The sequence below is a fragment of the Bacillus sp. AF23 genome, assembly GCF_020861455.1.
In the GTDB taxonomy this organism is placed as follows: domain Bacteria; phylum Bacillota; class Bacilli; order Bacillales; family Bacillaceae; genus Bacillus; species Bacillus halotolerans.
In genome coordinates this window covers 57672-112488 of sequence record NZ_JAJHVY010000014.1, presented here as the reverse complement: position 1 = coordinate 112488, position 54817 = coordinate 57672, and the positions used below count along the sequence as shown (strand labels likewise).

The following is a 54817-nucleotide window of genomic DNA, read 5'->3' as shown; positions in this document are numbered from 1 at the left end:
GCTTTGTCGTTTCTGTATGTTTTCTTCCAAACATCGGATTATTTTCTCCTTGAACACATTGCCATCGCTTAGCCTTTTCTTCAGATGACATCTTCAAATAAACTTTCTTCAAACTGTCGGCTCTTTTGAGGATGATGTTTCGTTTGTCTGGGTGATAGCTTGTTAAGTCTCCGCCATGGTAAGCTGATTTACTTATGTTGTACATTTCTTCATAGAAATTATCAATATACCATTGCTCCTTGGCTATAGCCTCTTCTATGGGCAAAATATGAATTACCTCTCCAATAAATACCTGCTCTCCATGTTTATTAAACGAATTGTTTAAATATCTATTAATATGTCTATTGTTTTTTAGATTTCTAAAATGAACTTTTAGTCTACTTTCACAGTCTTCTGAACTGCCAATATAAAACTTCCCTGTATTTTTATTTGTTATTTTATAAACGCCTGATTTAATTGAATCACCCTCTACTTTAAATTAACATAAAACAGGGTCAAATAGGATACTCTGCTTTTCCATCACCAATAGCTTGTGATGTACTCTACTCCCCCATCAGATGGGGTTTCGATAGTCGTTGAACCTTCACCCTTTTAGGCGCTTGGCTGCTGATTACCCTCGACTGGATGCACGTTAGGGCTTCCCAGCAATTAACAGAGTTAACAATGCATATTACTACGCAAAGCCGCTAGTAATTAACGGGCTCTTACCTCAAGGTGGAGTTTTCCTTGCTTAACATACCATTGCGTCTCGTATACACATGGTGTTAAGGCCATTGAGTCTAATTCATCAGGATTCCAAAGCATTGTAATGTGTCTCCGTGAAGATGGGTTGTTCTTCAATTGATGCAGAAGATAATCAACCTGATCTACCTTTTCTCCATTTAACTTTCTGTTTTTCTTCCCCAACTGAAAACCATATGCATGTCCGATAGTGCCGTCTTCTTGCTTCCATTGATCCCAAATATGTACGCCCATCTTGTTTAATTCAGTAACATCATTAGATTTCAGTTGCCAAATCCAGAGCAACTCTTTAATGGCTGTTTTCCAGGCAACCTTTTTTGTCGTTAAAATCGGAACCTCTGAGTTGTCGAATCTCATTTGCTTACTCATTACACTTAGAGTATGTGCCGGTGTTCCATCTGAGTCCCACTTTGTCCTTACTTGGAATTCTTCGTCTGAGATTCCATTTTTTATAATTTCCTTTATAATTGAATTGTATTGTTTATCAAATTGAGTCATGAAAACCTTCCTTTATCTATTCTCTAATAGAAATCTTTCTGTGTCATTTTAACACTCTTATCTCCAATCTTCCTTACTGTGATACATCAGATTTGCAGCGAGCTTGTCAGCAAAATCCAATCCTTTATTATTTTTTACAATTGTATTAATTGAAACGGATTCAACCCTTTTATTCATTAAGATATGAAGCTTGCAAAACTCTTCTGGTGTCCCCTCGTAGACAACCCCTTCAATTGTTGCTTTCATTAGAACATCTCCCTTTTAATTTCGTTCATTTGATCAGAAATATTATTTCTGATTGTATGTGGTAACTGATCGATCCCTTTTACAATCCGTTTCTGACCAGTTTTCCTGATTTTTGTAGTCATCTCTTTAAAACACTCTAAAGCAGTATCTGAGATTTCATCATATAGCCCCTGAATTTTCACTAATACACTTAAATATTCTTCGTCACCTTCTTCAAATAGTGATAACCCTTCTTCAAGTTTGTTGATCTTTTCAATACTCTTTATTATTTTATTTTTATCCTTTAACAATTAATCACCCACCCAGTTTATTCTGGTCATGTATCTTAATGAAGTTAGCGGCTGCCTTTTTGTATCTCAGGTCTTTCTCGTGCTCAGCAACTTGTCTCATATGGTCAATAAATTCATCTTCAAGTCCTTGTAACTGAAGAAACCCAAAGCAAAGACCGTTCCTATAAAGCATGTCGTCATATTTTGCTTGTAAAGCTCTTTCTTTGCTGTTAATGATCTCTTTCCTCCTTAAATATTAGATAAAAGTATTCTTTTATTTGAATTCAGTTAAATACAAACACCTTCCTGAATGTGGTAGAGTAATAATAACATCAGTGTTAGGAGTGATTTTTTGAGTAAAGCATTAAAGATTGTTTGCCTTATCGGACTGATTATTCTAGCGTTTCTATTATTTTATTCTTCCTTCACTCATAATCGAACAATTTTTGTAGCTGTACAATTGATTGTAGCTGCTCTATTTGTTGGCTTTGGGATTGATGCTTTTATTAAAAAACAGAGATATCATGGGTTCCTATATCTCTTCATTGCTACAGGCACAGTCGTTGTTAATATTCAACAGCTAAGTTAACCAAGTATAAACTACCCACTAAATACATAAGATAATATGCACCTTGGCTGAAACCTCCATTGTTCAGATCGCACAGCATGAATACAGCCAAGGTTTTAATTATTTACTTCGTTCCCGTTGAACCATGTCCGCCTCTATCTTCGTTCTCCAAATGCTCAACCTCGACCAATTCAATTGTTGGCATCTTTTTCATAATTCTAAACTGACAGATCCGATCCCCCTTCTTAATTTCTGTATCACGCAATGCATAAGCAGGAAAAAACCAGAAATCGTTGTCTCCCTTATATGACTCATCGATAACACCCATTGAATTTGTTTGAATAACGCCAAAGTTCTTATATGTACTTGAACGAGGAACGACATGTGCTTCGTAACCTTCAGGCAGCTCCATTGCAACTCCTAAAGGAATAAGCTTAAACTCGTCCTTTTTGATTGCTACATCTTCAGCTGCACGAAGATCAATCCAATCACCTTGCTCAATTTTGCTAATTCTTGTTTGTGATTCATCTAAATATTTAATTTTGATTTGCATTATGTATTAACTCCTTTGTAATTAATATAGTGTACCTATGCATTTTCTTTTCAGTTTAACAAACAACTAATTATTGTTCGAATCTTGCCCTCAACTCTTCATATAGTTTACGATCACTTTCTTCTTTCTGTTTGAGGTACTTTTCTCTTTCAGCATCTTGCTTCTTTTTTAGCTCATTCTCATACTCTTCCCACTCTGTTTCATCGATCACACCTATTTCATGTAATTCCCTTTTCAAAGGGTATAAGATCTTCTTTGCTTCATGTGGGTATAAAATTCTTGTCTCATAGCCATCATCCCAGTCAGATTGTTGACAGGCCATAAACACGCCTCCATCTTTAGTAATAATCGTTGTTTGCTCACAAAATTGATTTGCCCAAACATAGGCAACTTCTTTTCCGATTAACCCTTCCTGATTTTCAATGAAATACATTTATTGGCTCCTTTTAATTTAAGTTTGATTAAAATTACCCTTTTATCGTAAATCCTTTAATAACTCATCAAGTTCATCAGGCTTAAAACCAATACTTCGTTTTACTTCCTCTCCTTGACCACTCAGCAGAATGGTTACCGGTACTCCCATGACACCGAATCTTGCTGCTACTTCTGGTTCCTGTGTAACGTCAACTGTCTCAAATTGAATATTTGCTTGTTCTAAGTAATTGGACACCATTTTACATGGATTGCAATTAGGCTGCTCTAATTTAATTAATCTCATTGAATACATCCTTTCTCGGTAAAAATGAAATCTGAATCCTTTAATGGTTCAACCGTTGCTTTTTTGTATCCATTCCCTTTAGTTGAAAAGAAGTCATGGGATTTAGTCTTAGTGCTTAACCCATTGATAACAATTGGGTTAACATCTTCCTCCTCGAACAGATGGTCGAATCCCAGGTTGTTTAAAGCTTTATTTGCGTTGTATCTGATGAATTTCTTTACATCTGGAGCTAAACCAACCTGATCATAGACATCTTCTGTATACTCCAATTCATTTTCGTAAAGCTCCTGCAGTAAGCTTAAAGCCCATGCGTACAGTTCTTTTTGCTTCTCTTGTGTTTGCTTCTTATAAATCTCTTGAGCTAGCAATCCGATGTAAACGCCGTGTATCGCCTCGTCACGGATAATTAAATTTACAATTTCCCCGCTCTGCATGAGCTTTCCTTGTCCGTAAAAGTAAAGGGGATAATAAAACCCTGAGTAGAAAAGAAAACTCTCCAGAAACACAGATGCAACCATTGCTTTGAATAAGGAAATTTCATCGTTTTTCTCAACTGCTTTATAAATTGAAACAATTGTTCTTGCTTTCTTTTGAAGAAACTTATTGTTTTTAACCCATTCAAACACTTCGTTGATCTGCTCGGTTGGAGCTAATGTAAGAAAGATATTAGAGTACGACTTCGCATGAACAGCGTTCTCCATCATCGCCATAAAATTCAGCACGGCTTTCCGCTGGTGGCCGTCTACGTGTTCAGCCACGATCGGCATTCCTGTATTCCCCTGCTCTGTATCAAGAAGCGTAAGTCCGGCCAATACCTTCATATAAGTGTCCTGCTCGTTTTTTCCGAGGTATTTCCATGTGAGAAGATCTCCGTTTAAAGCAATCTCTTCCGGAAGCCAGAACTGCTTCACGTTTTGGTTATAGAACATTTGGGTAAAATCGTCTTCATGCTTTGACCAGTTTGCTGCTGTATACTGCTTGTTATTCTTTAGTTGTGACAAAAATGTGACCTCCTAAATATTTTTCCTCCCTTGCTTATTGTAAAAAGAAGGAAATATTTTATAAATGTTGTAAATTTTATGATGTAACATATCCACTATTAAGGGAGAAATAAGAAATGAAAAAGAAACTAATTATTGGTGCTTTAGCTTTAGGGCTAATACCTACTATTGGCAATACTACTGTTTCAGCTAAGCCGCTTCAAAATCCTGTGAAAGTCGTAAACCCTTTAGCAGATGCCAGATGTAAAGGCGGTGGCACTTTAATTTGTGAAACTGGAAATTTTACAGCTAAAGGAACCTTTTTCTTCGATTATTATGGAAGTGAAGACGACAAAATCAGAGTTTACATTGCAAATGATGGCAGCTACCCTTTTGAGTACAGAATTACGAACCCTGACGGTAAGAGAATAGCAGACGGTATTACAGTTAAACCAGGAAAGTCAACAGAATCAACCTTTTACGTAAAAGATATAGAAGGTACTTATAAAGTCCGTGTAACAAATGATGATGGTGAAGATATCAAAGCTTTTGTTAAAGCAAGGGGACTTTAATTAAGAAATCAGGAGTCAGGCAGAGTTATAGTGTGCCGACTCCTTTATTGTTTAAACAACGCAAGACAAACAGTTTTCTTGAGTAGTATCCTTTGTTCTCGCATAGTACAAAGTCTTAATTCCCTTATGATGAGCGTAGAGATCTATTCTATTTAGGTCTCTCGTTGTCATCGTATCCTTCAAAAACAGCGTAAATGAAATTCCTTGATCGACATGCTGCTGAATCGTTGCAATAAGATCAACTACCTTAAACATATCCATGTCATAAGCTTCTTTATAAAAGAACCAATTCTGAGCCGATAAACCTGGCATCGGATAATAAGTCTTACTGTTACCGTATGTACGTTCCTCTATTCTCTCCATAATAGGCATTACACCAGCTGTAGATGATTGAACATATGAGATGCTTCCCGTAGGTGCAATTGCCTGTCTATATGAATGATACAGACCATATTTCATTACATCTTCTTTAAGTTTCACCCAATCTTCAATATTAGGAATATGTTGATCTCCAAACAGCTTTTTAACTTTTTCAAATTTCGGGCTATAATCATTTGTTACGTACTTTTCGAAATACTCACCTGATTTATAAGTCGAACCATCAAACTTGTAGTATGTCTCCCCTGTTTCTCGTGCAATTTCCATTGAACGCTGCAGGGAAAAGTAATTGACCATCATAAAGTATGTATTAACAAAATCCTTAGCTTCTTCACTTTCATATGCAATATTATTTTGAGCTAGAAATCCGTGAAGGTTCATTTGCCCTAAACCAATGGATCTCATTAGTGTATTTGCTCTCGCAACAGCTGGAGCATTTACAATGTTTGTTTTCCTGGTGACAGTTGTCAATGAGTCAATTGCTATTCTGACTGTTGAAGCAATTGATTGATTACTCATTACATTTACAATGTTCATTGAGCCAAGATTGCATGAGATATCTAATCCAATTTCATCTTCCTGATCGTAATCTGTATAAACTGACACTTGTGATGCTTGGAGTACCTCTGACTTTAATATTCAACGAAAGGCGCAACACTCTCGTCCGTTCTCTTATGAACTGCTTACGATCACTCGTAAGAATAGACTATATCATCGACCTATAAGGCCGCCCGCCGTTTCCATCGCCATATGCTTGCGATGTACTCTACTCCCTTACGCGCATGCGTGGTTTCGATAGTCGTTCGGCATTTCCGCAAGGTGCGGTTTAGCACGGTATTGTCTATTGAATAGAGTTTCACCGTTTAGACGGGTTTGCTACGATCATTGCTAATCGAAGGTGCTACAGTTAACACAAATTAGAAAACTTCACTTTTGAAATATGTTCATTTGGATGCACTTTATTTACATTGTCTGCAAACATGATATAAGGATACCCAGATTCACTTCTTAGAATGGCCAATTGCTCCAACAGCTTTCGAGCATTCCCTTTTACTTTTCTAACTTTAGGGTTTTCAACAAGTTCATCATACATTTTATTGATGTCCATCTCATCAAGATACTGTCCATATTCTTTGTAGACTGAATGAGGATAGAACATGTAATAATCCTTGTCTTCCCTTGCAAGTTCAATAAACTTATCAGGAATAACTACACCAATAGACAGTGTTTTAACTCGGACATCTTCATCTGCTGATATTTTTTTAGTATCCAGGAAGTCTGTAATGTCTGGATGGAATACACTTAGATAAGCCGCTCCTGATCCTTGCCTTTGTCCCATCTGATCTGCATATCTAAAAGCGTTATCCAATAGCTTCATGACACCTACGACACCTTTAGTAGCATTCTCTACGTCTTTAATCGCTTCACCTTTGGCTCTTAATTTGTTTAGATTTAGCGCTACACCACCGCCTAGCTTAGAAAGCTGCATAGAGATATCAATTGCACGTGAAATATCATTCAAACTGTCCCCTACTTCTAGTAAGAAGCAGCTCACCATTTCACCTCTTCGCTTACGTCCAGCATTAAGGAAAGTAGGTGTTGCCGGCTGATACTCTTGTTTCATCATTGTATGTACTTCCTCAACTGCTTTCTCGTAATCACCATCTGCGCAATACAAAGCCACAATTGAGACACGATCCTCGTACCTCTCCAGGATCTTTGTTTTATCATTTGTCTTCAATGCGTAGTCATTGTAGAACTTAAATGCACTCATAAAAGATGGGAATCTAAATTTGTAACTGTAAGCAATCTTATAAATTGATTTAATCTGTTCAAATGTGTATTCGGTTAAGAATTCTTCTTCGTAATAATCATTTTTAATCAAATAATCCAGTTTTTCTTTTAAATTATGGAAAAAGACTGTGTTTTGATTAATGTAATCAACAAAGTAACTATGTACGGCCTCCTTATCCTTCTCGAATTGATACTTCCCATCTTTCTGAATCATGATTTCATTATTGAGCTTGATCCACTTTGGTATTGTGTTTGTCAATAAGTTGTACCTCCTGAATGATCTTCTGTAAGTCTTTTTTCGTTCCACTAAGTTCAAACTTTAATAACAATGGTGTGTGGAACTTAGCTGAAAGCTTGTCTCCAGCTAAACCATAGTTATCACCCCAAACCTTGTTACCACTAACAGCAACTCCTCTAATTTTATTTTTATTCTTTTTGATAAAACTCAAAGTCCTTTCAGGCACTTCCCCAAAGCCTATCGTATATGTAATATGTATGAACTCTTGATTGATGATCGTATCATCAGTTATTTCAATGGCCTCAATATCTAATTTGTGTTGCAGCGCTTTTACAAACCTTCTTACATTACCAGTTTTACTCTCATATGTAATGACCACTAATCGTTATATGCCCCTGTAATTAATTTTGTAGTCACTGTTTCAGCTTCATTTTCAGCATGATTGAATGCTTCTGATATTTCACGATTAATGTCGCCCATTTCCATGTAGCCCTGTGCCATACTTTCATATAAGGAACTCTTTTTAACTGGAACGTAATCATCTAGATTCTTTTCTAATTCAACAAATTGATTTCCCTGCTGGTCAGTTGCAATAATCTCTCCTTTGAATACAGGAAGAGATTGCCCATCAGCTAAATGAATATGAGTGTTCTCAGTGGCTACTGTAAAGTTAATAATGTTCTTCTTTTTTACATATGGTTGAGTTGGATCAATACGTCTAGCTGCCCCCATTTTACATCTCCTTATTTTTTGTTTTTATTTTGAATATAATAGAAGTTTTAATCGTTAACTTTCTTTAATTCTTCCATACATTCATGGCATAAAGTTTTATCAAATTCTTCTCTATATTCACAATCCCATTCGTCTTGTCTATAACTTTCTTCACAATTATCACAAGATGTTTTAACGTACTCTAAGGGATTAAATCCGCTCCATTTACTTCCTAAAAATTGACTAACCTCTGCCACTGCTTCTGGTGAAATGTTTAACTTTTCAATATCTCCTTCTTCTAAAACACCATATACTTCACTATGTTTTCCTAACACTTCTCCAAAATAAATATCTTCGCCAATCGCAGAATTTACATCTTCTTCTGTTGCAGCAAATAAACCTTCCAAATAACCGCTTCTTCCGCAATCCCAAAAAAATCTGTACAAATATTTCAAAATTACCTCTCCCTTATAAAACTGTGATTTTATCTAGATTTAATCCGTATCTATTTGCCCTCCTTACTCTTCTTCAATCGTCCATCCATTCAATCTTGCGTACTTTAATTTTCTTGAATATCTATGTTTCCACTCGTCCCACCTTTTCGTTTCCCCGAGCGTAGCGAATGGATCTTGGTTTTTCTGTTTTAAGAGAATATCACCAACCCATCTAGGAACTGACGGTTTATAGTAACTTTCCGACATCTATTCGTCCTCCAATTATAGATTTCTGTATCTTCCTTTATTATTGTTTTGGCCAGCCCTCTCCAAGGAGCTTTTTAGCTTCTTCAACATCTGTGAATCTTTCAATTTTGTGTCTATAGTCATCGATCCATCGGTAAACACATACTGCATTTTCTTCAACTTTCATGACAGTGTACTGCTGCATAGGATCTTCTAAAAGGTGAAGTTTCTGATCTTTATAAAATCCTTGAATCATTTAATGTCCTCCTCTTATTTTATTGAATTTCTCTTACCTCATGTGGCACTCCACTTTCTTCTTGAGCATACACAGCATCATTATGAGCCTCAATAGCATCATCATAAGTATTAACAAGTGTTCCCATGCAATAAAGTTCTTATTTTTTATTCATTTTCATCATCCTTTTAGTTTATTTTTGTGAATCTCTTAATCTCTTTACCATCAACAACCACTTTTCCAAAGAACATGTCTTTAGGTCTTGCCCAAAGAACTCCGTCATGGTCTTCATATGTAACCAGCTTTTCTTCTGTTTCAGTGTGAATAGCCTCTCCAATAACCTTGTAAATGCCACCTTTATAGTGTTTAAAATGACATCCAATAAAATCAAATGTGTCTATAGTAGCTTTCCTCCTTAAACTTCCTCTAAATGCAACACAAGAACATTTTTATATGGACCTAATTGAATCTCATCTCTTGCTTCTTCACCATCAATCCTGAAGTTAACTGGTGTGTCGCCGTGAAAATCAAGTTGATCTTGTAATGCTTTAATTACATCACTTACTTTTGGGTTAATTAACTTGCCATTAATCTCAACATAAGCCACGGGCTTTCCTCCTCTTTCTTTAAAATCATCCTTTTAAAGTAATGAATAAATTCCTGGTTCGCCAACACTGGTAACTACTGATTTGAGCACTTTGAATTCTAATTTAACTGCCTGGTCTCCAGCTATGTTGAAATGAATTTTATTAATGTTCACACTTACCACTTTTGTTTCTCCCTCATAACTTGTTAATTTCATTTTTAGTGGGTCTTTTTGTAACTCGTCTAAATCAAACACCTTATATGCCGTTGAATTCTTACCAGTGTTTATTGTAATCAAGCCCTCATTCTCAACAGCTTCAATGTTCTTGTAATGAAGCACCATTCTCGTTTCCTTCGGTAAATAATTATTGAATTTTTCTTCATAAACAGCAATTTCTCTTAAAATCATATCTAACTCTCCTTTGCAAAATTGGTTTAAAATAAAACTTTTATTTAGACTTCAATCAACTGATTCGTACCTAATCTTTGGATAGGTTGTTTTCTTATAAACTCTTTTCCTACACAATGGGCACTGAAACGGATATTGTGGTGGGTTTGATGTGAGCATCATATTTACAAACACAAGCTCTGGAGCTTCTTCGCATTCATCACAATGTAACGTCTCTCTAAAAACTTTAACTTGCTGCGATTTAATCATATTCAAATTCCTCCTTTGTTAAATAAACAATGTACTGACATACAGAACAATCAATGCAAAAGCTGAATGAAGTAAAGACTTACCGGCTTTCTTGAAAATGTTCTCATCTTTTTCCTGATCTGACCGTTTTACACCTTTGACAAATACGTTGAGTAAAACACCAATAACAAACGCATGAGGTAAAGTGACATGGACATTTTGAATGTTGTATGTATCAATAAGCAAAGGATTTAACACGTGATTCAATCCATAATAGACAACTAGTGACATAGTCAATGCTTCAACAAAAATAAGTAACCCAACTACAATCAGAGAACCTGATCCGATAAAGAAACCGTTCCAAATATCTTTTGTATCCTTATTCATTAAATATCTCTCCTTTAGTCTTTTTTTATTAGTCTCTTCCACCAGGAAGTTTTACGTTTTTCTTCTTGCTCTTTAAAGCGTTCATATTCTTGTTTAAGTTGCTGATTAAATTCCTCGATTTTTTCTTGTTTTTGAATTGCTTTTTCAAGACTCTCTTTATCTTCAACTGTTTTAATGATCTTGTCAGTCTGATATGTCCATTCATTTTTTGTGTTGCGTTGCCTGTCTGTTACGACTACATATTCGTTAAACCCTGGGATATACACTTTCCCTCCGACTTCAATTGGGTCTAAGTCGATAACTCCTTCAAAAAATGGCTGGTATTCACATTGCTGCTCAATTGGGACAAGGGCATCACACAGGCCTAATGTCCAACTTTTTTTAATTACCTTCCCTTCAAATGTTGCTTTATGTCGTCCCACTTATTCACCTCCTTAAAAGTCTCTATAAAATTGAATAAGGCCTAAATTCGCTTGCAGAAACCCATTTCCAACCTCCATAAAATCTTTCATAAATCAAAAACTCTTCTTCATTTTCATTGTTTTGTCTTGTTCCATAAACCTCAAAAACATCCTCTTCATGAATGATATGCTGAATCTTCCCCATTCTCCCTCTCTCCTCATTATTTGTTTTGATTTGTCACATCCTGCGCTTGCCCGGGAAATTATGAACATTTCCTTCTGACTATTTCCCTTCATCTTGTTCATATCACTGTTAGAATAATTCCGAAAAGGAGCGAACAGGCTCCAATCAAGAAAACAGTGATGTAAAATGGCATGCCTTCTTTAAAGTTCTTATTCTCAACTAAACTTGCAAGGCCATTGCCTAAAAACGTTGAACCGAATAAGATTAGACCCAGTATTAATAATAAAATTTCATTCCCCCCGATTCTTTCAGGTTTATTTCCTTATTTATAGATCCACTAACAACAGCCCGTCTAACCCATATACCTTGTCTCTTTCAGTTAACTTGCCGTTCTTTCTCATTGTCTTCAATGCGTTTTCTGCTTGTTTACGATTCGAATAAATATGCGGGTGGTATCCATAGAGATATTTCCCTTCACTCTTTGCAGCAATTACAAACATGTTCATTCATCAACTCTCCTTACTCAACTCTTAAATTTAGACAAAGTCTTCATTTTTTCTTTTTTAGACTGAAATCCATGTCGAATTTTTAACCTTTTCCATACCATGTACTATCCTTACTAAAGGAGGTGGCAATATGGGATTCTACGGTGGATATTCTGGTGGATACTCTGGAGGCGGATACGGAAGCAGCTTCGTATTGATCGTTGTGTTATTCATCCTATTGATCATTGTTGGTGCTACATTCCTATACTAATCTCAGAGTAATTCCAGAGCCTTTGAATCACCTCCCTGTTCGATAGACGCCATAAAACTTCTTATGGCGTTTTTTATTTTTACATTTGAATAAAAGGAATATTTTATGTAATTTTATTTTTACTCTAAATATAACTTCAAAAATTTTAACGTCTTTTCTAATTTCATGTCCCTACAATGTTCCAAACATTTCTTTTGCAATTCCTCGCCGCATTCTTTATGTACCGGAAATTCCTTATATTCTTTTTCATCAGTAATCCTTATGTAAAAGACGATTCCACCAATGTGTTCCCTACACTTAGTACACTCCAAACCATCACCTCTAATCTTATGAATCTAGCATACTCTTAATTCCCATGGTGGTCAATAGTAATTTTATTTTTATTCTAAATATTTTTTAAGAGTAGGAGAGTTCCTCCCCTACAGTACAATACGGCTGCTGCTAATGGTCTTCAGTTCGTTTATGAAATACACGAACAATTATTGCCGCTATGAAGAATAAGGCAAACAATCCAAAAGCCATTGATCCATTCTTTAAAATTATCCCAAAGATCAACAATGCACAACCAGACAAAATAAATAGTATTTTACTTAAGATATTGATCATTTACACTTCTCCATGCAATCAAAGAATGCATTTACACCAATAATACCAGCAGTATTTACACAAGCATAGCAAGCAGTTCCTGCTGTTGCTGGAACACCAGCTGTGCATGCAGCCCCACATAAAATAGCTAAACCAGTGATTGCCCATTGGCTAATATTCTTATCACCTAAGCAATCTGATACACATCCAGTCCAACTCTGAGTACTCATCATGTTAGATGAGCTTGTTTGATCTTCTGAAGAGTTTTCTGTTTCAAAGACACCAGACTTGTCTTCATCCTTAACGCCATTAACCCAATAAGCCATTTCGTTTTGAGTGCTGCTGATTTTCTTCATATCAACTTCATAGTATTCTTCAATATTCATATCACTATCAAATGAAATATTGAATGAACTAACTCTATCTACTTTTTCAGTGTCCACGTATAAATAAGAAACTGAATAAGTTACTGTACCATCATCATACTTGATAGCCCTAACTGATGCATTATCAAATACTTTTTCGTTTGATTTATGATACTTAATGTCTCCGTTTTCAATTGCCTTATTTGCCTTTGAAAGAAGTTTTTCCTTAGTCTTTTTGCTCACATCAATAGTGTGATCTGCAATAAATTCTGCTTCTGATTTTACCTTACCCTTGTCGATATTATCTGTTGAGATTGTACTCTTTGCATCACTATTTTGAGGAAATGTTGCAAAGGCCAGCACAAATACGGCAACTAATGCTAAGATCGTTCGATAAAAAGACTTGTTCATTAAAATAACCCCTTTGTAAAAATATAATTCTCATCTGGCACCAATACTTTTCAAACAGACAATCTCATAAATCACCTTCTTTCTTTAATAAATGCTACCAATCATATAAATAATTGTTAAGAAACAAAGGCGATTTTGAATAATAAGTATCACAGATGTCATTAACTCAAAGGGATATTGCTCACCTTTATAAACAACTTATGTAATTTTGTAATTCGTTAGATTTAGTAAAAACATCACCGAATTTTTTGTCTATAGTTTTCCATTGCCTTTCAGTTGTTGAAGGCAACTCATTTTCAAGGTAAATGAACAACTCATCAATTTTACTGCTAAGTTGATCCATATTTTGCACAAGTGTCTCTTTTATTGGATCAGATATATACATGGAGCCGTCCTCCCTTATGAAAAGATGATAATAGCTTTGCCGTTTTCATTTTTTATGTATGGGGAATATTTTCGCTCTAGGTAATTCCTTGATGTGCCTTCTCCCAGGCTTACATTATAAATATCTCTTACCTTATGTACTTCATATGCTTGTTCTTTTGCCTGTTCAGGTGATAGCGCCTCTATAACCAGAGACGCGTTTTCACCTTTGCTGTCTTTACACCTTACATAATACTTTTTCAATAAACATCCCTTTATCCTTTCGTCTTTTCTTGAAACAATTTAATGAATCAAGTCTCGATATGTATTTGATTTAATATTGCATAGATTGACTAGCTTGGTTAACCGCTCGATTTCCTTACTCATCGCATAACACTGATCAACATAATACTTCTTTGGCATAATCACGAACTGGACATCTTTAAATCCTTCCGCACCGGCTTCTTGCATTGCTGCAGAAAAGATGTCAATTAGGTTCCCTTTTTTAAAGCTCTCAATATACTCATCTACTGAAATAGTGTGCAAAACCTTAGCTAATACTTCCTTGGTCTTTTCATCGTTATTTACGTAAATGCTTTGTGTATGTGGTTCAATAACTACAAAATCAAGAGCGTTTACCAAGTCAATTTTTTCTTGATCAGCTAACATATTCACTCCCCTTTTTGTCGTGATATCTCATCCTCAATAGTTTTTTTCCCAGCTTTGAGGACTTCCATAAAGTTTGCTGTTGCTTCAATTTCAGCTGCTAATGAATCTACATAACGCTGCGCTTGGTCAGTTTCCCCATTTCTGATTTTCTTTCTATAATCTTCGACACCTTGTTTAAACCTTTCAATTATTTGCTCGTTGTTAATACTTCGACACTCCTTGTAACATTATTTTTACTCTAAATAAAAGACAAATTTTATCTAAATTGCTACTTCTGTATGTACACCTTTTGACTCTGAAAAATCAGCGTAGCTTAAAATATGAGCTATAACATCAACTGTCCATCCGTCCCCAAGCATATTGTATCTATGACCGTCTGCAACACCTCCTGTATAACCTTCAGGTACAGTTTGCAGTCTCTCGTATTCCAGAGGAGTAAGTTTTCTAACTCTACCATTATGTATAACTTTCTTTTGCTTATGACCTCCTCTACATGCTGTTAAGGTTGGAGCTTTAAAATGGGGGCTGTATACCCTTTGTAAAATATCATAGTTGTATAAATCAAGCCTTGCAGCTATTCGCTTATGTAGCCCATAAAAATCATAATTAAGATTGTAATAATATTTTTCATCAACATTTTCCTCAAGAATATCTGCTAAGACCTGGTGCCTTTCATTAGGTTGTTTAACGTTTGGAATGTTAGTCCAGTAATATCTTCTTCTTTCTTGTGCAGAAAGTAGTCCACTATCAATCATTATTGGTTCAACGCCTAAGTTTTTAGTAATCGTATCTTTGTCCTTCTCTTTCATACTCTCAACATTTTCATATAGAAAATACTTGGGCTTAACTGTTTTTAACACCCTCACATACTCAAAGAACAATTTTGATTTATCCCCTGCCAAGCCTGTAAAATGCTCTTCACGATCCGCTACAGTTATAGAGAGGTTCTGACATGGACTCCCGCCTAACAAAAGATCAATTTTATTTAATCTTTTTAATTTACTTTCATCTAATTCTAAAATATTGCCTAGTTGAACTGTGGAAGGATAGTTCCTTTGTGTTACAGTGATGCTCGATTTTTCGATTTCACTAGCATAATATTCATAATTAGTAATGCCAATTTTATTTAGCGCAATTTGTCCGCAACTCATTCCGTCAAATAAACTTAGTACTCTCACTAAATCACTCCATATATTTTATTTTTATTCTGAATAAAATTGATCTTTTATTTAGTTCCTATGTAATTCCTCAAACGTTCATTTGCAATATCACAATATTCCTTACTAATCTCCGTACCTATGTATTTACGATTATTTAAAGCAGCCATCTTGGCTGTAGTACCGCTCCCCATGAATGGGTCAAATACAATGTCTCCTTCATTTGACCAAGAAAGAATGTGATCTTCAGCAAGCTTTTCTGGAAATATTGCCGGATGTTGAAATGCGATCTTGTCACTAGCGCTCTTATGCATTCCAACTAAGTATCCCCATATGTTACCCTTATTTTTTTCATCTTTAGTAACTAGGCATTTTGATTTTCTCCTCACCGCAGGATTACTTTCCTCAGTAGAAGCTGCTCCACCTCTTTTGGAGTAATCGTACTTCGTTCCTGCAGTCCGACAGGGTTCTTTTCTAGGGTTAAACACTTTGGGCTTCCCTTTTGAAAATACAAACATGTATTCAAACTCTTGCTCATACCTGTTATGGTTTTGAGGTAAAGGATTTTCTTTTCGGTAAATCATTGTGTCGTGAAGATTAAATCCAATTTCTTTAAAAAATAGAGCTTGTCTAAAACTCGTCCCAGTTTCGGAACCTTTGTGTGTTTTATCCCCTACAACCCAAACAACCACTCCACCGTCTTTTGTTACTCTATACAATTCTTTAGCAGTTTCCTCAAAGTTAAATGAATACCCGTTGTAATTTCTTAAGTCATCATAAGGAGGAGAAGTCACTGTTAAGTCGATAGAACAATCACCAATATTACCCTTCATGAATTGAACGCAATCATTATTATGTATTTTGTTTAAGTCCTTTCCGTTTATATCTATCTCTCCTTTCTCTATAAAAGAGATATTTTATTATTTAATTTTGTTTTCAATCATAAAAATCAAATGCGAATTTTCCTGTCAGATATCTCTTATTGGTTAAACTGTAACATTTTATGTATTTTTCTATATTATTCTATGGTACAATTATCCTTATCTTTCAAATAAGGAGGACATGATCCATGAAAACAGCTATCAAAAGTTTACTAGCATTATCATTAGTTTTTGGAGCATTTATTGCTTCACCTATTGCTACGCCAAAAGCCTCTGCAGCTACATATGGTCAGACCTACACTAATATGCGTGTTGGTGATTCTAACATGTTTATTGGTGGAGACCAGTACCAAGTTCTTAATGGTCAAGGCGTTCTAACAGTGAACCAATATGGTATGGTAAATGCAATAGGCCCTGGTAAAGCAACTGTCGTTGTTTATAAAAATGGCGTTATTTATTGGGTACATTATGTAACTGTTACTAGATAATTTAAGAGTGGTTATCCACTCTTTTTTATTTTGTTTTACTCAAACAATTGGATTAAATCTTCAACAATCTCATCGCTGCCCCATTGTCCCGTATCCCATGAATATGTATGTAATCCTGCACTGCTCATAACTTCTCTGTATAACTCCAAAATTGAATCAATGTCTTTTCCTTCTATATACTCATCTCCCCGTACGCTTAACCGTTCCTTAATAATGATTGGATCAGCATGTAAGTATACAACCTTCGCTTTTGCTTTAATTTTATCCTCAATAAATCTAAGCTGTGGCTCTGTAAGGATCGAGTAATCTTTGAATTTCTTTGCATATACCAAGTTAGAATAAACAAACCTGTCAATAATCACGTTATCTTCGTCAGCTAGTTTGTTGAAGTGTTCAAATAACTTCTCATTTCCACTTGTGGCCAACTCAAAGCTTGAGCCTTTGATAATTGGATACTTTAGTTCTTTGCTTAGATTTGCTGCAACTGTTGATTTAAAGCAGCAATCAGGCCCCTCCAAGATAATTAATGCCATTAATCCCCCACCTTTCTTATTTTATGAAATCCAACAACCTGGTAAGTACCATCAGGAAACTTCACTTCTACCTGGTTGTATCGATAATCAACTTTCGCAACAGCTCCAATCTCATCTGTAAAATCAACAATTACCTTTTGACCTTTTTTAAACATAAGTTAAACCTCCCTTTAGTGGTGTTAATTCATGTTCTTTAAAGTAAGTAATGTCACCTGTTTCATCGCTAACTGCATAGTCATATGTAGCTGAATGCAAATGCTCAATAATCTTTCCTTTTCTTCCAACATGATGAGGACAGCCATATCGTGCATTATTGTTAATTTCTACAGCTAGTCCAACAGGATAACTCCAGTATTTAGGCAATTTAATACCCCCTAATTAATAATTGAAACCGTTCCATGTTGTCTTCCGAAGTTAATTGCATCCTGTTCATTTGATACCAGCAAGTCCACTTTATTGCCAACAATCGCTCCACCTGTATCAATGGATATGGCCTTAAATGAACTCCCTCCTACTTTTATTAATACTACGGAGTTAAGTGGAATAATACTTGGATCTGTAGCTATTACTCTATACCCTTTGTAAAAAATTGATTGTGTTATATCTACACCAGTTTTGGTTCGACCGGTGCAGCCTTCGGTACAGTTAGCAACATATGCGCTAAATTCGATATCTAGTGTCCTAGCATCATCATTTTCTCCATAAGTGATTTTATTTTTATTCTTTATTTGTTTATTCTTGTTCTTACCCTCACCTCCCTTCTTGATACTTTTCTTTTTCACTGGTTTGGGTTTAATAATAGCTGCGTTAAGAATATCATCTCGCCGCTTTTCTTGTTTAGCTTTCTGTTTCTTAACAACTTCAGAGAACCTGATTAGCACCTGATTCTTGTGTTGTGGTATGTTGATTTGTTTTGGTTTTCCATAAAATGATTCTTTTATTGAGTTATGATTGTTTCCTGTGTCTAAATGATGTTGTTCAAAATTTAAGTATGAAAAGGTTGCCAGTGGGATTAAAATTATCATAGCACATTTAGTTTTTATTGTATATAATTTAATTTTATTTTTATTCTTTATTTCTTTATAGATAAGGTTTCCTCCTATATTTCTTCCCTTTTTGTTGTCAAACTCATATTTCCTTCATTATCAACAAAATCTATTCTGCAGACAGTATGATTATATATGCTATTTTTGTAGACTTTCGGAATAAAATTGTTACCTCTTCTGAAACCAGTAAACATGAGCAATGTTCCTCTGGTATACCAAGATTTCTCGACTACCTCTTTCTTTCCGCCACCAATTGATCTAGAAATCTGTTTATTGTAATGACTAAAGCTGCCCGACCACTGTTTAACTGTAACCACCCCTGTAGGTGTTAGAAGAGTAATTGTATGTTTGTTTTTATCCCTATCTAAAACAGTGCCTATAATCCGTGTAGTCTCATATTCATAGAGAGTTTTCCCTCTCCATTGATAAGATTTACCTTTAACCGGCTCTGCTGGCAGTTTATAAAAGTCAGCAATATCATACTTGGCAAAGTTTACACCAGAAAGCTCATGGTCATTATAATAATAGCTCAATGAATCCATTTCCCACTTGCCTAATGACCCATCGGCGTATTTTTCCCACTCTTTTATTAATAAACAATCATTCAATTTCTTCAGTGGTTCTTCTGTTGTTATCCAGGACTTTATATTAGACATCTTGTTATCATATTCTTTTTTAAAAGCTTTTTCAGAAATGACAAGCTGCCCGTTTAACATGTCGACTACACTATCCTCACTGAAATGCTGGTTATAAAATGAAGCTGATACATCATCCAATAAAAGAAGTTTATCTTTTGGCGACTTTAATGTTTTGTACACCTTTTTGCTGATGTAATCTTTAAAGCGAAAGAATCTCACTTCTTGTGCAAATTCTAAAGGAACAATGTTGTTTTCAATTAGCATTTTTAAATTAGACAACGTAAGTTTATTTTTCGGTTCTGATATTAAGCTAATAAAGGCCTTCATGATTTCTTGCCTGTCTCCAAAAGAATCAAAGCAGCCTCCTTTTATTAATTGGATTACTTGTCCTTTCTTAATAATGCCGCTCTTAAACATTCTTTCAATAAAATCGTTAAAGTCACTATATGGTCTATTTAGAACTATATGATGAATAACATCGTCTCCAATTCCATTCATTCCTTTAAGTCCAAATAAAATTGAATTGTTGTTAATATCAGTCCTAAAACCAAAATCAGCCTTATTTATATCTGGAAGGTCTATTTTAATCCCTCTTTGTCTGATGTTTCCGATAGCTGAAGCAACTTTGCCGTAGTTTGTAGCAGCTGTCTTTTTGTTGTCTTTTGTATCCTCGGTATCTATTCCTCCGCTGTTTACCGTTAAACAAGCAGTATTCCAGTATAAAGGATTATATCGATAGTTTAAGTTCAATTCCTGTAACGCAATAATTGAATATGCCAAAGTATGGAGTAAACTAAAACTGTAGCCGAACTGTCTTTTAAATTGAACATTCCAGACATAATTCAAAAGGTTATCGGAAGTGCCAGTCTCCTTTCCTTTTTTAAAAAACAATTCTTCCACTTCTTTTAGTACATCTTCTTTCTTTTTTGCTATGGATTTCCTAAGATAATTTGATTCTTTAATGTCAAAGTTTGCTATATCTTTATCCATGACCATCTGCATAACCACTTCTTGAGTATCAGCAACACCATAAATGTCCTTAAGGTGCCTCTCCATTACTCTGATTTCCTTTTCGCTTAGACCGTACCGCCTCATTTCTTCATACCATTTATTAAGGTTATTTTTGTATTTAACATATGTATCTACAGGCTGTTCTTCACCGTCTGACATAAGCCTCATTAAAGAATTGGTTACTGCTGCTTCAAGTAAGTTCTTAGGTTTTACTTTGACAACTGATTGATGACCAACTTCAGTTGAGAACTGGAACAAATCCATGATCTCCCAATTACCAGCCATTTCCCATAGCTTATCGTCCTCATACTCAATTACGTCTGGATGGATGTATTTGTTGTATGTTTCCTTTAAGCTTCCTTGCCATTCGATTTCTTTATTCTCGATTAATTGGTCTAATGTTACTCGAATCTTATCTAAAGCCTCAATCGTTAGAAGATCAAACTTTACTGAGCCCATGGCTTCACTGTCACCCATATTAAACTGTGTAATATAAGCTCCTTTAGGAGTTTTCATCATTGCATTCGACTTTGTATATTCATCGTTAAAGATAATTACTCCGGCTGCATGAGAAGACCGCTTATTAGTTAATCCTTCAATTTTTAAAGCTGTTTCTTTAAGATTAGGGTATTGTTCAACCTCCCTAATAAACTCTTTAATCGGCTTCCTGTCAGTTTCTTTGTCACCATAAAAACAATGCGTTAATGGCCAGTTAGACCCTCTTTCAAAAGGAATCATTCCACTTAAATACTGGGATATATCATTATCGATTCCTAAGCCTCTACACGCTGTCTGAAGCGCTGATTTTGAACCCTCAGTTCCAAAAGTAGCAATTTGAAGAACACGTTTGTCTCCAAACCTTTCTCTAAGTGCCTTAAGAATTTTTTGTCTTTTTGATCCTTCAGTATCAATATCGATATCTGGAAGGTCAGGTCTCGATTTATGTATATGTCTCCAATGTGGTAAATCATATTGCATTGGATTAATTTGAGTATTGTCGAGTAGATAATTAACTAAGTAACCTGCAGCACTTCCTCTGGCTGCCCCAACTAAACTATCTCCTCCACACTCATCATCCCAAATAATATTAATGATTTCTCTAACTGTTATGTAATAAGAAGGCATAGACTGATTCAGCTTTTGGCTGATTTCCCAAAGTTCACCCAGCTCAACGTTAATCCTGTTCAATATTTTATGAAAAGCTTCTCTCGTTAGTTCGCTTGTTTTTAATTTCTCTTCAAACCCGTCCTCAATTAACTTAAGGAGATATCTATCTTGTTCATCTGCTGATTCAGACATCTTTTTTATATATTCATATTGATCATATGCTGGTTTAAATAAATGTCTTAATTTAAAGTTAGGAAGCTCCATCTTAGGGATAATTGGTTCGTGCTCTATAGTATAGTCTTCAATCATCTCACCAATGAGCATTGTATTTTTTATGGCCTGATCGATGACTTCTTTATCAATGTAATCCATTCTCTCATAAATTTCATCAACATTTTGAACGAAACAGGCTTCATAAAAGGAATCAACTTCTCTTTCTCCATCTTTAGCGTTTAAAAAGGCTTGATGAATTGCTCTATCTTCTGGTCTTAGATAGTGAGCATCTGTTGTAACAATCATTTGCAAGTCATACCCGTTGGCTATATCTATCAGCTTCTTGTTACAGTAAATCTGTTCTTCACTCAGTGCAGGTTGAAGCTCGATAAAAAACTTATCCTTCCCAAAAACCTCTATACACCAAGTTATAAACTCTTGAATCTTTAGTTTGTGCTGCTTAATTGACTGAGAATCACCAGTTTCTTCAAAAGCCTTTATCTTTAACAGGTGAATGTTTACCTCAGACCCCAGGCAAGCTGTGGTAGCAATGATGTGGCCTGGATCTTTACTTAATAGCTCCTCTACATCCTTTTTTACTGTCGGCACTCTTTCCATTGTTCCTGTATAAAATGAGTTTTTCCAGGCTTGAGAAGACAATATTCTTAACTGCTCATGTCCTTTTGGATCAATTGCCAACATCAAGAAATGCGGAAATTTTGTCACTCCTGATTTATAGTTATCTCGAACTTCCTCTAAAGAATCGACTAGGTACGCTTCATTGCCCAATATCAGTTTAAAATCTTCTGGCATATCCCCCTTCTTTTTCATTTCTCTAACTGTTCGAATAGCATCCAAATGTGCTGAGAGGACTTCATGGTCTGTTATGGCCAGCCCCTTATATTCCATCTTAACTGCAGTTTTGAGCAGTTCTTTAACTGAGTTTGTTGAGTCTAGAAGCCTTATGTTACTCCTATCTGTGTGGCAGTGACATCCTATCAACTTTATTCCCCCTTAAAACACAAGTTCTTTTTGTTTTGTGCGAACCACCTCCAATTCATAAATCTCGATTTGAGGTGTTTTCTTGCCTTTGTATTCATTTGCCTTTGCTTTACCAATTACATTAATGATTAATGTTTCATTTGTTTCTGTAAGCTGATTAAAGTAATTCTCATCACTTTTAAATCTTATGTATTCAATATCGCCATGCTTAAATTTAACAGTTGTCTTATTCTTTTTCCCTAAATGCTCAATTTGTTCAACATCAATTTCAAGATCCGTTATAGCTATTAATGGTTCTTCAACTTCGTAACCCCAATAGTCTTTGTAACCATCAAGTTGAAGGATAAATTCTTTTCTCAATCGTTTTGCTGGTATTTCAAAATCAACATTCTGAATATCATCTTCGATATCTATGTCTTTAAATTTTTCATTCAGCACTTTGTTCACCAGGATTAAGTTCTGTCGTTTAATTGCAAAGCCAGCTGCATTTGGGTGACCTTCAACAAACTCAAATAATCCAGTATCTATAAGCTCTTTCTTAAAATCCTTTATAAACCCTTTGTCATATCCTCGTATAGAGCCACTCAAGATCTCTTTGCCTTTTTCGGGATCGTTTCTGGCTAACAAGACCGGCTTTTTATATTCTTCTGCAAGCTGATTGGCCACCAGTCCAGTTAGGCTTTTATCTAGAATTCCTTCAATGTAAACAATCAGTACTTTATTCGCTGTTAAACTTTTCTCCTCTATTCTATTTTTAATTTCCACTCCAGCTGCATCTGCAATCCGTTTCTGCTTTGCTTTTAGATTTCCTAGAATCCTAACTGTGTCATCATGTATTGACACAAGCTCAGTTTCACTTTGCCCACGTTTTTTGTAGGGTACCTTTTCTTTAGAAAGGAGGAATGCTCTCATCATTTGATCTTTTTCTTCACTGCTTCCAACCCTAATGGCAGCGTTAATTAAAGGGTTAATAAAGAACTGTGTATTCTGTATGTTCTTGTCACCCTTGGTTGAAAACTCTTGCTTCTTAAACAGCTTCTTTAATAATGGATGTTTAATTTTCTTCAAGCCTTCATTCATAAAATACCTGGTTTCAAGGTTTCTTGAATCAGCCGAATCAGCAATGTTACCAATAGATACAAGGTCTAAGAATTGTTCGGCTTCATTTTTATTTAGCTTTTCATCAATTGCCTGGCAAAATTTATAGGCCATTCCTGCACCTGTCAGAGTTTTATTCGAATAATTAGGCGAAAGTTGATTATTTACTACGATCGCATGTTCAGACACTCGTTCACATTCATGGTGATCAATAACAATTATTTCTGTGCCTCTCTTATTAAGAGCCTCATGTTCCTCAAATTGACTTGAACCTGCATCTGGGATTATGACTAAGTCAACATCATCAGGAATTGTATCAATAAAAATCCCATGCTCTTTCCCATCTTGAATTCTGTAATGTATATTAGCTTTCGGACAAATCTTCTTTATGTAATTTATAATGATTGAGCTGGATGTGTATCCATCAACATCACTGTCTACCTGGACAAACAATTTATTTTTATTCTTTAAATGCTTAATAAGACAATCTGCAGCTTTATCAATATTATTAAGCTTTGAATAATGAATAACTGAACTGTGATCAACATTAACAAACAACTTTGGATCTTCTATGCCTCTATTTTTTAAGATAGTAGCTAAAGGGTCGAAATTATAATCATTGTCGCCAATTAGTCTATACTCCATTAAATTCCCCCTTCATCTGTGCCAATCTCAATTTTCCTTCTCATTAGCTCCTCTAGAGTTTCCTTTCCCTTATCAGCTGGGCTGTCCTTATAATCCAGTAAGTCTTCATAATCCCACAAAACATACACACGAACATAAGGAGTAAATTTTGCTGCGAGTTTTAGAATTTTCTTCTGATATTCAACCAATTTTTCTTGATATTTCTCCTCTGTTTCATGTTCTTTTGGTGGTCGGTATTTATCAAGAGCAATAAAAACTTCTTCAACACCAAGAGACAATAGTATATCACGGTGAAAATTAGAAATATTACTTGAACAAACAGCACAGGTAAAGTTTGATTCACCGTAAAAGTCTTGACATTTTAATACTGATTTTTCAGATTCGAAAATTAATACTTTCTTAAACCTTTCAATCGAGTTTTTTGTTTTATGTAATCCATATAGATTCATCATCGTTTGATGGTTATATAAGGTATTCCCAACTTTTAAAGGCATATATTTATAGCCTGCATCAACTTCTTCTTTAATCATTGAGCGCCTACGTATACCAATCAATCTATTATTTAAATCTCGATGAGGAATGGTAATCCCTTCTGTATAAGGTCTAAAATAGTACCCAATCTCAAACTCTTTTAATGTTTTGTGACTTATTCCCTCACCTAGCCACAATTGGTGAGGATAAGGCACAAATACATCTAGAACCGTTTCATCAAAGCTGGGGAGCTCAATATGTATTTTCTTCTTTTTTTTGAACTTCCCCATCCATTCCCAGTCATCGATCAAATCATTGTTTATGTATGTCTCTCTATTCCCAAATCCAAATGTTCTTCCTGCTATTTTGGCAACATATTCGACAGCCTGATTAAAAGAAATATTAATTCCTTTTTGGCTTTTTGCTCTTATAACAAGTTCAAATACATCAAAATTATCTCCACACTCTGTATAACAGTGAAACTGTTTTGCTTCATGATAGTAATACAGCTTATAGCTTCCGCCAGAAGCATTGTGACAAACAGTTCTGTAAATCGGATTTCCTTGTTGATCCCACTGATTGTTCTCGCTACCTAAATCTTTTAAAATCTTATGTATATCCTCAATGGTCAGGCTTTCTTTTACTCTGTCTTTATCATACTTCAAAGGGCGCTACACCCCTCATCCTGCTTTTATATTCAATTTCTCAACTGTGATTAGTTCATTGTCAAGATTTGTTGTGAAACAGTCCTTAATCCGCATGTTGCCCATATTGATATGGGAAAAGACTTTAGCTTTGTCATACTCATTTCCCCTATTTTTAAATACATGTGTAACAAAATTTGGCTCTGGATAAAATCCTTCTTTTAAGATTGGATCAATTGCATCCTTCTCTTTTTTACTTAAAGGAAGAATTATCATTGCAGCATCTGTTTTATCTGCGATGGCCTTACTTCCTCTCAAGTAAGAAGCATCTATTACTTGTCCTTTTAACCATGCTTCTTTCCAATCACCATTCAGCTGAGTTGCACTCATCATATAGACATCGTATTTGTTACATAAGCCTTTTAACTTATCCGACATAAGCAAAAGAATTTGGTCTTCCCTCAAGTTGACACCACTTTTTTTGCTCATCTCTGAAAAAATGGTTACTGATGAGTGAATATAATCGAAATAAACGTACTCTACATTGTTTTTAATGACGTTTTTTTCAATTGTTCTTTCAATCTCCTGAATATTAAAATCAGGCAGATGTTCGAACCATATGTTAGACTCTTGAAGAACCTTAGCAGCCTTACGCACAAGTTGTTTTTCTTGTTCATTGATTGTGTTTCTAAGGATTTTTTTCTCTTCTACACCACTAATGTAGGCAAGTGCTAAGCTTTGCAATTCTTCGGCCATCATTTCTGTTGAAATAACAGTAGCACTTTCACTCCATGGGTTTGATACCCATTCCTTCTTTTTAGGATCATAAAGTTCGGTTGCACTTAAGCGACAAGCGTCAGCGACCATGTTTCTTGTTTTACCGCCACCTGTGATACTTGAGCGCAGATAGAACTTTTTCTTCCGTGATCCGCGAAAAATTGAGGTGAGCATTTCGCTATTTAATGGAACTCCAATATCCGGCGACTCTTCGAATGAATCCAATAATTCATTAATACCTTCTCCGCCCTGGATTCCCACACTTTCAGATGAAGTTCTGAATTTTTCTTTTATGTCTACAATCTTCATTTCATAAGCTGCTAAAATCTCATCAATCGACTTCTTATCAAACTGTTCTTGCATCTTTTCCTGTTCTTTTGGGTCAATCAGAGATTCATCATATATTTCCTTAATATCGAATCCCAAGCCATCCATTTCTCTAAGCAGACTAAACTTTTTTAATCTTTTATAGTGGTAATCAAAGTTTTCGACAACTGCCAACTCTTGTATTCTTTCTATATATTCAAGACCGTTATTATCATGGAAAATCTTATACTGAATATCGTAATCCTTTAGATATCCATCTATTTCAACCTCATTCAATACTTCAGTTCCTTGATGAAATAGGTTGCTCATCGCAAAAAACAATATTGAATGAAACCTTGAAGGAAAATCATCCGAAGTTATCTTATATTTATTGCTCTCTGACAAGATTGTGGGATCTTTCAAAATGCTCCCTAAAACTTGAATTATTGCCTGTTTGTCTTGTAGCAAATGGATTCTCCTTCCTATAGCGTTGAGATATCAACTAGACCTCTTTTCTTTCTCATTCCTTTTTTTATGACCAAAGTAATTTCTTCTCTTTTATGATTTTTTGGGTCTTCAGCTGATTTCCGGATGGCTTTTTGTCTAATGTAATGCCGCTTTGCTTCATCATAAACAAATGGAACGATTCCAATGCCATCTCCTTCTCTGGGTTGATTATCCAAAGTTTCATAAAAGTATCTAAGCGCTAGTTCAATGCCTTTAAGCTTATACCCATATTCCTCTTGATACTCTTTAATTTGTTTCAACATCATGCCAGTTGGAGATGTAAGACCATATAAATTGCATATGTATTGAATTAACTCTTTTCTGTGATCTGCTTCTTGCTTCCAGGTATTAAAACACTTTTCATGGTAATATCTTTTTTTATAAGGAATGGCTGAGTCTTTGTCTAACTTGGTCTCGCAATATGGACATTTAACTTGTCTCCCCAAATAATCACTCCTAATAAGGAGGAGAGAATAATCCCTCCTCTTTTATTCAGCTAGAAGGTCTTTTAGATCATCTAGAATTACAGACATGACACCTACTTGCTTACGGCTGCACTCAGTAACTTTTACACCCTTACCTAAATGTTTCTCTGTAATCTCATTAACTTCTTCTAAACGGCCTTCTTCATTAAGCTTCATGCCAATTTCTTTAATTTGATCCATTAATGAGTTGAAATCAAGTTCTTCTGAAGCGTTGTTTTGTTTTTGCTCTTCGTATGTAACAGCGACAATTCCTTCTGCTTGCTCCTGTCTTTCGACTGCCTCAATAATTGCTTTTTCTAAGTTTTCCGCAGTAAATTCAGGAAGGTATGTGTCAATGTAATCAAATCGGCTACGAGCAAAATGCTCTTCAGTTTCAGCTAACCAAGCACTTGATTTGATTACTTTTCTATCTTCATCAACACCATTAGAACTTAGATAAAGAACAATATCGCTGTTATCAATTACTGGAGCTAAAACTCGTTTATCCCCCTTCGGATATACTTTGCCTTTTTTGTCTTCAGCAGCATGAGCAATAAAAATAACCGTAAATCCTACGCCAATTAATTTATTGATTTCTTCCCATACTTCAGTTTCATACTCTTTCCAAAGGCCAAACCCATCATTACCATCTTTAATCCGTTCTACATCATATTGCTCGCAGACATATCTAGTCGCATATTTAGCAAAAGCGTCTACTTCATCAACAATGATTGTCTGATACATCTCTTTGGCCTTTTCAGCGTTTTTGGTTAATTGCTTGTTTACTTTTTTAAAATCAGCCCAACTATTGATAGGCATGAATTGGACACCGGCAATGGCATTTAATCCTTTTTCGAATGGCAGATATAATGGTTTCTTCATCCGAGTGCTTTGCTTAGTTTTACCTAAGTTGTTAGAACCGTAGATTGTGATAACTTTTCCTTCTAATCCTTTTGCTACTACAGAAACTTGTGGGTTGAAAATATCGATTGCCATTATAGTTCTCCTTTTATTTTGAATTTGTTGGGTGAGTCGGAGCTCACCCCAGTTATGTATTAGATTAATGATCTATTTTATTTTAGAAAGGGAGATCATCATCTGAAATTTCAACCGGCTTTGAAGGCTTGTTATTAGGAGCACTTCCACCAAAGCCAGACTTTTTATTGTTTTCATTGCTGCTTTCGTTCTTAAGTCCTTCTAGATATGTCTCTCTTTCAGTCAATGCTTTTTTAATTACTTCTGGATTAAAAGCATTTTTACTATCTTCATCATAAGGATCGTTCCCACCTGTAACCAGATACTCCCTTTTTGTAATGGAGGTGATTTCTTTTTTGTCTTCTCCAAATGCAGCAGTTTTAGTTGTTACTTTTTGTTCTTTATAATTAATAATCTTTCCGAAGACATTAACCGTAGATCCTTTTTCATAATTGTTTTCAACATATTGAGAACCTTCCTTAGTCACTACAAATGTAAAAGGAATGACTTTCCCGCCATACAAAGGGATATAACCATTTAAATTAACTCTCCCTGTTTCTTCACCTTTAACTTTTTCTTCAGTCACATTTTTAACAAACAATTCAACATCAAATTCAGCTTTAGGATTAAATTCTTCATTAGCATCTAGTCTGTTTACAAAGTTAGTGGTTAACTGTGGGTACGCCTTTAAAATCCCTTGAGAGTAATATTCGTTTAATCCAATCTTACCTTGGGTGATTCTCACTTTATCAGCTTGATCTCTCCCATGTTCTGCGATGGACTTATAATCACTTATGATAGTTTGATACCCTTTTGCAATAGCATTATCTGTGCCATCAGCTTTCTTATATTTTGAAAATCCTTTCACTGTATGTACTTCGTTTGGGGCAACCTCAATGTCTAATTCAATATTTAATCCATTTCCATTTTTCCATTCAGTGTGTCGTACTTCAGCTAAAGTTCCTTCAATTGTTACAATGTTATTTGCTTCGCGTAATACCGTTTTGTTTTCTACCATGTAAATAATCAGCCTCTTTCTTTTATAAATTAATTTTATTTTTACTCTTATTCTTTCTATAATGAGACTTGCTGCTAAACTTACAATCTCTAATACCAAGTAGTTTGTTTAGCTCTATGTATCTCTTTTTAGGAAAATGCCAAGGCTCTGGATCGCCTTTAATGTTTCTTACTTTAATGATCGTATTATGTCTTACAATAATCTTTAGATTTCCATATGAATATGTCTTTGAAATAAAACCTTTCTTAATTGCTTCAGGCCTAAATTCCTTTACCAACATTACATTCCTTGTTAATTTTCTTCTAGCCTGGTCTTCTTCGATGTCATAATTCCTTTTAACATCATTTCTATAGGCTTCAATTGCAGCTGGGCTAATTTTTAATATCTTCAATTCCTTTTTCACTTACAACCTCCTTTCTCTCTGTGGGATATTCTTATCTTACATCACGCTTACATTATCGTCAATAGTAATTTTATTTTTATCCTAAATAATTTTTAAGAGAAGTTCCGTTCTAAACGGAACACCTTGGGCGAAGCTATTCATATTTCTTTTTAAGCTCTTTAAAGGTTACTTTCTTCAAATCGTAATCATCCATTGCAGATGAAGTAGCATTGTCGGTATCCAAAGCCTCTTGTTTATAAGTCTCAAGACTTCCCTTTGGTTCAATAGCCAAATCAGACAATTGCTTTACGTTTTTATATATCTCAAGCAGATAATCATAATTATCATCGAACTCAGAAGGATGATTCTTCATTGATTTAATCTGCTTTTCAATTGCCTCTTGAGTATCTTCTAAATCAGAAATCTTGCCTTCATCTTCATAACCTGCATAAAGCTGAACTAATGCATCATTAAAATCGCTAACATATGTTCCATTTACTTTATGTAGGTCATTAAAAATAACATCATGCCATGTTGTCTCAACTTCGTTAATTATTTCTTCTGAACTTGCACCTAAAGAAGTCATATCAGTGACAAGACTTTCTTCTTTCTTAGAATATGCTTCTAGCTGCTCAAGTTTTTTGTTCTTTTTGTAAACTTGATAGCCATAGATTCCTCCAATTATAAGTGCAACCACCGCACAAACTGAAACAATCCAAATAACTTTTTTAGTTTTCTTTGGCTTTTCTAAAGGTAACTCCCCTGTAGCCTCATGATCCATTTTGTTTATCCCCCTATAGTAAAAAAGAATCATTAATTCAATAACATATTACCATGAGGGGAAAAACTTAACAATTCCTTTTGAAATTAAAATAAAATGATAATTTTATCTAAAGAAGAAGCCCTGTCAAAATTGACAGAGCTTCCTAATCACTGTGTACTAGCAAAAGCAATAAAATCACGCATAGGTTTAGTCATTTTCGGCCCACCATTATCTCCAGATGAGTAAGCTGCATTATGTAGCCCCACAATTTGACCACTTGAATTTAACATAGCAGACCCTGATTGACCACCGGCAGTGTCAATGCTATAGAATGCTACATTCGTTGACTCAGAGGTTACCTTTCCAGACATACCATACTGAGAAACAGATCCATCTCTATCAATTAGGTCTCCTGGATATCCTGTGATTCTAATTGATGTACCTTTAATATTAGTGACTTGTTTTGTAGGCAATATTCCCACTACATCACCTATATTCTTTCCAGGCGTTGGCTTAAGTTTTATAATCGCAAAATCATAATCTGAAGATCCTTTTGAGTTGATATATCCCTGAGGCACAAGATATTTTTTCATTTCATAGGCACCATAAGAATAGTGTGAATTATTAACACCAGGAATAGTGTAGCCATACTTAATATATTCTTTAGAATCAGTATCATACACACAATGTGCATTTGTAATAATCATGTCTTTCCCTATGACATTGCCTGTACAAGTATAGCTATATTTGCTATTTTCCCCATAAAACCAGGAAATCATTTTATACGGAGATACATTTGTATTGCTTACTTTGGTACGTCCATCTGACCCTATTACTTTAAATGGACTAATCACTTTTGATTTGTCCTTTAACAATGGCAACAGTGTGTTTTTATTATAAACTTTCTCAGGTTTTAACTTAGCAGTATCAAATTCCTTAAACTGTTCTTTTTTAAACTTTTGTCCACTACCTGGTACAAACTTATCAGGCAAGTTAGACTTGTACTTATTAGCAACCTCTTCAATTTGAGAGTAAGGAATTACTTCTCCATCAGAACTAACCATGTCATAGGAGCTAGTTTCATTGGATTTCCCTAACGCTACAGAAGGCAAAGTAACCAGCAATAGAAAAAATGCACAAAAAACACCGAACTTTTTCATCATTTTCCTCCCCCATATAATCATTTGTTCAACTTTATCTTAAATGATAATATATGGGAATTCAACTATATTTTTATATTATTTCATATTTTTGTATTGTTGTCCTTGGAGGATTTGATTCTTTTAATATATTAAACCATACTTTTATTTTTTTACCTTGCTTGAGGTCATCTTTGGTATCAATCTCACTTAAGCCTATTATCACTACTTGATTTTTGTACTTGTTAATAAGTTGTTCTTCCGAAAGCTCATAATCTTCTTTTGCTGGAGCTTCTGTACTAGTAATGAGAATTGCACTATCATTGCCTTTAAGTGCAACATAGCCAACTAGGCTCTGCATCTTTGTTTCGCCTCCGTTTGGTTCATTTTTATTGCAGCCTACAAGGAATAAAGTAAACGCCATCAAGATTACTCCCAGTTTAGACAACTTTCTCCCTCCTCTAAATAATTTTTATTAAAAGAATACATAAAAAAGTGTATAACTAAAAGAAAAGTTTCTATCATATTAAACAATTTCACTCCATAGCCACATATCGATAGTTTGCAATGTAAATCCATCAGGCAGCGTCTTCATTTTCACATTAACATTGTATCTTCTGCCGGTTGTTTTATGTACAATAGCCAGTTCTTCACCATTAAAGAAACGTACTATAGCCTCATCAAATGCAATTGATTGATTAACCACGTATCCCTCTTTTAATGCTCTGATAAACAAATAAGGGTCATTTTTATACAGCTCGTAAAGGACATTGGCATATTGTTCGTTCTTGTCTCTAAGTAGTTCGAAATTGATCAACGGTATGTATAAATCTTTATCTGATAAATTTAGTTTGTTTCTAAAAAACTTAATTGCTTCATCCTGTTCCTTTGAAATTATGTTTGGCATTCAGTTATCTCCTTTATTTTTTATGTAATGTCTGAGGTGAGCAGTCATAGATTGGGCTAGGATTGTCTAATCAATATTCTTCTAGACTGTAGTCTTTTGCACCTTCTTCGAGATGTGCTTTCTTTTGAAAACATCAGTCTTTATCTAAATAAAAAATTACTTTTATGCAGACTCAATACTGATGCCAGTATCTTTTAACAATTCAATCTGTTCCGTTGGAATATCAGCTTTCACCATACTCCACCCGACTAAGGTCATACCGTAATAAAGATCGGTTAATTCAACTTCATCATTCAACTCACCTTTTAATCGAATCATTCGATCTTTATATTTTTCATGACCAACAATATCAAAGCTCTGATTATAAATTGCATATGTTTTACCGTCTGCTTCGTTGTCTTGATATGGGGTATAGACTGCCCTGCCGTCAGACAGGCTTGGATCAGTTTTCAACCATTCATATACCTCATCATCAGATTGAGCAAGCACATATGTAAAGATACCCCGCTCACTTCCCTTAGGTGCAAAGTGCTCTAGCATAATTTCATATAAGTTCATTTCATTACCTCCCTGGATTCTGTTTAAAATATCGTTTTTATTCGGTTTCTTTTCTTACCCATTTTCTAACCTTCACTTCTTTTAACTCCACTTCATAACAATCCACTTGATCTTCAAATTCCCAAGGGCTTTCATACTGGTTTTCAGTTGCACCTTTGCTATAGAAAGTTTCAAAAAAGCGACCCTGATATGAGAACACAATTCTATAGTGAATGCTCCACCTAGACGTGTCAGTGATTTCTTCCAGTAGTGAAGACTCCGGCAGCCCCAATTCATTTACCATGTATTCTTTGTCCAATTTAATTTTCATTTAGAATAACCCCTCTTCCTTTGCAGCATTTACATTCAACTAAAGGCTCGTTGATTTTAGCCATCAGATCATCTAAAAATTTCTTAATATTACTCTTCAAATCCTCAACGTCCTTACCACTAAAAGGATCTACAATTGGGTAGCTCTGATAGGCTTTAGGTGCAACATTGTAAATTTCAACTTCCCGCTTTGTTTGAAATCTTTTCTCAAGTTTAGGCTTTCTCCGTTTGTACATTGCATTAAGATCAACTATATACTCGTGAGGTTTGTAAAGCTCCAGAACCTTGACCACAGTTAAACAGAAATCATAATCACTCGTGATTCTTGCAAATTTAGGGTTTATATTGGCTTTTATATGGTTTCTGATAATCTTATAGCTTTCTTCTCGGGACAAGTAGCACGGTTTTGTTTCAAGAAGCATTGGATGAGTTTGAATTCTATCCAGTAAGTTATAATTCAAGTTAAAATTATGACTTTGCAGCTTAAGTTCTCCGTCAATCTCTTCAATTACGTTCATTTCAAACTCAATTTTTTGATTCTGTTGTGGGACTTCTTCAAATTTCAAATCATATAGACCCTTCACTTCATAGTATTCACTGTCTTCACCTATGTAAGAAGCTTTAATTACTTTTGGAGTTAATTCAGATTCTTGGAATCCCTTTTTTAATTCATACCTATGATTGATTTTTTTAGCTGGCAATTGCTTTTCAATAACTCTTGGCTCCTTATCTAGCTTAAACCAGTCTGACTTATACGTTTCAGATACTCGTTTCCCATCGAATAGCAATTCATCTAATTGACTATGAAAATATCTCTTTCCCTCAATATTGTCAGACACCAAAAAACAGTTATTTGTTTTAATACCAATTAGCTTCATGAAAATTCCCCTTTTTTTAATTTTATTTTTACCTTAATAAAATCTCTGTTTTATCAAGATTTCTGTTTACTTACTTCTTCTAATTTTATTTTTATCCAACAAATCAATTATGTAAGTCTCGTACATGTCATCCCAATAAGGATCTGTTCTTGCTATGAACTTCTTTGTTCTTCCGTTCTCCTCAATCTTAAAGGTTTGTCCCTTTTGAATATCAGTGAACTTTTTCTTTCTCCAAATGCCCCTGATCAACACTTCAACTTTTTTAACCTCAACTGTTTGCTGCTGCATCACATTCCTCCTTTTTGATTTTCATGTATCAAGCCTGTACAATATTCAAAAACCCTAAAGGATGATGAACATGTGTGGCAGGTTCACTTTATTTTCTGAGTTTGATGACATCATCGAGCAATTCAACATAGATCAATTCTTACCCGAAGGTGAATATCACCCAAGCTATAATGTCGCTCCTTCACAAAACATCCTGACAATCATAAACGATGGATCCAATAATCGTCTGGGCAAACTTAGATGGGGTCTTATCCCTCCTTGGGCTAAAGACGAAAAAATCGGTTATAAAATGATTAATGCTCGATCTGAAACATTGGCCGTGAAACCAAGTTTTCGAAAGCCACTCGTCAGCAAACGTTGTATCATACCCGCTGACAGTTTTTATGAATGGAAGCGTCTTGATCCAAAGACTAAGATCCCTATGCGGATTAAGCTTAAATCATCTAATCTCTTCGCTTTTGCCGGCTTATATGAAAAGTGGAACACGCCAGAAGGCAATCCGTTGTACACTTGCACAATCATCACAACAAAGCCTAATGAGCTTATGGAAGACATTCATGATCGGATGCCAGTTATCCTTACTGATGAGAACGAAAAGGAATGGCTAAACCCTAAAAATACTGATCCTGATTATCTACAAAGCTTACTGCTGCCTTATGATGCTGATGATATGGAAGCATATCAGGTTTCATCATTAGTGAATTCACCTAAAAATAATTCACCTGAGCTCATTGAATCCCATTAAGTACCACTGCCATATCGCTTTATATATCACCTTCTCTTAGCTAATATGTTTTAAGTAGGAGGTGATATTTTGTTTGTATCGCCAATGCTATTGCATTCAATAAAAGAGCCATTTGACGACGAGAACTATATCACTGAGCTCAAATTTGATGGAATCAGACTCATCCTTTCTAAATTTGATAATCAGATTAAGCTATACACTCGTCACAACAACGAAGTAACAAGCAAGTTTCCAGAACTCTTGGACTTAGATATTCCAGATGGAACAGTACTCGATGGTGAAGTTATTGTAGCTGCCCCAGGCGGTGCTCCTGACTTTGAAGCTGTAATGGAACGTTTCATGTCCAAAAAATCAGCCCATAAGATTGTTTACTGTGTCTTTGATGTTATTTACAAAGACGGTCAGTCAATAGCAGCTAAGCCGCTCACTGAGCGTAAGACAGTTCTAAACTCACTTGAGCTAAAACACTCTAATGTCTTTGTACTCGAAGGAATTCAAGGTAACGGACTCGCTTACTTCAACCTGGCCAAGGAAAAGAATTTAGAGGGAATCGTACTCAAGAAAGCTGACTCCCCTTATGAGATCAATAAACGTTCGCATAATTGGTTAAAAGTGATCAATTACGATTACTCTGAGGTTCTCATAACCGGCTACACCAAGAAGAATATAAAATTCCTTCTGTCTTATCCTGACGGAACTGCAGCTGGGTTTATGGAATTCATGCCACATACAGAACGAAGTAAGTTCCACTCTATTAAACAAGTAAAATCTGAATCTGATGAATATGTATTTATTGAGCCTATCGTATGTAAGGTTAAGCACAGATTTAAGACTAAGCATGGAAAACTCCGCATACCTTCCTTCGAATCCTGGAGAGTATAATCTCTCCGTTACATAACTACTTAGTGCCGAGCAATTAAAAATCCTATTGAAAATTTAGTACATGGATCAATTAGTTATTATCAAATAAGAACTTTAGTGAATTAATTGCACATGTCTTTTATAAATTTGAATTGTCCTTTTTTATCTAATTCTAAAAACAAATCAATCCGATTTTGTGAACTGCTTCTTCCTCTAATTTCGCTCATTTTTGCTTGAAACATTTCTTCTGCAGATACTCCATGAGCTTTAGCGATCCAATAAATTTCTTTTAACAGTTTTTGTGCATTATTATATGACCATATTGTATACGGGAATCGAGTTGGCATTACTGCAGTTTCATCATCTGGAGCTGCTACCGTATATGGCAGTGACCTGTCAAAGATCTCAGTGTGATAGTCATACCACAACCAGAGCATGTCAGCAGTATTATGTATGCAATATCCTAAGTACTCTCGTTGAAAGTTCATTTGTTCACTCACTCCTTTTAAATAAAATAAATATTTTACGCAGTTTCTTTCTTTAGAGTCACCTTATACTTCACAGCCATATCTTTAACAATCGCTAAGAAAATCTCTGTAAGCTTTGGATCTTCATCAATGATATCCATAAAGTTTGCTTTTTCTACTTTTGTTTTGGACGCTCCCTCTTTTTTCATGTTATTTCTTTTATTATCAAGTCTTCTTTGCAGATTACATTTCCCTCGGGCTTCTAGGGTTTTGTAACTCTCAGACCATACTGCCGAGTGACTTAACCCACTTTCTTTTGCTATTAATCTAATAATTTTGTTGATTTCTTTTCTCCAATTCGATGGATTCAATCCAATCAAATCAAAGATTCTTTTTTGTTCATTTTCAATAACAGTTATTCGTTTTTCTTGTTCCACCATATTGTTTACTGTTGCAGCTAAAACCTCTAACTCTGTTTTTGGTTGCATTAAATCCTTTTCCATTCGGTTAAATGCTTCAACATATTTTGCTGTGAAAATCAAACCTTTTTGACCCGTCATTTTATTGGCAACCAATTCACACCCCATTTTAGTTAGGAAAAAGTGAGGCTGAGGTTGATTCCTTTTATTTAGGTATTCACTAAGAATGAAGTAATTCTCACTCTGCATTTTTGCAGAGTGAAGATATTCTATGTATTTTCGAATGCTTCTCAAAAGTTGGTCATGTTCTTTTCCAATCATATCCTTCACTTCACGACTATCCACTAAAAGTTGTCCATCTCGCTCAATTACAGTTAAGTTATTATTCAAATAAAATTCCTCTCCATTCATTTTTATTTTCTTTAAAAATTTAGACTTGTTCAGCTTGTCTTATAGTGTCTAATAGCTCTTTCTTCTTGAAATACGTCTTTTCCAAACGATCTACTTCTTTTTGCAATTCAGTAGCAGCATCATACTTCAGAATCCATTCTCCAATTCCCCGAGCTTCTTTTTCCTCTTTCTCAAATGTTTGTATGTGATTGCCTTCGAACCAAACCCTTACTCTTGTTCCGTTTTCAAAATTATTATTAAAAGCTGCTTCTTTGTCAGTTCCTGCATAAATGCATCTATATTTACTGTTGTCGACTACATATGTGTTCATTATCTTCGCTCCTATTAAATCTGTTTAAAATCACGATTTTAATTTAACTTTAATGTGTATCATCTTGAGAAAATCCCCTTTAATTGGTAAACTCATACCTAACTTACATAAGAGTGGGTGATTCCTTGAGTAAAACAATCGGTATTACTGGATTTATCATCAGCATAGTAGTGCAATCATTTTCGGCGAATGATTCGCTATCCCACAAGATCGCTACGGGTTTATTATTTGTATCAATAGCAATTTATAATTTTGACCATGCTAAAGGTTATTCCAAAGCATCCCTTGTCGTAATATGCCTCTCCTTTTTCGTACTTGCCTTGGGTATTCATAATCTGCTTTCCTTTTCCAGAGACCTATTTGACAATTTGAATATAAATTTCGGAATAGTATTCATCCTTCAAATCACATTAATAATTGGATCTGTAGCAATAGCTATCAGTATAATGAAATTAATCTGTGATCGTCTAAAAAAGAAACCTAACGGTAAAGAGTGTTAATTCCTCTTTGCCTTTTTTAAGCTAAATACTTCTTCTTATGTGGCCTTCTATGTACAAAATCAAATGCGATATCAACTTTTGCCGGTTCCTTCTCCTCTGCTACTCGCTCCGTAACAACAATCAATTGTCCATTTTCCTGGCGTTCAATGCTATGGACTGAATATCCTTTTCCAGCGTAATATTCACCAATAATCTCATCAACGTGGTTACTGAGCAGATTCCTCTTTATCACCCTTATAACCTCCATTTATTTTATTTTTATCCTTTAAATATTTATATGTATTCCATCCGCAGCCGTCAAATACGCTTATGTCCGCTCCAAGATGCCATCTAAACCAAACTAAATTAAACCAGGCTGTATCAATTATGTGCTTTAAATAACCTATGTGCCTTCCTCCTTACAATGAAATAATCCTTTTATTGTGATTTATTTTCCAACGCTTTTAATTCTTCTTCATACAAAGGTAGAATAGCCTTTTCGGCTTCGACCTTAGACACACCATGCTGCTCCATATACGTAACAATATCCATTCCAATGTTATTTCCTAGCTCAGTTTCCCAAACTATGTGATCAGCCATAGCAAGATTTCCATCCATTAAGTAGTTCATCCCCTCTCTATATAAAACAGTCTTTTTATTTTAATTTTATTCATAAATTTCTAATCTTCCCCAGTAAGATTCCCATTTAAACTCTATTCCTAGAATATCATTAATGTCATCATGAAACTTATTCATCATTCTAGTCGCAAAGTGTCTTGCATCTCGCTCGCTTTTCTGTGCAAAATAGCCAGGTTGACCTCCATCTATATATTTCGAATCTTTAAAAGTCATAAACTCATCTTGGTAAGCGTGTCTAAGTTCATGATACAGTGTTTCGAGAATAAAGAGCTTTATAGTCTGTCTGTAGCAAGTTAAATCTTTGGGATAATTGAATGGATAAATGTGAATAATCCCAAACCTATTTAAACCAACCAGTTGTTTTCTAAAGATACTTCTGATGGTTTTTAAGCAAAAAGGTGCTCCAAGTGGGTTCAAAAAATTAAGTAATGCTTGAACTTTATTTTGAAACACAAATATTCTAATCCCTAAGTTATGATAATCCTTATGTAGCAACTGTATACACTTCTCAATCTCTTTTGCACTTATTACAGATGATTTATTCTCTATCAAATTACTTTTTAAGTCCAGCCCCGTTATCAATCGAAAATGATCTTGATATAGCAAGGTTATATCATCCTCTAAATACATCTTTACTGGGGCATTAGTTTTTTTCAGCAATCACTGATCACCTCCTGTATTTCATTTAAAACTCAATTTTATTTTGATTTTATTTCAACAGTTAAACTGCCTGGATAGTTTTTCAAATCAAGTGCGTTTACATGGCAGTGGCCTACATGCCCTTCTTTATCAATAAAATTATAGAAGAACTTTTCCCCATTATTGATGATAACTTCGCCATTATGTGTATACTCCATCTCTGTTCCTTTATACCAAGTTACTTGAACTTTGGTTCCAGGTTTGATTTTATTTAAATCAAATATTGTTATTTCTTTTAGCAAGTTCATTTTAACCCTCCGATTCTCATTAAAGCTTCAATTTTAATTAGATTCTGTTTTTAATCCCAATTAAAATGTTTGGGTCTAGCGACAAATTCGTAGTTCTCCTCCCAATCAAATTGTTTCAAACCATCTTCTTCAAATTCCCAGCATTCGCCGAGTAAAGGATCATCTAATTCAGGAACTCTTTTTTTTAAAGTTCGAAGTTTGTTGAAGTGACTAGTTTTTTTAAATTTAACTTTATCCATTGGTGCAAATTTCACTTATCCACCTACTTTCTTTTAATTTTTCTTATTTCAAAACGCCATTTGTATGCATCTGTACCAATTCGATTGAATAGCTCTTTTCTTGCTTTTGTTTTTGAAGACTCCTCAATTCCAAAGCAAAACTTTCGTGACCTAGTACTGTAAACTCCGTATAAAACATCATTCTCCATCTTCCATCCTCCGATTCTCTTTAAAATTTTACTTTTATTGAAACTTGTGCTTATTTTTCAACAGCTCTTCTTTGATTTCTGCGTAATCTTTACCTAATTGAACCAATACTGAAATAGCTTTTTCAGCCTGTACGACTTTTCTAAGGTCTTCTGTAGTCATCGCATCTCTTAGCTGATCCTTTTCATCCAAATCATATAATTCCATTAGACCCTTTTTGTTTTTATCAAAACACACCATATATACTAGTTGGGTAAAGTTTGTGTATGCATGAGAATCCTTCATATTTCCTTCATAAAACTCCTTAATTGCATCTGTGAGTTGTTTTCTTTCTGTTCTTGCAATTTCTCTTTGTGCTGCCCAGATAGCAATTTGCTTTGGAGTTGCTTCCTCTACATTCAACAAGTAATGTCTAATTGATTTCCCAACTTCTGATTCAGTAAGCAACATACCTAGTCTAAGCAGGCCTCTTCGATTAACGATTTGCAAACTTCTGACTTTTGGGCTTATTAATTTGCGAGGTTCATCATGAACCTGACAAAATTCTTTTAAACTCTTACCTTTCAAAACTCTAATTTCAGCATAATCATTAAATTCATTTCTGTTTCTTTTGATGACAGTTTTAATCGTATCAACAGGAACCATGTAGTACTCTGCTGCCATCTCAACTGTAATCTCTGTAGAGCTCCCTAGAAGAGGAACAGCTTTTATTCGATCCAAAATCTCATCCCGGTACATATGTTGTTCCCGGATAGTTCTGTGTTCAAATACACCCATTTCGTTATTTTCATTAATGGTTGCTTCAATTTGCTCACTTTTAATGTCTTTTTCCATTTGAATCACTCTCCACTTATTTTAAATTTAGTTTAAAATGCATCTTTTATATAGATCTCAATACTTCTCTGCAAGGGTTACCAGCTTTGTTCATAGTAAACATCATCATATATAACCTTTGATTCATCGGCCATTTCTTTCTTTTCTTGGTATTCATCAATATGATTTGTAATAAATTCGCTTGCTTCTCTAATGGTTTTACCGGTGAATCTTGCACTGATATATTGCTCCATGCGTCCAATCAGTCTCAACTGTTTTTCCGTTGCTCTAATCACTTTGCGCCCTCCTTCTGACAATCTGGACATAGAGTTTCAAAACCGTTCCCCTTCTCCGTGAATGTGTAATCGTGGTACAAAGCACCATTCATATGGCCCTCCCACGTTAACGGATTACCTGTGTTTAAAACCTTCTCTTTACCGCACTTATCGCAAATAACAATTGTTTTGTATATAGTCTCAATCACTTCTTTATGAAATGCCATCACTCCGCGCCCTCCAATAACTCAGGATTTTGATAAACGTCGCCGCCGATCTCGCATTCTTCCCAATCAATACAATCATCAATATGGTAATCACAATCGACAGGATATTTAAGACCGAATCTACCTCCTACTTGAGCAACAATCATGGGTTCATTGTCTGTCATATCAATATCTTTTTCATAAATCATTTTTTCGTTCTTATTCTTCAACCCTATGCCCCACATGAGATCCGCATTTTTTTGAGTACTAGACGCAATACGGATAGGATAAAGAGCTCCTACGATATTGCGATACAACCCCCATTCTCCACCAGAGATAATAAGACTCAGCTCACCATCATCCCAATAATGCATCTTATCGCCGTCCCACACTCTATATGCTGTGTTCACAATTCCCGCGCCTCCTTTGGGTTTACATTACACATTTCCTTCAGCACATCAACAAACTCTTTTTCGCTCATGTTCAGCGGTGTGTACCACTTTATAACTTCGTGAAACGGCCGGAGATAATTTGCAAGTGTATCTTCAGCATCTTCCCTTCCTTTTGTTGTCCCAGTAAAATTATTTAAATAGTCTTCACACGTCATATTTATGTGCGTCGGACAGTCTACCACTGAACTAAATCGGCAGTACCGTCCATTCGGCTGCTTAGCGATTAATGCACCCATGTTATTCCCCCTTATCTGAATCTCGATAAAACTTACATTTTATTTTGGTTCTTAATTGTTTTATTCTTTTTCTCTTCATATGTAAAAACAAGATCCTTTAAAATAAACTGTATTTCTTCGAGGTTGTCCTTAACGAAGTCCAAATCACCAATAGTCTTCCTTATTTCACCCTTATTCAAGTTATGTAAAGCTCTGTTGCATGAAGCAAAAACCTTAAAAAATTTTTTCATGACCATGTTTTTTATTTCTTCATTCTGCGGATCATTAATCAAATAAAAGCGACATCTCCTTTCTTTAGTATCTTTATGCTTTGAATTATACAGTTCATGGGATCATATGTAAATAGTGATTTTATTTTTATTCTTTATTTGTTTAAAAATAAGCTTTACTTACATAGTAAAGCCACTGTTTAATACTGTTTTAGCATCGTCCAATTTCCACAAAGTTTCATTAATTTTATCTCTAAGATCCAACAGTGCAGTCCTGTCAATCCTCAACGTTAACTTATTGCCTTTATTCTGAAAGTCAATTTCTATGTAATATTCTCCGCTTGATATGTTATCAGATCCAACGTTAAAGATAATTGCTGCTAAGTTATCTCTCATGTCAATTTCAATGTCCAGTTTCATTTTTAAACTCCAGTCTGACTATAAAGCCATCAATTTTTTATCTCTAATGATGACTGACAAGATGTGTGAATTTCACTTTGCTGTAAACATTTCTGAGTTCTTGTATTCTTCGAGAGATTCATCAAACAATTCATCGATCTCTTCAACATAAGAAGCACTAATTTCAGCATCTTCCGTTGAATTTATATCAACATCAAATAAATGATTGTAATTTGATTGCCCTCTCTCTAAAAACCCAATTTTCCCGCTTTTATTTCTCAGTTTTTTTGTTAATACAGCAATAACTAAATTCATAGCTTGTTCTTCATTCTCTGCTTGGATTCGTCCATGATAAGAAATGCATAAATCTCCTTGAATAAAAAACTCCTTCATTAGTTTCCCTCTCTCTGGTGATAATTGACCAAACACACGTTCCCTTTTTGATTAAATTCATTATAACGTTTTGCCTATTTATCTGCAATTCTTTTTTATATAAGTAATTGCGAGAACTAAAATATAGTAACTTCCCTTACGTTTATCTTATGGACAGCAAAACAAGAAAAATGAATAGGTATTTTGAACCAAAACAACCCCTACAAATCACAGTTTATTTATAGTATTATTTTACCACAAGGACACTTTCATGTCTTTGTCTACTTTTGTCGAATTCTGAAAATACGAACAAAATCCTACCATTTAACATATAAATGTCACGATTCAGCTCGCATTTATAATAGTTATTTTATTTTTATCCTTTTTGTTATGTAAGATTAATCCCTTGATAGGGATTAATTAATCAGCAATCTTTTCAGATTGAATGCAATACTTTTCTATGTTCTCCATATTGACAACTTTTCTTAGTGATTGTGAAACAAACTTAACATTCTCATTTAAAAATCCATATTGAGCAGTTATTTTTTTATAATCTGGTACAGTTAGTTCTTTCTTTTCCTTAAATATCTTATATGCCATATTCAACTTCCCTGAATTAGCTAAGTTCTTCGGAGTAAAATAAGGCTCTTCCAGTATCTTCTGAAACGTTTTAAAAGACCTGTGTACTAAGAACTTATCCGCTTGCATACTTTGATCTGGACTTTTATATTTCAATCTAAAAATGTGTTCATTTCGTACTAAATTAGCAAATCTCAGTTTTCCTGATGCTGATCCATTATTTAAATGGTAAGTGTTTTGCTCATATGCTAATTTAAGCAGCTCATGACATTTTTCGCTGACTTCAATTATTCGTTCGCCATGTTTATCATCTTGAAGTCTTACCTTGTTGTCATCAAGTAAATCATTTATTGTTAAGTTAATTAACTCAGAATGCTGATATCCGTCTATGCCTTCATATACAGCTTGAACCATTGCTTTATCCTGGTTATTGAATAAGTAGCTAACGTATTCCTCTACCTCTTTATTCGTAAACAATGTCTTTTTATTCTTATCGATAAACAGTTTTAAATCCTCGTCCTTTATTTCGTATACTTTATTGATGTTACTATTTGCTAGGCCATGTTCCATTGCCCATGTAGTGTATTGACCAATAACAGCACGTGCGCCCCTTAATGATTCAAGAGATTTGCTATCTAAGTCAAAAAATAAAGTGCGTAGCTCCTCTAGAGAGAAATTAAATATGTCTTTATCCAAAATCCTTTCCGTAAAAGAAAAATCTCTGAGTTTTAACCGGTAAAGCTCTTTTGTTGCTTCACTTTCATATCTTTCTAAGAACTTTTCTTTAATCTCAGCATTGTATAGTTCACTCATATCTATTTCTCCTTTAGCCTAACGAACATCAATTTCATCATAAAAAACTTTTTTCAGTTTTTTCTTCATTGCAGTATTTAATTGTTCCTCATAATTTCTGCTGCTTAACTCCTTGAATGTTTTACCTTTATTAAAATCAACCTGCTGCAGGATCGTTTCTAATTTAGCTAGTGGTGTGTGATTCTCTTGCATTTTTTTGGCCAAATAAATGTATCCATAAAATAAAGCATTATAGTTGATATATGATTTATTTCTTGACTCACTAAGGTCATTTTCAAGGAAGTCATCTGGAAAAGCATAGAAAAGTTCACCAAAGAAGTCCCTTAAGTACTTGGACAATTGAATAGCATCTCTCCGGGAGTTGATCTCAAAAGCATCGTCAATTGCTTCGGAAAGAGTATAATAAGTAACCAAGAATGGACTACTCATACCAATGTCACTTTGTACACTAATTTTGTCTTTGAGTTCACTATTATATTTAAGTTGCTCAACAATAGTGGAGGAATAGCGTTTTTGACCAAGTTCTTCAATCCTTGATTTCTCAACAGGATTTATTGTATTCATTTGGGCAAAATGACGTTTCGCTTTTTCTTCAGTATAATTTAAGATATTCAAAATAAACGTTTGATCTAATTCAGGAGCTTCAGTTATAGCTTTAACAACTCCTGATATTCTATGGTAACCATCTAGAACATCAACTAGAGTACCCTTAGTAACAGTTAAGCTTAGATCGCTTGGATTATACTCTATTTCCTCATCCTCATCTGAAGTGCCAAATCGCGCATTAAATGTAAACATTGACACGATTAAGTCGCCCTTTTTAAACAGTTCTTTAATCTCTTCAACTGATTTAGGATTAGTCTTTGGCACAGGTATTAAGCTGCCCTTAATGAATCTGCCTTCCCGTTGAGTATTATAGTTGTATTGTAGTATTGAGCTATTATATAGTTCACTTAATTCTTTTGCTGTAATTGAAGTCACATAGTTGTCTTCATTTATTTTTATTACGTTTTTAAATGTATAAGGAAGTGTTAGAACCTCTTCACCAGCAAAAATTCTTCCACCCTCTAACTCTTTAGCCAGCCTTGGTGGAAAATAACTCAAAGGGTCTAAAGCAGCTACGCCAGTAAGTTTATGTAGTTCTTTAGAAAAAATATAAACTTCCTTTTCTTTCAAGCGTTGAATGTTATTATCATTGTTATTTAAAATTTCTTGCACATAACCAGGCAGCGTTTTATACTGCGCTCCCATAACCGCTTTTAATTCCCTTACTTTTCTGGAATCATGTTTTAAATCAGAAGCTACTTCTTCTATTTTATTTTTAAGCTTTAAAAGCTTATCCGTTGTCAACAGATCCTGAACCACAATATCACCTCGCACATAATCATATTAAATTTATCATTACATTAACGTACAAGTAAAGCATTTATATGATTATTTATATCACTTTTATTTTAATTCTAAAAATTTTTTGAGCTTATTACGAATGGAAACATCACACTCTAAAAAGAACTGTCTAAACTGGCCTAACGTAACAGAATCCAGGAAATCAATACCTATATCTTGATCAATTAAAACCCCAGGGTCTTGAGAATAATCTCTTTCCTTGTTTAGATAGTGGTCATTTAGCACATTGATGTTTTTATGTCCTGAAAATGCTGCCACCTTTTTAATATCTCCGCTTACATTATAAGAAAAATTAGTGGCTGTATTACGTAAACTGTGCGGCCTAAGATTTCTTTCCTGCGGGATATTTAACACTCTGCAAACTCTGTGCCACATATCATTAATTGAGTCTACGGTTAATTTATGAAAGATCAACTCATGCTCACCATATTCACTCTTAAGTGTTAACAATTCTTCATAAAAGGAGTTAGAAATACCTACTGGTCTCGCTTTCTTCTGTTTAGTCTTTTTGAAATTGACTAAGTAACAATCGTGCTTTGATGAATACGTTATGTCTTCCCATTTTACTCGTAAGACTTCTGATTTTCTTGCGCCGGTACGCACACTGAATAAAATAAAAATCTTTTTCATTAACCTGTTTTGTCTCTCATGGATAAATGCAGCTTCTGCAAACTCTTCAGCTTCAGGAATTCCCTCAAATGACCCAGCTGGATTCTTCTCTGTCGGCAATGGTCTAAAATTAAAAATACTTGAGTCACAATCGTGTTCAGACTCCAAGAATTTAATTAAACTTTTGAGTGCTGCAATTTTATTATTAATAGTTGCATTAGTATTATTTTTATTCTTAGCAAGGCAAGTCCTATAATCCATTAGATCATTCTTTTTAATTATTACATCATCTTCACTTAAATATTCAATATCCTTACCAACTTGATAATTAAAGAATTCTCTAATATGCCTTTCATAGGTGGTTCTAGTATTAGACTTTTCAATAAATCCTGATTTGTCGTCCCTATTTCTCAAATCTAATTCATCAAACCATCTATTTATGTCATTATAAATGGAGTAATCCCTCACAGATGGTGTTTGCATTTTCACTTCCAAGGTTTCCACCTCATTTAATTTTATCCATTAAATAATTATCTAACTCATACCACAAGTTTAACCATTCAGTGTTTTGATTTGAACTTTCACTTAGCAGCATAATATTCGTATTGCAGATTTCTATTTGCTTCATTAAGTCATGTACGTCTAGCATCTTAATCAAAATAGATAAATTCAATAAAGCACCTACTTTAAGTGAAATAATTAATCTCAATGAACAGCTGTGTATTGCTTTGTAACCTGCATATCGTCACATACATCTATAACAGGCTTGCCAGTAAGCTCCTCGAAAAATTCATTTTCAAACCCTATCCATTCATCATTATTAATTTCTTTCTGCAAGTAATTAAAATACGCTTCTGATATTCCTGGTTGCTCTAAGAATTTCAAAACAATCATATGCTTTTTCCAGACTTTCTTTTTATTTTCCTCGGTAAAATATTTATTGTTAGTCATTTTATTTTTATTCTCCTTATATGCATTTAATTGTATTATTTTGATCCTTAATAAGCATATGCTCTTTATGATTTCTTCGCATTGTAGTAACATTATTAGGTGTAAACACATCTGGATCTTCTAAGTGAAGATTAACACGAGTAAAGCTCTTAAGTTGTTTTATGTATTGATACTGTCTTAATGAAGTAACCTTATACTCTTCGTTTTTATTTGATTCTTCCATTGTCCCATCTCCCAACAACGTTATCTTATGTACCTTCATTATATCCGTTGCCAACAGATTATGCAATAATTAATTTTATTTTTATTCTAGACAAAAAAACACATGTGCTCGATGTGTTTAAAATGTCTATTTTATTTAGTTTCAACATGCTCATGAAGCCAGGGTTTTATGCCGTGATCTAACCATTTCCGCTTCATTCTCAAGGTGATTATCTTCTTGTGCAATTATTGAATTGATTGCAGCCATTTCTTCGTATCCCTTAGCCATTGCTTCATAAGAAATTGTTTGTCCTAATTGTTTTTTCATTCTAATTCCCCCATGTTCTCATTTTTCAGTTTTAGAATTTCTGGAACTTTTCCTTAAAATTAGAAAAGACGCCTGATCCAATGGATCAAACGTCTAAATGTAGAAAATATGTATCTGTTTAATGGACTATTGAGTTTTATTTTACGCTCCACGGATAATACTTGCAACAGAAATTTCGTCAGAAGTAGATGCTGTGCTTACTGATTGCTGACCAGCAACAAACGAAACTGCTAAGGCTACAATAATCATTAAACCATAAAATACTTTTTTCAATACATTCACCCCCTTTCAAGGATGTAAGCCTAAAGAGAGATAAGACTTAGAAGATCAAGGTCTGCACCTAATTTTTCAAGTTGAACTAGTGGCAACTGCAGGGAATACTTGTCCTCCGACTTTTTAAAATGCGCAATCGATTTATAGAAGTCCGACTTATCTAATGATAATAAGCCTCTGTAATAAAAATAAAACCCTAATTCATTGTCATCTTGCTCTCTTTTGGACAAATCATCTAAAATTGTTTTAGCCTTCATTAACTCTTCTTGGTTAATAAAGTAGTAAGCTTTTAGCTGCAAATACTTAGTATCCTGAGAGGTGAAGTTTACCCATTTATTTTCCTTCTTCCAAAAGTTGGCCAAAAAACAAAGAGCTCCATCCATCATTTCTTCTTGAACTGAACTTTTAGCATACTGTTTACCTTTGATATATGAGTGTTTTGCTCTATCATAGCTCTCAAATATTAAAGAGTTACCAATAGTTAGATACGCGAAAAAACAAATTCGATCTATGCTGTTTTTTTTAATTGCATCTAGACAATACTCTCTAGCTTCCTGCAAATTATTTTCATTAAAACTTATATTGGCCTTTAATAAAGAGACCCTTGATGCATACAAATCTTTTATGTATCCCTGGGGTAATTCATCGAAGTCCAACAGCTTTGAAGTACTTTTCATTAATCCAAATTCGCCAATGCTGAGATATCCATACATCAACATGGCATTCGAAAAAAAGAGCATTTCTGGAGTTTTGATTTTGCACTTACCGGTTTCCCTAATAGCCTCAGTTAAACTCAGCTCTCTTTTGTTTAACTTTCTATGTATACTGTAAACTTTGCCCCATTCTTGACTTGTGGAATTTTTAGAGTTGCACAAATTAATAATAATTTCATCAGTCAAATCATCCCATTGGTTAATATCTGCATATTCAACCGATTGTCTTGCGCATTTTTTATTGGGGTCTAATTCTAAGAAGTACTCACTTAATAACTGTTTTTCATTATCAGGAAACAAGCTTTTTACGATGTTTATTAAACCTTCTATGTTTTCCATTTCTTTTTCTGGGGTGTTCACAAACTTATAAAAACCATTTATTTTTTCATAACCGGCCAATTTTGCAAGTCGAGCTGCAAGCTGATTATCTTTTTCGCATTCATTCTTAATCATCTGCTTTAATTTCAACTTGTTTCCCCCCTTTATTAACTTATCACTTCCCTTGTTTATAATATACCTCATAGTTGTCAGAATCTCAAGTATATATTTTATTTTTATTCTTTATTTGTTGTTAAATCAATGAAATTCTTAATTTATTAAGAAAAGAGCCCTTTAAATAAGCGCTCTTGTTCTTTAATTGGATTGAAAATAAAGACCTTTTTTATTTAACTTCTCAATAACTTCGGATTTTAATGGTATATCTCCAACAATTGCAAACTTAACATTATAGTTGCCTTTTAGCATGTCTTGTAGAGATAGTTTACTTACTTTATTTCTCTTAGCGCTTGAATCCAAATTTGCTGGAAGCCGTTTAAAAACCAAGCTTCTTTTATATTCTTTAAACTCATTAATTGAGCACCCATTTACTTTTATAAAGTGCTCAATTAATTGTTGCATTTTCTCTTTACTGGAATAAATTTGTGTGAAACCAAAGTGGTGAAAAGCATGGCAATTCGCACAAATGAGTTTTAACCCAGTTAATTTAACGACAATATTTTCAAAATCATATTCCTCTTGCTCATGTATGTGTATCTTATTAGTTTCATTTTGTTCAGGAATAAACCTGCAAATACTACACTGAGGAGTTTCCTCTTTCAATAATCTGTCCCTTATCTTGTACCACAGAGATTGGCCTATTGCTTTTCTGACTGTTTTTCCATGGAACATGCTTGGTTTAGCATCAATTTTCAATTTAAAATGAGCAAACTCATCCACTTTTAGTTCACATCCTTATAATCCATTCTTTCTTTTTCATAGAGCCAGAAATACTGCTTAACAACATTGTTGTGTTCCCCGTCCTCTTTGTAGGGATAGTTTGAACCAATCTGTAATTCAGGAAAAACTTCTCTAAGTGTTGAATACATTATTTCTGGATTCACAATTTTTGTGATTGATTCATATTGTTCTTTTTCAAAATTCCCCTTACGCATTGTCCCATCAGAAGAAAAAACTGTGTTGCAGAAATAATCTAATAAAGAAATACAAAAAGAAGGATTTTCCTTAGCTGTATTGCTAATTAAGTCTTTAATTTCATTATGCTTATATTCCAAACAAAGAGCTAATAATTTCCTTAAGTTTTCACCGTATAAGAGCATGTCTTCTTTTAATTGTCTTAGTTCAAGAATTGCTTTATTTGATAGTTCATGTCCAATTAAATCAATTTCACCTGTATTAAATCCTTTTAAATTTGGATATTTTTCTGTATCTCTAGGCAAATAAGAAAAACACTGGCATACAAAACCTAAATCACTTTGAGTTTCCAACAAATCTATTGTAAAAGGTATCCTGTCCTCAATACATATTTCCTGGATACAGTTTCCTATTACAATGGAAACAAATGAATAAGGATTATCGAACCCATAAAGCGATTGCACATTTGGTAAAGATGGGCCGATTTTCATTAGAATTGCAGCTATTTTTTTTAAATCCTCTGATGTACAATTTAAGATGGATGCATTAATTTTCTGTAAAGCTGATAACGCATTCTTTTTATTTATCATACCTGTAAGATGTTTAACCGATTCTTCTATACTTCTATCAGGGATTTTATTGAGGAATTTATTAATAAGTTCATCTGATACATCATTACTTGGAATCGAATAAGAAAAATACCGTTGAAAGTATTTTTTAGAACAAACTCTTTTGTTTTCTGTCCATACAGTTATCCACTCTGATCCATAAGTAGAGTTATTATATATTGCATTTAATTGAGGAAATAAAAAAAGCAAAAGGTTTTTTATGTCCCCAATCTCTTTATCTGAGTATCCTTTAAACAATTCATCAAGGATTTGTTTGTTTCTTTCCTTTAAATGTTCATGTCTAACATTATCAACAAAAATGTGAGGTTGATTTTTTATACAATCATAAATGTAAGGATAAAAAATCCTTAGTCCTTCTATAAGCATTAAATCTACAGTATTTACTTCATTTCTTAGAATAGGAAGGGAGAACATTAATATGTTTGTATATAATTTAGATTTTCTAGGAGTATTGATTTTATCTGTGAAATAATAAAAGTTCTTCATAAATATTTGGGCTTCTTCAGCTTCTAGGTTAATATCAGAGATAGCTAAAGCTTCATTAATTCCATCAACACAATATTGAAGTAAATCTTGAGAACTTATTGCAGGTAAATTTAAAGGAACTTGTATAATTTTTTCAAGAAATGCCTCACCTGCTTCTTTATTACCTGATCCGTACCTTTCTTGCAGAGACGAAGCAACGATCTCCTTATCAAAAGCTAACACATAAGCTGTATATTTAAAATCAGCAGTTAATTTTATTAATCGAAATAAGGCGTGTATTTCCCTTTTTTCTAATCTGTCTATATCATCTATTAATACAACAACTCGCTTTTTCTCCTCTTCCAAAATATTTTCAACTCTACTTCTAAGATCATCAATGTCTGCAGTTGTTAGGAAAGATGATATTCCTTCAGCAATCCCTTCTTTATTAATAATTTTTGCAACTGGCTTAACATATTTACCAAAAACATCCCCAATCTTCTCGACGCCTGTCTTGAGTGACCTGTCTATTGCAGTAGCTAGAACATCAAAAAAACCTAATAACATCTGTTCTTCTTCTCCAAATCTCCATGGATTAAACTTTATTGTTACTATATTTTGAGACTTGTTTAATTCTTTCTCCATAAAATTAAGGACAGATGTTTTTCCTTCGCCCCATACTCCATAAATGCCTATTACTATGCTACTTGGGTCTGTTCTTTTTGAAATAACGTGTGATACTCTTTCAGCGAAAGGAAATCTGTTAAATTTATCGAATTCTTTACTCTCTATTGGTGAATCTGAAGAATATTGTTGAACCAATTGGTATTCCTCCTATTTTAGTTACTTTAATTAAAAGGATTCATTTATTAAAAGTAAAAGAGGGAAACTTCTCTTTTACCTAAACTTACAAATTGAATCTAAATTTATATGTTTCTTAATATGAGGAATTGAGTCAAACAAGCCTCTATATCCACTTTGACTTGGGTTTTTGAAATTATTAGCAAGCTTAATAAATTCGTCTTTATTGTACACTTCAAATAAACATTTTACTCTTTCGAAATGTCTAAACGATTCCATTTTTTGAAGTATCTCAATTTTACCATTCGCATAAATGTAAGAAAAAGGAAACCATTCGCGTATATATTCATTTTCATCTTTTTTAAAACATGAAATGTAATATAACAGGATGTCTGTATCTGCAAAGTCGGTTTGGGTATAATTTTTAGGTAGCCTTCTGATCATCTTTTTAGAACTATAGTTTACATAATTTGCATCTGCTTTTTTAACCTGAATATCATTTAAAGCTTGTATATAATGATTAAACACTTCAAAGCCAACACTCTCTTTTCCATTACTGACGAAATCTCTATATATAAAAAACCTTGAATATAAGAATTCAGACAATAATTGAAAATTTGAACCTCTGAGTAAAACCATTACTGTACTTACAAAAATTTCAGTAATTAAAAATTTATAGTGATCAAACTGAATTTCATAAAACCCCCCCTGAACTGAATTTCTAATTTTTATCATTTCATTATGAAGACCTTCAAAAAATTCAATCAAAAAGTTAACTGATAAAATTTCGTTGGAAGACAAAAGTTCAATTAATTCAATAAAATCATTTTTTAAACTTTCCATGTTATCTATTCTATCTTCAATTTCTTGCGCTAAATCATTAACATTTTCGCCTTTTTTCTCCACTCGAAATTCTTCTAAAGCAGTAATAAATTCTCTCTTGAATTCGGAGACTTTAGCATTTATTTGTTGAAGCTTACCTTTTTTTAAGTCATTTTCAATTTGTTTTAAAGTGAAATTAAATTTAAAATCATTAATTTGTTCATCTTCAAATATATATGCTGGCGGTGCCCCTTTTTTTGGTTTCCTGTTTAATGGTCTTTCATAAATTACTCTTAACAATTGCTCATAATTTTCAATGTAAAGTTCTTCACTTGAAAGGTCTATATATTTTCTACCATCCATATATGTAGGTATAAAATCATTTCCGTTTTCATCACGTTCTGCAATAATCGGTATGAATTTTTCTTGTGTAGCTTCACTATACACTTTAGGTGTGATTATCTGAGTTTCCGTTCCTACACCTCCAGCTCTTGAATCTGCTTTATTCTTGTATCCTTGATCACAAATTACTAAAACTTTGTCAATCGAACTATCATTAACCATTGATTCCATAAATGCAAAAACATCTTGTCCTTCTTTTAAATCCCATTGGTCAAGAACAACATCAACACCATCTTCCATTAATCTTGTAGCTATATCTTCTCGTACCCAATCCACCAGAGAATCATTAGTCCAACTATAGGATATAAATACTTTCACGTCTTTTTTCATTTTTTGCTCCTTCAACATTTTCTAAAGAATTTAAGTTCTAATCTCTATTATAAAAAAAAGATTCTTTTATCTAAAAAGCCTTGAATACTGAATTAAAGAAAAACAACAAAATAATGATGGCTAGTATAATAACAATCTCAAAAGTATGCGAACTCGCACCTTCTTTATCATGTTCTGTCTTATCCCTCATTTTCTCCCTATATTTCCTTTGTATTTCTTCTTTTTTCTTATCCATCTTACTCGACCCCTTTCAAAATAAAGTAAAGTCAAGCAATTCCGAATTATTTTTATTCCTTTCTTTTAACTCTTAATTTAATCCATTCTTCATCATCAGAATATGGTTTTTTGGTTGTTCTATACCATCCGTTAAAATGAGCAACTAATTGAATCATTATACTCTCGGCCTGACCTTTTGAGTCCATTCCTAATTGCGTAAAACCATTTTTACTACTTAGCGGATCTCCATCCCCTGGCTTATCAAACTGTATAAGAGCTATGTAATATCTCCTTAGCCTGTGCCAAAAGGTTATAGAGCCACCAAAGTGATCACGATAGTGATTAACATTAAGCTTTGGTTTATAGCCCTTTGACTTTAAATATTCGGCAATTTCTTTAGCGCCAAATTCCTGACCTATTTGACCTCTTTCTTTAAGCACATTCTAAACCTCACTATAATTAAAATGATTATTT

General features: G+C 34.2%; 83 protein-coding genes and 3 pseudogenes (1 of these 86 running past the window's edge). 7 read left to right on the top strand and 79 right to left on the bottom strand.

Annotated elements, in window-relative coordinates; genetic code table 11:
* The 5 genes and pseudogenes from LNN34_RS21990 to LNN34_RS05440 form a co-directional block, all read right to left on the bottom strand.
* Positions 1 to 457, bottom strand: the 5' portion of a protein-coding gene (locus LNN34_RS21990; RefSeq protein ID WP_324251393.1) for an NUMOD3 domain-containing DNA-binding protein. It extends 344 nt beyond the left edge of the window; 457 of the gene's 801 nt are visible here — the first part of the coding sequence; it begins with the start codon at positions 455 to 457; its stop codon lies off the left edge, out of view.
* 239 nt (positions 458 to 696) lie between these two features.
* Positions 697 to 1239, bottom strand: a pseudogene (locus LNN34_RS05455) (thymidylate synthase); the annotation flags it as partial.
* 57 nt (positions 1240 to 1296) lie between these two features.
* The gene (locus LNN34_RS05450) at positions 1297 to 1485 is read right to left on the bottom strand and encodes a hypothetical protein (protein WP_229042928.1); all 189 of its coding nucleotides are present in this window, start codon (positions 1483 to 1485) and stop codon (positions 1297 to 1299) included.
* Positions 1485 to 1775 carry a hypothetical protein gene (locus LNN34_RS05445; RefSeq protein WP_229042927.1) on the bottom strand — a complete coding sequence of 97 codons (291 nt, stop codon included), beginning with the start codon at positions 1773 to 1775 and terminating at the stop codon, positions 1485 to 1487. The genes LNN34_RS05450 and LNN34_RS05445 overlap by 1 nt, the downstream gene beginning before the upstream one ends.
* Positions 1776 to 1779: 4 nt before the next feature.
* A complete protein-coding gene (locus LNN34_RS05440; RefSeq protein WP_069684676.1) occupies positions 1780 to 1947 on the bottom strand; it encodes a hypothetical protein in 168 nt (55 codons plus the stop codon).
* 159 nt (positions 1948 to 2106) lie between these two features.
* Here LNN34_RS05440 and LNN34_RS05435 point away from each other — a divergent pair, with 159 nt between their 5' ends.
* Positions 2107 to 2343 carry a hypothetical protein gene (locus LNN34_RS05435; protein ID WP_229042926.1) on the top strand — a complete coding sequence of 79 codons (237 nt, stop codon included), beginning with the start codon at positions 2107 to 2109 and terminating at the stop codon, positions 2341 to 2343.
* 103 nt (positions 2344 to 2446) lie between these two features.
* Here LNN34_RS05435 and dutA read toward each other — a convergent pair whose 3' ends face one another.
* The 4 genes from dutA to nrdF form a co-directional block, all read right to left on the bottom strand.
* Complete coding sequence (gene dutA / locus LNN34_RS05430) at positions 2447 to 2875, bottom strand: dUTP diphosphatase (RefSeq protein ID WP_229042925.1); 429 nt, start codon at positions 2873 to 2875, stop codon at positions 2447 to 2449.
* Between the two features lie 70 nt (positions 2876 to 2945).
* Positions 2946 to 3308 carry a hypothetical protein gene (locus tag LNN34_RS05425; RefSeq protein ID WP_229042924.1) on the bottom strand — a complete coding sequence of 121 codons (363 nt, stop codon included), beginning with the start codon at positions 3306 to 3308 and terminating at the stop codon, positions 2946 to 2948.
* Positions 3309 to 3350: 42 nt separating this feature from the next.
* Positions 3351 to 3593, bottom strand: coding sequence for a thioredoxin family protein (locus LNN34_RS05420; protein WP_229042923.1), 243 nt, complete (start codon positions 3591 to 3593; stop codon positions 3351 to 3353).
* Positions 3590 to 4594, bottom strand: coding sequence for a class 1b ribonucleoside-diphosphate reductase subunit beta (gene nrdF, locus LNN34_RS05415; RefSeq protein WP_267476619.1), 1005 nt, complete (start codon positions 4592 to 4594; stop codon positions 3590 to 3592). Before nrdF ends, LNN34_RS05420 begins: the two co-directional genes overlap by 4 nt.
* A gap of 116 nt (positions 4595 to 4710) precedes the next feature.
* On the opposite strand from nrdF, the gene LNN34_RS05410 reads away from it, so the two are divergent.
* Positions 4711 to 5145 (top strand): hypothetical protein, encoded by a 435-nt coding sequence (locus LNN34_RS05410; RefSeq protein WP_216394188.1) that lies wholly within the window; start codon positions 4711 to 4713, stop codon positions 5143 to 5145.
* 51 nt (positions 5146 to 5196) lie between these two features.
* Here LNN34_RS05410 and LNN34_RS05405 read toward each other — a convergent pair.
* The 15 genes and pseudogenes from LNN34_RS05405 to LNN34_RS05335 form a co-directional block, all read right to left on the bottom strand.
* Positions 5197 to 6153 (bottom strand): annotated as a pseudogene (locus LNN34_RS05405) (hypothetical protein); the annotation flags it as partial.
* Between the two features lie 280 nt (positions 6154 to 6433).
* Positions 6434 to 7576, bottom strand: a pseudogene (locus tag LNN34_RS05400) (ribonucleotide reductase N-terminal alpha domain-containing protein); the annotation flags it as partial.
* Positions 7539 to 7934 carry a class Ib ribonucleoside-diphosphate reductase assembly flavoprotein NrdI gene (nrdI, locus tag LNN34_RS05395; protein ID WP_229042922.1) on the bottom strand — a complete coding sequence of 132 codons (396 nt, stop codon included), beginning with the start codon at positions 7932 to 7934 and terminating at the stop codon, positions 7539 to 7541. The pseudogene LNN34_RS05400 and the gene nrdI, both read right to left, overlap by 38 nt.
* Positions 7934 to 8287 carry a hypothetical protein gene (locus LNN34_RS05390; RefSeq protein ID WP_229042921.1) on the bottom strand — a complete coding sequence of 118 codons (354 nt, stop codon included), beginning with the start codon at positions 8285 to 8287 and terminating at the stop codon, positions 7934 to 7936. The genes nrdI and LNN34_RS05390 overlap by 1 nt, the downstream gene beginning before the upstream one ends.
* A gap of 47 nt (positions 8288 to 8334) precedes the next feature.
* Positions 8335 to 8721 (bottom strand): hypothetical protein, encoded by a 387-nt coding sequence (locus tag LNN34_RS05385; RefSeq protein WP_229042920.1) that lies wholly within the window; start codon positions 8719 to 8721, stop codon positions 8335 to 8337.
* Between the two features lie 63 nt (positions 8722 to 8784).
* Positions 8785 to 8967, bottom strand: a complete 183-nt coding sequence (locus LNN34_RS05380; RefSeq protein WP_229042919.1) for a hypothetical protein — start codon at positions 8965 to 8967, stop codon at positions 8785 to 8787.
* Positions 8968 to 9007: 40 nt separating this feature from the next.
* Entirely contained in the window at positions 9008 to 9202 is a 195-nt protein-coding gene (locus LNN34_RS05375) for a hypothetical protein (protein ID WP_004399360.1), read from the bottom strand.
* A 19-nt stretch (positions 9203 to 9221) separates the two neighbouring features.
* Positions 9222 to 9329, bottom strand: a complete 108-nt coding sequence (locus tag LNN34_RS05370) for a hypothetical protein (protein ID WP_061891151.1) — start codon at positions 9327 to 9329, stop codon at positions 9222 to 9224.
* A 40-nt stretch (positions 9330 to 9369) separates the two neighbouring features.
* Entirely contained in the window at positions 9370 to 9564 is a 195-nt protein-coding gene (locus LNN34_RS05365; protein WP_324251392.1) for a DUF1653 domain-containing protein, read from the bottom strand.
* Positions 9565 to 9596: 32 nt separating this feature from the next.
* Positions 9597 to 9788, bottom strand: coding sequence for a hypothetical protein (locus LNN34_RS05360; protein WP_229042918.1), 192 nt, complete (start codon positions 9786 to 9788; stop codon positions 9597 to 9599).
* Positions 9789 to 9821: 33 nt separating this feature from the next.
* Positions 9822 to 10175 carry a hypothetical protein gene (locus LNN34_RS05355; protein ID WP_229042917.1) on the bottom strand — a complete coding sequence of 118 codons (354 nt, stop codon included), beginning with the start codon at positions 10173 to 10175 and terminating at the stop codon, positions 9822 to 9824.
* Positions 10176 to 10442: 267 nt separating this feature from the next.
* A complete protein-coding gene (locus LNN34_RS05350) occupies positions 10443 to 10790 on the bottom strand; it encodes a hypothetical protein (RefSeq protein ID WP_113792256.1) in 348 nt (115 codons plus the stop codon).
* 14 nt (positions 10791 to 10804) lie between these two features.
* Positions 10805 to 11152 carry a hypothetical protein gene (locus LNN34_RS05345; protein ID WP_205423233.1) on the bottom strand — a complete coding sequence of 116 codons (348 nt, stop codon included), beginning with the start codon at positions 11150 to 11152 and terminating at the stop codon, positions 10805 to 10807.
* An 82-nt stretch (positions 11153 to 11234) separates the two neighbouring features.
* Positions 11235 to 11396, bottom strand: coding sequence for a hypothetical protein (locus LNN34_RS05340; RefSeq protein ID WP_229042916.1), 162 nt, complete (start codon positions 11394 to 11396; stop codon positions 11235 to 11237).
* A 305-nt stretch (positions 11397 to 11701) separates the two neighbouring features.
* Positions 11702 to 11881, bottom strand: coding sequence for a hypothetical protein (locus LNN34_RS05335; protein ID WP_229042915.1), 180 nt, complete (start codon positions 11879 to 11881; stop codon positions 11702 to 11704).
* A 130-nt stretch (positions 11882 to 12011) separates the two neighbouring features.
* On the opposite strand from LNN34_RS05335, the gene yosA reads away from it, so the two are divergent.
* Positions 12012 to 12131, top strand: coding sequence for a YhzE/YjcZ family sporulation protein YosA (gene yosA / locus LNN34_RS05330; RefSeq protein ID WP_113712901.1), 120 nt, complete (start codon positions 12012 to 12014; stop codon positions 12129 to 12131).
* Between the two features lie 602 nt (positions 12132 to 12733).
* Here the strand turns inward: yosA and LNN34_RS05325 are convergent.
* The 6 genes from LNN34_RS05325 to LNN34_RS05300 form a co-directional block, all read right to left on the bottom strand.
* Positions 12734 to 13492, bottom strand: a complete 759-nt coding sequence (locus LNN34_RS05325) for a hypothetical protein (protein WP_229042914.1) — start codon at positions 13490 to 13492, stop codon at positions 12734 to 12736.
* Positions 13493 to 13679: 187 nt separating this feature from the next.
* Positions 13680 to 13877, bottom strand: a complete 198-nt coding sequence (locus tag LNN34_RS05320; protein ID WP_229042913.1) for a hypothetical protein — start codon at positions 13875 to 13877, stop codon at positions 13680 to 13682.
* A gap of 14 nt (positions 13878 to 13891) precedes the next feature.
* Complete coding sequence (locus LNN34_RS05315) at positions 13892 to 14119, bottom strand: hypothetical protein (RefSeq protein ID WP_101860502.1); 228 nt, start codon at positions 14117 to 14119, stop codon at positions 13892 to 13894.
* A 39-nt stretch (positions 14120 to 14158) separates the two neighbouring features.
* Positions 14159 to 14524: a hypothetical protein gene (locus tag LNN34_RS05310; RefSeq protein WP_229042912.1), complete on the bottom strand. Its 366-nt coding sequence runs from the start codon at positions 14522 to 14524 to the stop codon at positions 14159 to 14161.
* 260 nt (positions 14525 to 14784) lie between these two features.
* Positions 14785 to 15702 carry a DNA (cytosine-5-)-methyltransferase gene (dcm, locus tag LNN34_RS05305; RefSeq protein WP_160245160.1) on the bottom strand — a complete coding sequence of 306 codons (918 nt, stop codon included), beginning with the start codon at positions 15700 to 15702 and terminating at the stop codon, positions 14785 to 14787.
* Positions 15703 to 15749: 47 nt separating this feature from the next.
* Entirely contained in the window at positions 15750 to 16514 is a 765-nt protein-coding gene (locus LNN34_RS05300) for a DNA-methyltransferase (protein ID WP_229042911.1), read from the bottom strand.
* Positions 16515 to 16750: 236 nt separating this feature from the next.
* Here LNN34_RS05300 and LNN34_RS05295 point away from each other — a divergent pair, with 236 nt between their 5' ends.
* A complete protein-coding gene (locus LNN34_RS05295) occupies positions 16751 to 17050 on the top strand; it encodes a hypothetical protein (protein ID WP_229042910.1) in 300 nt (99 codons plus the stop codon).
* 35 nt (positions 17051 to 17085) lie between these two features.
* On the opposite strand, the gene LNN34_RS05290 is transcribed toward LNN34_RS05295, so the two are convergent.
* The 20 genes from LNN34_RS05290 to LNN34_RS05195 all read right to left on the bottom strand — a co-directional run bounded on the left by LNN34_RS05290 (position 17086) and on the right by LNN34_RS05195 (position 34729).
* The gene (locus LNN34_RS05290) at positions 17086 to 17583 is read right to left on the bottom strand and encodes a deoxynucleoside kinase (protein ID WP_229042909.1); all 498 of its coding nucleotides are present in this window, start codon (positions 17581 to 17583) and stop codon (positions 17086 to 17088) included.
* Positions 17583 to 17738: a hypothetical protein gene (locus LNN34_RS05285; RefSeq protein ID WP_229042908.1), complete on the bottom strand. Its 156-nt coding sequence runs from the start codon at positions 17736 to 17738 to the stop codon at positions 17583 to 17585. The genes LNN34_RS05290 and LNN34_RS05285 overlap by 1 nt, the downstream gene beginning before the upstream one ends.
* The gene (locus tag LNN34_RS05280) at positions 17731 to 17946 is read right to left on the bottom strand and encodes a YorP family protein (protein ID WP_019712328.1); all 216 of its coding nucleotides are present in this window, start codon (positions 17944 to 17946) and stop codon (positions 17731 to 17733) included. The genes LNN34_RS05285 and LNN34_RS05280 overlap by 8 nt, the downstream gene beginning before the upstream one ends.
* An 11-nt stretch (positions 17947 to 17957) precedes the next feature.
* Positions 17958 to 18608 carry a 3D domain-containing protein gene (locus LNN34_RS05275; protein ID WP_229042907.1) on the bottom strand — a complete coding sequence of 217 codons (651 nt, stop codon included), beginning with the start codon at positions 18606 to 18608 and terminating at the stop codon, positions 17958 to 17960.
* Between the two features lie 74 nt (positions 18609 to 18682).
* Positions 18683 to 22600, bottom strand: a complete 3918-nt coding sequence (gene dnaE, locus LNN34_RS05270) for a DNA polymerase III subunit alpha (RefSeq protein WP_229042906.1) — start codon at positions 22598 to 22600, stop codon at positions 18683 to 18685.
* A gap of 12 nt (positions 22601 to 22612) precedes the next feature.
* The gene (recJ, locus tag LNN34_RS05265) at positions 22613 to 24343 is read right to left on the bottom strand and encodes a single-stranded-DNA-specific exonuclease RecJ (protein ID WP_229042905.1); all 1731 of its coding nucleotides are present in this window, start codon (positions 24341 to 24343) and stop codon (positions 22613 to 22615) included.
* Positions 24343 to 25479, bottom strand: a complete 1137-nt coding sequence (locus tag LNN34_RS05260) for a hypothetical protein (protein ID WP_229042904.1) — start codon at positions 25477 to 25479, stop codon at positions 24343 to 24345. Before LNN34_RS05260 ends, recJ begins: the two co-directional genes overlap by 1 nt.
* Before the next feature lie 15 nt (positions 25480 to 25494).
* Positions 25495 to 27009 (bottom strand): replicative DNA helicase, encoded by a 1515-nt coding sequence (locus tag LNN34_RS05255; protein ID WP_229042903.1) that lies wholly within the window; start codon positions 27007 to 27009, stop codon positions 25495 to 25497.
* Positions 27010 to 27023: 14 nt separating this feature from the next.
* Positions 27024 to 27494 carry a hypothetical protein gene (locus LNN34_RS05250; RefSeq protein ID WP_041352045.1) on the bottom strand — a complete coding sequence of 157 codons (471 nt, stop codon included), beginning with the start codon at positions 27492 to 27494 and terminating at the stop codon, positions 27024 to 27026.
* Between the two features lie 42 nt (positions 27495 to 27536).
* Entirely contained in the window at positions 27537 to 28508 is a 972-nt protein-coding gene (locus LNN34_RS05245; RefSeq protein WP_004399537.1) for an ATP-binding protein, read from the bottom strand.
* Positions 28509 to 28590: 82 nt separating this feature from the next.
* A complete protein-coding gene (locus tag LNN34_RS05240; protein ID WP_229042902.1) occupies positions 28591 to 29505 on the bottom strand; it encodes a hypothetical protein in 915 nt (304 codons plus the stop codon).
* A 22-nt stretch (positions 29506 to 29527) separates the two neighbouring features.
* Positions 29528 to 29908: a hypothetical protein gene (locus LNN34_RS05235; RefSeq protein ID WP_229042901.1), complete on the bottom strand. Its 381-nt coding sequence runs from the start codon at positions 29906 to 29908 to the stop codon at positions 29528 to 29530.
* A 133-nt stretch (positions 29909 to 30041) separates the two neighbouring features.
* Positions 30042 to 30668: a hypothetical protein gene (locus LNN34_RS05230; protein WP_229042900.1), complete on the bottom strand. Its 627-nt coding sequence runs from the start codon at positions 30666 to 30668 to the stop codon at positions 30042 to 30044.
* A 149-nt stretch (positions 30669 to 30817) separates the two neighbouring features.
* Positions 30818 to 31810 carry a trypsin-like serine peptidase gene (locus LNN34_RS05225; RefSeq protein WP_229042899.1) on the bottom strand — a complete coding sequence of 331 codons (993 nt, stop codon included), beginning with the start codon at positions 31808 to 31810 and terminating at the stop codon, positions 30818 to 30820.
* A gap of 73 nt (positions 31811 to 31883) precedes the next feature.
* The gene (locus tag LNN34_RS05220) at positions 31884 to 32213 is read right to left on the bottom strand and encodes a DUF3221 domain-containing protein (RefSeq protein WP_416378566.1); all 330 of its coding nucleotides are present in this window, start codon (positions 32211 to 32213) and stop codon (positions 31884 to 31886) included.
* A 102-nt stretch (positions 32214 to 32315) separates the two neighbouring features.
* Positions 32316 to 32696: a hypothetical protein gene (locus LNN34_RS05215; protein WP_229042897.1), complete on the bottom strand. Its 381-nt coding sequence runs from the start codon at positions 32694 to 32696 to the stop codon at positions 32316 to 32318.
* 162 nt (positions 32697 to 32858) lie between these two features.
* Positions 32859 to 33254, bottom strand: coding sequence for a hypothetical protein (locus tag LNN34_RS05210; RefSeq protein WP_229042896.1), 396 nt, complete (start codon positions 33252 to 33254; stop codon positions 32859 to 32861).
* Positions 33255 to 33291: 37 nt separating this feature from the next.
* Positions 33292 to 33564: a hypothetical protein gene (locus LNN34_RS05205; protein ID WP_114523521.1), complete on the bottom strand. Its 273-nt coding sequence runs from the start codon at positions 33562 to 33564 to the stop codon at positions 33292 to 33294.
* Positions 33554 to 34441 (bottom strand): hypothetical protein, encoded by an 888-nt coding sequence (locus tag LNN34_RS05200; RefSeq protein WP_229042895.1) that lies wholly within the window; start codon positions 34439 to 34441, stop codon positions 33554 to 33556. Before LNN34_RS05200 ends, LNN34_RS05205 begins: the two co-directional genes overlap by 11 nt.
* Before the next feature lie 66 nt (positions 34442 to 34507).
* Complete coding sequence (locus tag LNN34_RS05195; RefSeq protein WP_229042894.1) at positions 34508 to 34729, bottom strand: hypothetical protein; 222 nt, start codon at positions 34727 to 34729, stop codon at positions 34508 to 34510.
* Positions 34730 to 34799: 70 nt separating this feature from the next.
* Between LNN34_RS05195 and LNN34_RS05190 the strand changes: the two genes are divergently transcribed.
* Positions 34800 to 35474, top strand: coding sequence for an SOS response-associated peptidase (locus LNN34_RS05190; RefSeq protein WP_229042893.1), 675 nt, complete (start codon positions 34800 to 34802; stop codon positions 35472 to 35474).
* A gap of 69 nt (positions 35475 to 35543) precedes the next feature.
* Positions 35544 to 36356 carry an RNA ligase family protein gene (locus LNN34_RS05185; protein WP_229042892.1) on the top strand — a complete coding sequence of 271 codons (813 nt, stop codon included), beginning with the start codon at positions 35544 to 35546 and terminating at the stop codon, positions 36354 to 36356.
* A 101-nt stretch (positions 36357 to 36457) separates the two neighbouring features.
* Here the strand turns inward: LNN34_RS05185 and LNN34_RS05180 are convergent, their stop codons facing one another.
* From LNN34_RS05180 to LNN34_RS05170, 3 genes are read right to left on the bottom strand one after another with little or no spacing between them, the layout of a single operon-like run.
* A complete protein-coding gene (locus LNN34_RS05180) occupies positions 36458 to 36823 on the bottom strand; it encodes a hypothetical protein (protein ID WP_229042891.1) in 366 nt (121 codons plus the stop codon).
* Positions 36824 to 36858: 35 nt separating this feature from the next.
* Positions 36859 to 37611 (bottom strand): Rha family transcriptional regulator, encoded by a 753-nt coding sequence (locus tag LNN34_RS05175; RefSeq protein ID WP_229042890.1) that lies wholly within the window; start codon positions 37609 to 37611, stop codon positions 36859 to 36861.
* 40 nt (positions 37612 to 37651) lie between these two features.
* The gene (locus LNN34_RS05170) at positions 37652 to 37942 is read right to left on the bottom strand and encodes a hypothetical protein (protein ID WP_229042889.1); all 291 of its coding nucleotides are present in this window, start codon (positions 37940 to 37942) and stop codon (positions 37652 to 37654) included.
* A 125-nt stretch (positions 37943 to 38067) separates the two neighbouring features.
* Between LNN34_RS05170 and LNN34_RS05165 the strand changes: the two genes are divergently transcribed.
* A complete protein-coding gene (locus LNN34_RS05165) occupies positions 38068 to 38442 on the top strand; it encodes a YoqO family protein (protein ID WP_229042888.1) in 375 nt (124 codons plus the stop codon).
* Positions 38443 to 38458: 16 nt separating this feature from the next.
* Here LNN34_RS05165 and LNN34_RS05160 read toward each other — a convergent pair whose 3' ends face one another.
* The 26 genes from LNN34_RS05160 to LNN34_RS05035 form a co-directional block, all read right to left on the bottom strand.
* Positions 38459 to 38689 carry a hypothetical protein gene (locus tag LNN34_RS05160; protein WP_199022584.1) on the bottom strand — a complete coding sequence of 77 codons (231 nt, stop codon included), beginning with the start codon at positions 38687 to 38689 and terminating at the stop codon, positions 38459 to 38461.
* Positions 38690 to 38859: 170 nt separating this feature from the next.
* Positions 38860 to 39039 carry a hypothetical protein gene (locus LNN34_RS05155; protein WP_229042887.1) on the bottom strand — a complete coding sequence of 60 codons (180 nt, stop codon included), beginning with the start codon at positions 39037 to 39039 and terminating at the stop codon, positions 38860 to 38862.
* 48 nt (positions 39040 to 39087) lie between these two features.
* Positions 39088 to 39720: a DUF3920 family protein gene (locus tag LNN34_RS05150; protein WP_229042886.1), complete on the bottom strand. Its 633-nt coding sequence runs from the start codon at positions 39718 to 39720 to the stop codon at positions 39088 to 39090.
* Between the two features lie 38 nt (positions 39721 to 39758).
* Complete coding sequence (locus LNN34_RS05145; RefSeq protein WP_229042885.1) at positions 39759 to 40007, bottom strand: hypothetical protein; 249 nt, start codon at positions 40005 to 40007, stop codon at positions 39759 to 39761.
* Positions 40008 to 40057: 50 nt separating this feature from the next.
* Positions 40058 to 40261: a hypothetical protein gene (locus LNN34_RS05140; protein ID WP_229042884.1), complete on the bottom strand. Its 204-nt coding sequence runs from the start codon at positions 40259 to 40261 to the stop codon at positions 40058 to 40060.
* Between the two features lie 8 nt (positions 40262 to 40269).
* Positions 40270 to 40434: a hypothetical protein gene (locus LNN34_RS05135; protein WP_069684686.1), complete on the bottom strand. Its 165-nt coding sequence runs from the start codon at positions 40432 to 40434 to the stop codon at positions 40270 to 40272.
* A gap of 34 nt (positions 40435 to 40468) precedes the next feature.
* Positions 40469 to 41266, bottom strand: a complete 798-nt coding sequence (locus LNN34_RS05130) for a hypothetical protein (RefSeq protein WP_213417612.1) — start codon at positions 41264 to 41266, stop codon at positions 40469 to 40471.
* Positions 41267 to 41343: 77 nt separating this feature from the next.
* Positions 41344 to 41541: a hypothetical protein gene (locus LNN34_RS05125; RefSeq protein WP_064814743.1), complete on the bottom strand. Its 198-nt coding sequence runs from the start codon at positions 41539 to 41541 to the stop codon at positions 41344 to 41346.
* A 205-nt stretch (positions 41542 to 41746) separates the two neighbouring features.
* Positions 41747 to 42136 carry a YopX family protein gene (locus LNN34_RS05120; protein ID WP_181219504.1) on the bottom strand — a complete coding sequence of 130 codons (390 nt, stop codon included), beginning with the start codon at positions 42134 to 42136 and terminating at the stop codon, positions 41747 to 41749.
* The gene (locus LNN34_RS05115; RefSeq protein WP_181219506.1) at positions 42133 to 42414 is read right to left on the bottom strand and encodes a hypothetical protein; all 282 of its coding nucleotides are present in this window, start codon (positions 42412 to 42414) and stop codon (positions 42133 to 42135) included. The genes LNN34_RS05120 and LNN34_RS05115 overlap by 4 nt, the downstream gene beginning before the upstream one ends.
* Positions 42415 to 42446: 32 nt before the next feature.
* Positions 42447 to 42686 (bottom strand): hypothetical protein, encoded by a 240-nt coding sequence (locus LNN34_RS05110; protein WP_229042883.1) that lies wholly within the window; start codon positions 42684 to 42686, stop codon positions 42447 to 42449.
* Between the two features lie 117 nt (positions 42687 to 42803).
* Positions 42804 to 43043, bottom strand: a complete 240-nt coding sequence (locus tag LNN34_RS05105; RefSeq protein ID WP_229042882.1) for a hypothetical protein — start codon at positions 43041 to 43043, stop codon at positions 42804 to 42806.
* Between the two features lie 72 nt (positions 43044 to 43115).
* Positions 43116 to 43451, bottom strand: a complete 336-nt coding sequence (locus LNN34_RS05100; protein ID WP_229042881.1) for a hypothetical protein — start codon at positions 43449 to 43451, stop codon at positions 43116 to 43118.
* Positions 43452 to 43814: 363 nt separating this feature from the next.
* Positions 43815 to 44786, bottom strand: a complete 972-nt coding sequence (locus tag LNN34_RS05095; RefSeq protein WP_229042880.1) for an integrase — start codon at positions 44784 to 44786, stop codon at positions 43815 to 43817.
* Between the two features lie 18 nt (positions 44787 to 44804).
* Complete coding sequence (locus LNN34_RS05090) at positions 44805 to 46151, bottom strand: DNA sulfur modification protein DndB (protein WP_229042879.1); 1347 nt, start codon at positions 46149 to 46151, stop codon at positions 44805 to 44807.
* 84 nt (positions 46152 to 46235) lie between these two features.
* The gene (locus tag LNN34_RS05085) at positions 46236 to 47291 is read right to left on the bottom strand and encodes a tyrosine-type recombinase/integrase (RefSeq protein WP_229042952.1); all 1056 of its coding nucleotides are present in this window, start codon (positions 47289 to 47291) and stop codon (positions 46236 to 46238) included.
* A 216-nt stretch (positions 47292 to 47507) separates the two neighbouring features.
* On the bottom strand, positions 47508 to 47753 hold the full coding sequence (locus tag LNN34_RS05080; RefSeq protein WP_229042878.1) for a hypothetical protein: 246 nt from the start codon (positions 47751 to 47753) through the stop codon (positions 47508 to 47510).
* A 16-nt stretch (positions 47754 to 47769) separates the two neighbouring features.
* Positions 47770 to 47976 (bottom strand): hypothetical protein, encoded by a 207-nt coding sequence (locus LNN34_RS05075; protein ID WP_225516791.1) that lies wholly within the window; start codon positions 47974 to 47976, stop codon positions 47770 to 47772.
* A 150-nt stretch (positions 47977 to 48126) separates the two neighbouring features.
* Positions 48127 to 48282 (bottom strand): hypothetical protein, encoded by a 156-nt coding sequence (locus LNN34_RS05070; RefSeq protein WP_180948921.1) that lies wholly within the window; start codon positions 48280 to 48282, stop codon positions 48127 to 48129.
* Between the two features lie 141 nt (positions 48283 to 48423).
* The gene (locus LNN34_RS05065; protein ID WP_267476617.1) at positions 48424 to 48555 is read right to left on the bottom strand and encodes a lysogeny pheromone AimP family peptide; all 132 of its coding nucleotides are present in this window, start codon (positions 48553 to 48555) and stop codon (positions 48424 to 48426) included.
* Positions 48556 to 48584: 29 nt separating this feature from the next.
* On the bottom strand, positions 48585 to 49736 hold the full coding sequence (locus tag LNN34_RS05060) for an AimR family lysis-lysogeny pheromone receptor (protein WP_229042876.1): 1152 nt from the start codon (positions 49734 to 49736) through the stop codon (positions 48585 to 48587).
* A gap of 165 nt (positions 49737 to 49901) precedes the next feature.
* Complete coding sequence (locus tag LNN34_RS05055; RefSeq protein WP_099043110.1) at positions 49902 to 50483, bottom strand: hypothetical protein; 582 nt, start codon at positions 50481 to 50483, stop codon at positions 49902 to 49904.
* A 2-nt stretch (positions 50484 to 50485) separates the two neighbouring features.
* The gene (locus tag LNN34_RS05050) at positions 50486 to 52594 is read right to left on the bottom strand and encodes a KAP family P-loop NTPase fold protein (protein WP_229042875.1); all 2109 of its coding nucleotides are present in this window, start codon (positions 52592 to 52594) and stop codon (positions 50486 to 50488) included.
* A gap of 75 nt (positions 52595 to 52669) precedes the next feature.
* Positions 52670 to 54127: a toll/interleukin-1 receptor domain-containing protein gene (locus LNN34_RS05045; RefSeq protein WP_229042874.1), complete on the bottom strand. Its 1458-nt coding sequence runs from the start codon at positions 54125 to 54127 to the stop codon at positions 52670 to 52672.
* Positions 54128 to 54197: 70 nt separating this feature from the next.
* Complete coding sequence (locus LNN34_RS05040; RefSeq protein WP_099043113.1) at positions 54198 to 54362, bottom strand: hypothetical protein; 165 nt, start codon at positions 54360 to 54362, stop codon at positions 54198 to 54200.
* A gap of 52 nt (positions 54363 to 54414) precedes the next feature.
* Positions 54415 to 54783: a hypothetical protein gene (locus LNN34_RS05035; RefSeq protein WP_229042873.1), complete on the bottom strand. Its 369-nt coding sequence runs from the start codon at positions 54781 to 54783 to the stop codon at positions 54415 to 54417.
* Positions 54784 to 54817 lie beyond the last annotated feature (34 nt).

Excerpts from the sequence above, each read along its gene's own strand:
- LNN34_RS05450 (WP_229042928.1), bottom strand. The coding sequence starts at position 1,485 with ATGAAAGCAACAATTGAAGGGGTTGTCTACGAGGGGACACCAGAAGAG.
- LNN34_RS05440 (WP_069684676.1), bottom strand. The coding sequence starts at position 1,947 with ATGCTTTATAGGAACGGTCTTTGCTTTGGGTTTCTTCAGTTACAAGGA.
- dutA (WP_229042925.1), bottom strand. The coding sequence starts at position 2,875 with ATGCAAATCAAAATTAAATATTTAGATGAATCACAAACAAGAATTAGC.
- LNN34_RS05425 (WP_229042924.1), bottom strand. The coding sequence starts at position 3,308 with ATGTATTTCATTGAAAATCAGGAAGGGTTAATCGGAAAAGAAGTTGCC.
- LNN34_RS05420 (WP_229042923.1), bottom strand. The coding sequence starts at position 3,593 with ATGAGATTAATTAAATTAGAGCAGCCTAATTGCAATCCATGTAAAATG.
- LNN34_RS05410 (WP_216394188.1), top strand. The coding sequence starts at position 4,711 with ATGAAAAAGAAACTAATTATTGGTGCTTTAGCTTTAGGGCTAATACCT.
- LNN34_RS05390 (WP_229042921.1), bottom strand. The coding sequence starts at position 8,287 with ATGGGGGCAGCTAGACGTATTGATCCAACTCAACCATATGTAAAAAAG.
- LNN34_RS05380 (WP_229042919.1), bottom strand. The coding sequence starts at position 8,967 with ATGTCGGAAAGTTACTATAAACCGTCAGTTCCTAGATGGGTTGGTGAT.
- LNN34_RS05375 (WP_004399360.1), bottom strand. The coding sequence starts at position 9,202 with ATGATTCAAGGATTTTATAAAGATCAGAAACTTCACCTTTTAGAAGAT.
- LNN34_RS05370 (WP_061891151.1), bottom strand. The coding sequence starts at position 9,329 with ATGGGAACACTTGTTAATACTTATGATGATGCTATTGAGGCTCATAAT.
- LNN34_RS05355 (WP_229042917.1), bottom strand. The coding sequence starts at position 10,175 with ATGATTTTAAGAGAAATTGCTGTTTATGAAGAAAAATTCAATAATTAT.
- LNN34_RS05350 (WP_113792256.1), bottom strand. The coding sequence starts at position 10,790 with ATGAATAAGGATACAAAAGATATTTGGAACGGTTTCTTTATCGGATCA.
- LNN34_RS05340 (WP_229042916.1), bottom strand. The coding sequence starts at position 11,396 with ATGGGGAAGATTCAGCATATCATTCATGAAGAGGATGTTTTTGAGGTT.
- LNN34_RS05335 (WP_229042915.1), bottom strand. The coding sequence starts at position 11,881 with ATGAACATGTTTGTAATTGCTGCAAAGAGTGAAGGGAAATATCTCTAT.
- yosA (WP_113712901.1), top strand. The coding sequence starts at position 12,012 with ATGGGATTCTACGGTGGATATTCTGGTGGATACTCTGGAGGCGGATAC.
- LNN34_RS05325 (WP_229042914.1), bottom strand. The coding sequence starts at position 13,492 with ATGAACAAGTCTTTTTATCGAACGATCTTAGCATTAGTTGCCGTATTT.
- LNN34_RS05320 (WP_229042913.1), bottom strand. The coding sequence starts at position 13,877 with ATGTATATATCTGATCCAATAAAAGAGACACTTGTGCAAAATATGGAT.
- LNN34_RS05310 (WP_229042912.1), bottom strand. The coding sequence starts at position 14,524 with ATGTTAGCTGATCAAGAAAAAATTGACTTGGTAAACGCTCTTGATTTT.
- LNN34_RS05300 (WP_229042911.1), bottom strand. The coding sequence starts at position 16,514 with ATGAAGGGTAATATTGGTGATTGTTCTATCGACTTAACAGTGACTTCT.
- LNN34_RS05295 (WP_229042910.1), top strand. The coding sequence starts at position 16,751 with ATGAAAACAGCTATCAAAAGTTTACTAGCATTATCATTAGTTTTTGGA.
- LNN34_RS05290 (WP_229042909.1), bottom strand. The coding sequence starts at position 17,583 with ATGGCATTAATTATCTTGGAGGGGCCTGATTGCTGCTTTAAATCAACA.
- LNN34_RS05285 (WP_229042908.1), bottom strand. The coding sequence starts at position 17,738 with ATGTTTAAAAAAGGTCAAAAGGTAATTGTTGATTTTACAGATGAGATT.
- LNN34_RS05275 (WP_229042907.1), bottom strand. The coding sequence starts at position 18,608 with ATGATAATTTTAATCCCACTGGCAACCTTTTCATACTTAAATTTTGAA.
- recJ (WP_229042905.1), bottom strand. The coding sequence starts at position 24,343 with ATGGAGTATAGACTAATTGGCGACAATGATTATAATTTCGACCCTTTA.
- LNN34_RS05245 (WP_004399537.1), bottom strand. The coding sequence starts at position 28,508 with ATGGCAATCGATATTTTCAACCCACAAGTTTCTGTAGTAGCAAAAGGA.
- LNN34_RS05240 (WP_229042902.1), bottom strand. The coding sequence starts at position 29,505 with ATGGTAGAAAACAAAACGGTATTACGCGAAGCAAATAACATTGTAACA.
- LNN34_RS05230 (WP_229042900.1), bottom strand. The coding sequence starts at position 30,668 with ATGGATCATGAGGCTACAGGGGAGTTACCTTTAGAAAAGCCAAAGAAA.
- LNN34_RS05225 (WP_229042899.1), bottom strand. The coding sequence starts at position 31,810 with ATGAAAAAGTTCGGTGTTTTTTGTGCATTTTTTCTATTGCTGGTTACT.
- LNN34_RS05220 (WP_416378566.1), bottom strand. The coding sequence starts at position 32,213 with ATGGCGTTTACTTTATTCCTTGTAGGCTGCAATAAAAATGAACCAAAC.
- LNN34_RS05215 (WP_229042897.1), bottom strand. The coding sequence starts at position 32,696 with ATGCCAAACATAATTTCAAAGGAACAGGATGAAGCAATTAAGTTTTTT.
- LNN34_RS05210 (WP_229042896.1), bottom strand. The coding sequence starts at position 33,254 with ATGAACTTATATGAAATTATGCTAGAGCACTTTGCACCTAAGGGAAGT.
- LNN34_RS05205 (WP_114523521.1), bottom strand. The coding sequence starts at position 33,564 with ATGAAAATTAAATTGGACAAAGAATACATGGTAAATGAATTGGGGCTG.
- LNN34_RS05200 (WP_229042895.1), bottom strand. The coding sequence starts at position 34,441 with ATGAAGCTAATTGGTATTAAAACAAATAACTGTTTTTTGGTGTCTGAC.
- LNN34_RS05195 (WP_229042894.1), bottom strand. The coding sequence starts at position 34,729 with ATGCAGCAGCAAACAGTTGAGGTTAAAAAAGTTGAAGTGTTGATCAGG.
- LNN34_RS05190 (WP_229042893.1), top strand. The coding sequence starts at position 34,800 with ATGTGTGGCAGGTTCACTTTATTTTCTGAGTTTGATGACATCATCGAG.
- LNN34_RS05180 (WP_229042891.1), bottom strand. The coding sequence starts at position 36,823 with ATGAACTTTCAACGAGAGTACTTAGGATATTGCATACATAATACTGCT.
- LNN34_RS05170 (WP_229042889.1), bottom strand. The coding sequence starts at position 37,942 with ATGAACACATATGTAGTCGACAACAGTAAATATAGATGCATTTATGCA.
- LNN34_RS05160 (WP_199022584.1), bottom strand. The coding sequence starts at position 38,689 with ATGGAGGTTATAAGGGTGATAAAGAGGAATCTGCTCAGTAACCACGTT.
- LNN34_RS05155 (WP_229042887.1), bottom strand. The coding sequence starts at position 39,039 with ATGGATGGAAATCTTGCTATGGCTGATCACATAGTTTGGGAAACTGAG.
- LNN34_RS05145 (WP_229042885.1), bottom strand. The coding sequence starts at position 40,007 with ATGAACTTGCTAAAAGAAATAACAATATTTGATTTAAATAAAATCAAA.
- LNN34_RS05135 (WP_069684686.1), bottom strand. The coding sequence starts at position 40,434 with ATGGAGAATGATGTTTTATACGGAGTTTACAGTACTAGGTCACGAAAG.
- LNN34_RS05130 (WP_213417612.1), bottom strand. The coding sequence starts at position 41,266 with ATGGAAAAAGACATTAAAAGTGAGCAAATTGAAGCAACCATTAATGAA.
- LNN34_RS05115 (WP_181219506.1), bottom strand. The coding sequence starts at position 42,414 with ATGGGTGCATTAATCGCTAAGCAGCCGAATGGACGGTACTGCCGATTT.
- LNN34_RS05105 (WP_229042882.1), bottom strand. The coding sequence starts at position 43,043 with ATGAAACTGGACATTGAAATTGACATGAGAGATAACTTAGCAGCAATT.
- LNN34_RS05095 (WP_229042880.1), bottom strand. The coding sequence starts at position 44,786 with ATGAGTGAACTATACAATGCTGAGATTAAAGAAAAGTTCTTAGAAAGA.
- LNN34_RS05080 (WP_229042878.1), bottom strand. The coding sequence starts at position 47,753 with ATGACTAACAATAAATATTTTACCGAGGAAAATAAAAAGAAAGTCTGG.
- LNN34_RS05075 (WP_225516791.1), bottom strand. The coding sequence starts at position 47,976 with ATGGAAGAATCAAATAAAAACGAAGAGTATAAGGTTACTTCATTAAGA.
- LNN34_RS05070 (WP_180948921.1), bottom strand. The coding sequence starts at position 48,282 with ATGAAAAAACAATTAGGACAAACAATTTCTTATGAAGCAATGGCTAAG.
- LNN34_RS05045 (WP_229042874.1), bottom strand. The coding sequence starts at position 54,127 with ATGAAAAAAGACGTGAAAGTATTTATATCCTATAGTTGGACTAATGAT.
- LNN34_RS05040 (WP_099043113.1), bottom strand. The coding sequence starts at position 54,362 with ATGGATAAGAAAAAAGAAGAAATACAAAGGAAATATAGGGAGAAAATG.